Here is a 55,069-nt window from a genome sequence, read left to right as displayed (position 1 = left end):
TAACCTCAATTCCAAATTCAGACTTATCAATATCACTTACATCTCCTACTTCTTCTTCCAATTTCTCCATCTCCATATATAGGTCAAAGTGATTAGGCCTCGCTCTTTTTGCCGTATTTGTATAATTAGTCCCCGTATATAGTTTAAATTCCACTATTGTTTTTTGGCACACCATGTCTGTTGAATGGAGGATTGGCTTAATTCGTCCATTTGTAGCTACATTCAAGTCATACAATTGTTCAATCGATTCCCTGATAGCACCATTGACCTGATATTTGTACGAACGAGCGCTGATTATGAGCGTTATCAATACAAGGGCTGTGTTTACTACCCATTTGAAGTCTCCTAAAACAACACTAATAATGCGTATGATAGTATCCTGTAGAGCCTCCAACATACTTTCAATTTTGCTGACTTGTTTTTCTAACCTGCGATTTGGCTGGTACCATTTACATAAGGGTCATATATAACGAGACAAAGATACAGATATAGAATATAGTATAAATATTTTAATATATCGTTAAATTATCTACATATAAAGTTAATAAATTGAAAATCTTCAGGGGCTTTACCAAAGACAAACCCACACGTACCAACCAATATTCTAATCAGAGCTTTCACTTCATCGAATCGGTTGTCTCCTTTCACGCCTCGATGTGTTGTTACCTCCTGCTATTCACTCCGGCAGATCACATGCTATCTTGTAGCTCCTCGCACAGTCGGAGATGATGCTCTTCAGTTCCTCCACGCCCGTCGTAGTTCATTGTTGATTTTCTACCGGACACAAGAGGTGGTTAGTAGTGTTCACATTCATCGACAACTCCCCCTGCTGGCCTCATAGGCGACGGACAACGACGTGATACGGATTATGTTTCTGTTAATATGTGTTATCGGACATATCGGACTACTTGTTGAGTAACGGGACGCTGTACTGCGGTTTCACACAGAATTTGGAAGTGACTCAGTGAATTGCTGGAGGTGTACAGCGCCAATATATTGCCCTCTGACAGTTTACTACTTCACGCGACGGAAGGAGCGTAGTGGGTTGGGGCAGATTTGAACTGCCGACTTCCTCCGTGTGAAGGAGGTATCATAACCGGACTAGATCACCAACCCGCACGAAACTGTTCCCGTCCGTTCGACTTAAGGCTTCCTTTCATCGATCGTCGGCGCACACACCCGAGTGTCACCGTCTCACGCGATTGTCTGCGCTCCTGACTGTCTTCCGGACGCGGGTTTCGGCGCGGTGCTCGAGTGCGCGTACGTCTTCACGGACGCGGTCGACGCGGGTGGAGTCGTGATCAGGTTCCCGGCCGAGTCGAGTGCGGACCTAATTCCGTGAGCCGTGCTCGGTATGCAGTCACGCTGAGTCGGGCGTGGGTAGCGGCTCGCCGCAGGTCGGATCGGCTGTCATGGAAGTGGTTATTCATGTAGTATGTTGTCGTATGTGGGTCGGGCGAGAATATCGTTCTTCCGTGGACAACAGAATCGGGAGGTGTCGGTGACGGACAGTGTGACTCGAGTCCAGCTGTGCTGCCGAATAACGTCACGTGACGAGTCGGCGGCACCTCATGCAACGTCAGGCGGGCGTTAGTAGTCCGGTGCGTCTTCTGGCTCGCCGTCACGTGCATTGACGACTCGAGCCAGCGTAAACAACCCGTCCGAAAGCCGGTTGAGGTACTGGACTGCGTCCTCGTTGATCTCCTCTTCGGTGGCGAGCGCGACCGCGCGTCGCTCCGCGCGTCGACAGACGGTGCGGGCGTGATGCAGCGCCGCGCCGTGGTCGCTGCCGGTTGGCAGAATAAAGGAGGTCAGCGGCTCGAGTTCCTCGTCGTACTTGTCGATCCAGTCCTCGACGGTCTCGACGTGGGCAGGACGGATCGCGGGATCGTCCTCGTCCGGATCGGGATTCGCGAAGTCCGCCTGCACGACGTGGAGGTGGTTCTGGATCGTTGCCAACTTGTCGTTGATATCGTCGTGGTCGGTCGGCCGGATCGTCCCGATCAGAGCGTTGAGTTCGTCGACGGTCCCGTACGCTTCGATGCGGGCGCTGGCCTTCGAGACGCGGGTCATATCTCGGAGGTCGGTTTCTCCTTCGTCGCCGCGACCGGTGTAAATCGACATGGCTGGATCGACGGATGGCGGCCACTTAACTTTCGTGTCACCGGCACTGCCGTCGGCTCGGCCCTCGAGTATCACGCGCGAACCCCGCCGGAACCAGTACGTTAAACTCGCTTCGCTGGCTACCACCGGCCATGGCTCTGGAACTCGAACACGAGTGTCCCAACTGCGGGGAGGAAAAGACGTTTTACCGCGCCGCCAGCACGACGCTGCACCTCGGCGAGAAGGTCAAGTGGCACTGCCCGGACTGTGACTACGGCTTCGTTCGCATCGGCGACAACGGGACCGCCGTCGACTCGAGCACGGCATAATCCACCTTCTGCCTGCTTCCGTTCTCGCGCCGAGAGCCGTCTTTCTCGTTCCCGAACCGATTTCCGTTCGGGTTCCCTCCCGCGGTTCCAAAACCGTCTACACGTAGCGACCGCCGTAAAATCAGTGCGGGAACGGGCTACGACTCGTCCGCGAGTGCCTGCCACGACAGCCGCGGATTTCGCGCCGCGCTGGTCTGGTCGATCCGGCGTGCGGTGGTTCGTTCGGGCGCGGCCTCGAGCGTGTCGTCGTCCTCGTTGGCGACGGCGTTGAATGCGGCGGCGAGGCGATCCAAGGTGTCCTTGCTCTCGATCTCGGTGGGTTCGGTCATCAGCGCCTCGGGGACGATCTCGGGCCACTTGGTCGTCGGCGGGTGGACGCCATAGTCGAGCATTCGTTTTGCCACGTCGGCAGCGTCCTGTTCGCCGGCGCTGGCGACGAACTCGTGGTGGAACGGCCCGTAGGGGATCTCATAGTCGATCTCCTCGGCGAGGTAGTTCGCGTTGAGCACTGCAGAAGCGCTTGCATCCGCGAGCCCATCATCGCCGAGGCGGGCGATATAGGCGAAGGTCTTGACGAGGACCAGCCAGTTGCCGTCGAACCCGTGGACTTTGCCGATGGTGTGCTCGGGCTCGAAGCGTTCGTAGACCGGTTCACCCGACTGTGACGGCTCGGCCCGCTCGCGGACGCGAGGCGCGGGCAGGAACGGTGCCAGCTTCTCGACGACGCCGACCGGACCAGCACCCGGCCCGCCGCCGCCGTGGGGCGTCGCGAACGTCTTGTGGACGTTGTAGTGCATCACGTCGAAGCCCATGTCGCCCGGGCGTGCACGACCGAGCAAGGCGTTGAGATTCGCCCCGTCGTAGTAGAGGAGCCCGCCGACATCGTGGACCATGTCGGCGATTTCCGCAATATCGCGCTCGAAAAGCCCGAGCGTGTTCGGATTTGTCAACATGAGCGCCGCAGTGTTCTCCGAAAGCGCGGCCTCGAGCGCCTCGAGGTCGACCCGACCCTCGTCGTCGCTGGGCAGGGAGACGACGTCGTAGCCGCCGAGTGCGGCGCTCGCGAAGTTGGTGCCATGAGCACTCTCGGGAACGATGACGTCGTCGCGGTGGCCCTCGCCATTGTGTTCGTGGTAGGCCGCGGCGACGCGGATACCGACGAACTCGCCGGCTGCGCCCGCGGGCGGCTGCAGGGTCACTGCGTCCATGCCGCCGATCCGACCCAGGTAGTCCTGCAGCCGGTAGAGCAACTCGAGCGTGCCCTGGATGGACCCCTCAGATCGGTCGGGATGGACGGCCGCCGACGGCAGCGCGGCCACGTCCTCGGTGAATTTCGGGTTGTACTTCATCGTACACGACCCCAGCGGATACGGACCGCTGTCGATCCCGTAGATCATCTGCGAGAGACGCGTGTAGTGGCGCGCGAGTTCGGGCTCGGAGAGTTCGGGTAACTCGAGAGCATCCCGCGTCAGATCGTCGGGCAGCGGCGAATCGGTCGTCTTCCCGTCGTCGCCGTTGCCGTCGTCTTCGCTGCCGATTGCGATCCGCGTCAGATCCTTCTCCGAGAGCAGCGGTTCGTACTCGCCGTTCTCGACGTAGCGGGCCTGATCGTAGCGCGACTGTGCGGGTGTGGTGTCGCGGTTGGTTCCGTCGTCGCTCATCGTGCCACCTCCTCGAGCGCTTCGACGAACCGATCGAGTTCTTCGTCGGGAACGCCGGCCACGCAGAGCTGAATCTCGTGGTCGCCGACGACGTGGACCGCAAAGCCAAGCCGCTCGAGGTCCGCAGCAACGGCGCTTGCGGGCTGGTCGACGTGGGCGACGAACTCCCGGAAGTGCCGGCGGTCGTGAACCGGCGCTTGCACGCCGACGATATCGTCGACGCGCTCTGCGAGGGCCTCCGCGCGCGTGACAGCGCGCTTTGCGAGGTCGACCATCCCGCTTGGCCCGAGGACGGCAGCGTGGATCGCCGTTCGCAGTGCGACCCAGGCCTGATTCGTACAGATGTTGCTTGTCGCGCGCTCGCGGCGGATATGCTGTTCGCGCGTCTGGAGCGTGAGCGTAAACGCCCGGCGGTCGGTTGCGTCCTCGCTGACGCCGACCAGTCGGCCGGGAACCTGCCGAAGGTAGTCCTCCTTGGTGGCAAACAGGCCCAGTCCCATCCCGTAGCTTGTCGGGAGGCCCAGCACGCTCGCGTCGCCGACGACGACGTCCGCACCGACATCGGCGGGGCGCTCGAGCAGCGACAGCGCGATCGGATCCGAGCCAAGCGCAAAGAATGCGTCGACGTCCGCTGCGAGGTCACCGATCGCTTCCAGTTGTTCCTCGATCGTCCCGCGCACCGTCGGATTCTCGGCGTAAACCATGACGACGTCCTCGTCAACGGCCGTATCGAGTCCGGCGAGATCGACGGTCCCGTCGTCGACCGGGTACGCCTCGACGACGAGGTCGGTGCCGGCGACGTAGTTTGCGAGTGTACTTTTGCGTTCCTCGCGCATGAGTTCGGGAACGAGCACCCGGTGGCCCGAGGTGTCGCGGACGCGGTCGGCCAGCGTTGCGGCTTCGCCGAGTGCTGTCGCGGCGTCGTAGATCGAGCAGTTCGCAATCTCGAGGCCGGTCAACTCGACCAGCAGCGACTGGTACTCGAATAAGGCCTGCAGGAACCCCTGCGAGATTTCGGGCTGATACTGCGTATATGAGGTCAGAAACTCCGAGCGGTCCGCGAGGTGGTCGACCAGCGACGGGATGTAGTAGCCGTAGTGGCCGCGTCCGAGCAACTCGGTGCAGTCGTCGTTTCGACCCAGCACCGAGCGCACTAGTCGTCGTGTTTCCCGTTCCGTTCGCGCGTCGATATCGAACTGCCCGTCGAACCTGACGGCGGCCGGAATGTCGAAGAGGTCCTCGACCGTCTCCGCGTCGACCGCCTCGAGCATCGCCGTGCGGTCCTCTGCCGTGTGGGGAGCGTACGGACTCCCCGTCGTGTGTGATCCGTGCATGACTAGGGGTGGTCTCGGTCGATCGGGCAGGTCGTCCCCTCGCGCCGTCGAGTGCGGCGTTCGATCCGAGACACGATACGCACTTCTAGCGGACAGGGGGTAATGAACGCACTCGTTTGGGCCTCTCTCGCGTCGGCGACGAACGCCGGGCCGCCGCTCGCGGTGAGGGACCGGCCGGTCGACTGTCCGACCGGGTGTGCAGCAAGCAGTCACCCATCGGCATCGGTATCGACGTCCGTATCGGCTCCGCTGTGCTCGAGTGTGCCGTCGGCGGCCGACTCGCCGGTATGCACGCGAGCGAAACTGTCGAGAACGAGTTTCGCGCCGCCGAGGACGACGGGACCGATGAAGAGGCCCACAGCGCCGAAGACGACGAGGCCGCCGAAGATGCCGACGACGATGATCGCGGAGTTGAAGGCACCGGTTCGGCCGATCAGCGCGGGCCGAAGGTACGAATCCGAGAACGTGACGAGCAGTCCGTAGACGACGATCGCCACGCTGGCGGTCGGTCGTCCCATCGCGACCAGATAGGCCGCGACCGGGATCCAGATCCCGAACGCACCGACCAGCGGGAGCAGCGTCAGGACGAACGTCGCGACGGTCAGAAAGACGACCGCGGGGACGCCGGCGACTGCCAGTCCGACGCCGAGCATCACCGCCTGAATGGCCGCGACGGCGACGTTCCCGACGACAGAAGCCCACATGAGCCGATCCAGCCCCGTTCGGAGTTCTGCCAGCACCTCGTCGTCGACGGGTAACACCCACTCGAGCCACGCGACGAACCGGTTCCCGTCTCGCAACAGCGCAAAGAGGACGAACAGCGTAATCGTGATGCCGATGAAGATCCCGGGCAGGCTTCCGGCGAGATCGATCGCCCCCGTTGTGACTTGCTGGATGCCCGTCGCGATCCGGTCCTGATTCGATTCGTACAGGGAGACGAGATCGACCGCGTACCCGTTGGTCTCGAGGACTGACTCGATCGTCCCGACGTCGATCTCTCCCTGTCTGATCGAGCGGACGAGTCGGAGCGATTGCTGGACGGCGATCGTGGCGACGTAAAGCAGCGGCAACAATACGACGATCAGGGTCGCCACCACCACCACGATCGCCGCAATCGTCGGTCTGACGTATTCCTCGAGCCGAACCTGGACGGGCTCCAAGATGTAGGCGAGCACGACGCCGAAAAGGACGTACTGCAGATACGGGAGGAGAACGAACAGCGCGAGAAGAACGCTCACCAGCGCGAGGGCGGTCATGGCAGGCTGCTCGACGACCCAGCCCGGTGGCTCGGGACTGTCTGGCATGGGAAGATATGCAACGCCCCGATACATTAGTCCGATGATATGACCTATCATACGGTCTACTGTACGTCAGTTCCGGTGCACCCGTGACTTCTCTCCCCGGTTGCACCGGGACACCGAGACAGCAGACCGTATCAGCTCTATCAGGGCTACATCAGTTCCGAACGACGCCGGCTGCAGTGCCGTGAGAGTCGCCCTCGTGATTCACATGGCTCGAGAACGAATAGCAGATCATGAAGGCACTCGTCGCCGTCGACGGCTCCGACGAATCCGAGAACGCCCTCGCCTACGCTGCCGACATCGTCGACGCGATGGGCGGCTCGATCACGATCGTTCACGCGGTCGATCCCACCGCGTACGACGAGGGCGGCAGCGAACCGACCGCGTCGCTCTGGGAGGACCAGCGACTAATCGTCGAGAGCGTCGAAGACGCCGAACAGCGTGGGATCGACATCACCGACGACGCGGCCGACCTCGCCGCGGACCTCGGCCACGACGTCGATGTCGAACTCCTCTATGGCAATCCGATCAGGGAGATCGCCACCTACGCCGAGGACGAGGGGTTCGACGCGATCTACGTCGGCCACCGTGGTCGATCGGAGCGTGCAGGGCTGATGCTCGGTAGCGTCGCCAAGTCGCTCGTCGAACGCGCGACCGTTCCGGTGACCGTCGTGCGCTGAGACGGTCTGCTGTCACTGTTTCTCGGTACACCCGTACAGCGGGTCGCGGGCCCACCGGCACTGACGAACAGTCGATCGTATGAAACCGCCAAAAACGCCGCTATTCCACGTACCGATACTTCCGCTCGCCCATGCCGACGGACCTTTTTCCTCGCTCGCGCTTCGCGCTCGCTCGCAAAAATCTCCGCCAAAAACGCCGCTATTCCACGTACCGATACTTCCGCTCGCCCATGCGGCCCCAGCCGTCGAAGACGAACTCCTCGCTCGGCGTCGTGAATTCCTCGACGTCGACATCCATCTCGTGGTTGTGGACGTCGTGGATCTCCTCGTAGTCTTCCCACGTCATCTCGTAGCGGTCGTCGAGTTGCTCGTCGACGTTCAGGGCCTCGATTTCGTCCTCCCAGCCGTCCTGAATCGTCTCGGCGTGGATCTCCGCCTGTGCGCCGCTGCCGTAGGAACCAACGAGCAGTTTTTCGCCGGTCAGGTCGCGGCCTGTCTCGAGCGCGTGTTTGAGTGCGCTCGCGCGGGCGACGTGGACGGAACCAGTGTACCAGTTGCCCACGTTGCGGGAGATCGTCAGCGTCGGGTCGATCGTCGCGTCGTACCACTCGGCGTAGCGGTCGGTGTCCTTGAGCGCGTCCATGTACTCTCGGAGGGCGTCGCGGTACTCCTCGTCGGAGTCGAACGCTTCGGGACGGGGCTGGCGACCGATCTCCTCGGCGAGTTCGTCTTCGGTCGGCGTATCGCGAATGACGTGGCGGAACGCCAGCAGAGCGGCCTTCCGGACCATCCCCGGGAACGGCGTGTGGAACGGCGCGTAGACGAAGTCGTCCTCGTGGACCTCGCCGGCGACGCTCTCGAAGTCCTCGAGCGCTTCGCGCATCCGTGCGAGGTAGACCTGGACGGAGCGTTTGCCGTCGACCGAGGGGAACTGCTGGTTTGGTTTGAGGAAGTCGGTTTCGTCAGCCGAGCCGTATCCTTGCTCGGTCGAGAGTTCGACGAGACTCGGGTCCTCGCTGATGAGCATCGCGACGGCCCCGGCACCCTGGGTCGCCTCGCCGGCGTCACCACGAGCGTAGAGGGCGGTGTCGGTCGCGATAACCAGCGCCGAGCGACCGCGGTTGCGGCCCGCGCGGATCCAGTTGCAGGCGTCGTCTAGACTCTGGGTCCCCGCGATACAGGCGAACTTCCGCTCGCCTTTGTTCGCGTGGTGGAAGTCACCGTCGTAGACCTGCTCGAGGCAGCCAGCGACGTACGTCGAAACCGGCTTCGAGTTGTCGAAGGCGCTCTCGGTCGCAACGTCGATCCGACCGATATCGTCGGGCTCGAGGCCTTTGCGCTCCATCAAGCGATGGGCGGCGTTTGCCCCCATCGTGACGATGTCTTCGTAGCTGTCGGGGAACGAACTGGCATTGAGGCCAAGCCCCTTCGTGTATTTTTCCGGGTCTTCGCCCTTCTCCGCGGCGAACGTCCCCGGCAGATCGAGTTTGAGGTTCCCGGTCCAGATCTCGACGGCGTCGATGCCGACTGCTGTCATACCTGTCCAATACAGGTGATAGTACAAGGTATTGTCGTTCCCTGTTTCGACGATCGACGATATCATCGTGGCACCGATCACGATCGACGTGCGCCACATCGTGCCCGCTCGTGATACGGCTCGAGCGAGAGGGAGGCGACTGAACGGCCCCCGTTATTCCTGCCTTCAACGGCGACAGTAGCTACTGAACGTCACTGCACACCCGATCGCACGACGGGAGCGCGGTTCGGAGCGCACACCGCGAGCGAGAATTGCGGACTGTGCGATCGGTGTCTCAATCGGTTCAGTTGTCACTATCGTGGCGATCGATCGCTGAAAATCAGCACACGCCGCGATCGTGGCTATTCGTCTTCTTCGACGACTTCCGGATCGCTCATCGCGCTCTGGAGGCTGTCGAGGCCGTTGATCCACTCCGTGACCAGGCCGTACTCGAGGTCCTCGGCGACGGTCATATCGAGCTCCTCACCGTCGATGATGAGCGTGCCAGCCTGGGCTGCGTAGCCGAGTGCGGCATCGAGGTCTTCCTCGGCTTCGGCGTCGGCGGCAGCGCTGAGGTAGTCGCCGACAGTACCGTCTTCGGCCGGGCCGTTGGCGACGTACTCCTCGGCCGCAAAGAAGACACAGACCAGACTCGTCTGGACGCCGTCGACGAGGATCAGTTTCTCCTCGTCGTTGATGCCGACTTCGCTGAGAACGATCTCGCGGACGTCTTCGATCTCCGCGAGCGTTTCCTCTTCGTCGAGTTCCCCGTCGTCGTAGGCGGCGACGATCTTCGCGATCGCGATCGCCGTGTCGTCTTGCAGGTTCAACAGGAGTCGAGCCGAGTCTTCGTCTTCCGGATCGATATCTTCGTCTTTGATGNTTGATGCGATCGATCCAGTTCTGCCAGCGTTCCTCCGAGTAGAACTCGGTCGGGGGATTGCTCATACAGACACCTACACCGGCCGCTTGAAATGCCTTTCTCTACATTAGCCGAACGGATCGACTATCAGAGTTCGATAAGCGGCCGCAACAGCGGCTCAGAAAGCTATTTCTCTGTTTAGCTATGGGTGGTCGCTGGTGTGCGTCCAACACCGTCCGAACGAGCGTCCTCGAGCGCGCCGGGAGCGACCCCGCCACACCCGACACCCGGTTACGCCTCGCGCTCGAGCGTCGCGTCCGTGTCGATCCCGTACACTCGCTTCGGCGTCTCGACGTGGGCGTTGCGAACCGCTTCGTCGTAACCGTTCTCGAGCAGCCACCGGACCCGCCGGGGGACCGTCTTGGGGCCGAGCACCGCCCCTGGCCGGTCGGGATCGTCGATGTAGTCGGTCTCCATCAGGAACGGCTCGCCGCGCTCGGCAGCGCGCTCGAGTTCGTCCTTGTCGCAGATCACACTCGGCGTCGGGCCCGCGAGGCGGCCGCTCGCGTAGTGTTTGACGACCTTGTGGGCCGGCATGCCGGCCTCGACGGCCCAGTCGGCCACCTCGGTCATGTCCTCGCTGGCCTCGGCGTGGAGTTGAACGGCACACTCGAGGTCGGCCCCGTGGTCGAACGCCCGGCGCATGACCGCGTTCGAGGCGTCCCAGACGGCGTCGTCGACCTCGTAGTGGGGGCGGCCTGATTTCAGCGCCAGCGCGTCGCCCGACTCGACGTACTCCGCGGCAACGTCGATCCCGGCCTGCATGAGATCGCGAGCCTCGTCGGGCGCGAAGCCGCGGTCGTCGACCAGTCGCGTGATCAAGCCCGGATGGACGCCAAGCACCGGCCAGGCCCGGCCTGTGAGTTCGCTCGAGGCTTCCTCGACGACGTCGATCGTGCGCTCGAAGACCGCCCGGAAGTCCTCGCCGGTCTCGGCTTCGACGCCGAGGTGCCAGGAGGGTTTGTTCACCACGAGCAGGTGGGTGCCGCCGACACGAGCGAAGTCTTCGACGGCGTCGATACCCCGGTGGTTGTCCGGATCGAGGTGGAGGTGATCGTCCAGTACCGGCCGATCGTCGATCATATGCACCACTGGACGCCCGGCGCTGGAATATGCACCGACTCCGAGCGATCGGAAAGCGAGTTAGATGAGTGAATCGAACGCTTCCGGTCAGGCGGTTTCCGAATCATAGTCGTTCACATCGCCTACCAGGCCAATGATTCGCAGGCCGATTCCGATGACGACCAGTCCGACGGCGACCCCGATGAGACGGTGCCAGATCGTGAGCGGTTTAATAAACAGCGCGGCAAGGGGGTCCGCGGTTCGTGGGCCGAGAAAGGCGACACTGACTGCGAGCCCAATCAGTGCGGTCGCGCCACCGAGATATCGTCCGAACTGGAACAGAATCATGCTTCAGACAATTTAGAGTGGTGTCAAAAATATTTCCGATAGTGGCGCAAACAGGTCTCGATGCGATCGACGTACTCGTATCTCCACTGAAGCGACGATCGACGGCGGACATCATTACAGCGTCGACAGATTGCAGTGACATATACGGGGCGTGTCTCGGTATCGATACTGTCACAGCGCCCCATTCTGTCAACAATGATTATTATGAGCCATCGATATGGAATGACTGTGTCTCAATATGAGTGATTCTCCATGAGCGAGAACGGAACGACCTCGCCCGGTGACGACCCATCTGACCAGTTTATCGGCGGAGAGACCGAGGACAGCCCCCGCGTCGAGTTCTATGGCGGTCGTGGAATGAGCGCGTTCCCGATCGGGTTTTTCATCGTGTGGGCCATCGTCCAGACTGCGCTCTGGCGGATCGGCGACACGGGCGGGCTCATCGTCGGCATCCTGATCGGACTCATCGTCGGCATGTTCTTCGTCCGGGGCAACTGGCAGTCCTACGCCAACACGATCTTCGAAGGGATGACCCAGCCGGTCGCCGTGACGGCCATCGTGGCGTGGATCTGGGCCGGGATGTTCGCCCAACTCCTCCAAGACGGCGGCTTCGTCGGTGGCCTGGTCTGGCTGGCGGACACGGCGGGCATCGGCGCGGCGCTGTTCCCGGCGATCACGTTCGTCCTCGCGGCCGTCTTCACGACGGGGATCGGAACCGGCTACGGCGCGACCGTCGCCTTCGTCGGCCTGTTCTTCCCCGCGGGCGTGTTACTCGGTGCGAACCCCGTCTTGCTGTTCGGCGCGATCCTCTCGGGTGCGATCTTCGGCGATAACCTCGCACCCGTCAGCGACACGACGATCGTCAGCGCCGTCACCCAGGACGCCGACATCGGCGGCGTCGTTGCCTCGCGGTTCAAGTACGTGATCATCGCCGCGGCCATCGCCTTCGTCGGCTATGTCATCGCAGGCGGCGCAATGAGCGGCCTCGAGATCGGTGCCGAAGCCCAGGCGATCTTCCTCGAGAGCAGCGAGGCGATCGGACTCGTCCACGTGATCTCGATGCTCGCCGTCATCGGCGCGGCGATCGCCGGCCGCCACATCGTCGAGGCCATCTCGTGGGGAATCGTGCTCGCAGTCGTGTTCAACCTCGCGTTCGGCCTGACGACCCTCGGCGACATCGTCATGTTCAACGCACCGTCGGACGCGCCGCTGTCCGAACCGCTTGCTGGGCTGCCGATTCTCACCGTCGTGGAGGAAGCCGACGCGGTCGGCGTCACCGGGAGTCTGATGAACGGCGTCGCGGGCTTCCTCGAGTTGTCGATTCTCGTCTTGCTGATCATCGGTGCGGCCCAAATCATGATCCGCGGCGGCGCGTTCGAGTCGCTCCTCGAGTGGTCGATCGAGAATCTCGCGACGAACGTCCGCAACGCCGAACTCACCATGGTCGGCTCGGCGGCGCTGATCAACGCGATTATCACCATCAACACCGCAGCCGAGGTCGCGATCGGTCCCTACATCTCGAAGATCGGCGAGCGATTCAATCTGAACGGGTACCGGCGCGCGAACATCTTGGACGGCCAGACCGCCGCCATGGGCTATATCTTCCCGTGGTCTGGTGGGGTGCTGGCCGGCTACTCGGCGATGCAGCGACTGCCCCGCGAGTACGACTGGTTCAGCGAGTCGATGCTCGTCACGCCGATCGACGTCGTCCCGTTCGTCTTCCAGGGCTGGCTGCTCGTCGCGGTGTTCGTCGTCGCGGCACTGACCGGCTTCGGCCGCGAGTACATTATCGACCGCCAGAGTGAGGAGGTGGCCCGCGTATGAGTCTCTTTAGCAAGTACCTCAAAGGCTGGCAGTTCCGCGCGAACCGACCGACGCTCGAGCCCGGCTCTGAGATTGACGTCTTCGTCGCCGAAACCAACGGCACCAGCGGCCGCGCGTACATCGGCGATACGGAGCTAATCGTCAACGGTGCCGGCCCGGAGACGGTCGAGAAACAGGTCCGCGTGCGCGTGACCGACTTCGACGAGACGACCGCGACGGGGCAGGGCGACCTCCTCGAGGTCGTCGGCGAAAGTTCCTACAGCGGCTAACTAACCTCTTTTCCCGGCGCGCTTGCGTTACGGCTCTGGCTCGAGCGTCACTGCCTCGTCGGCGGCGTTTCGCAGTGCGTCCGAGCGACCGTACGAACCCGGCGCGATCGCGATCGTCTCGACGCCGACGGTCCCTGCGTGCTCGAGGACGGGTTTGAAATCGGTATCTCTCGAGGCGATCGCAAGCCGGTCGATGGTGCCATCGCCGGCAAACGCGGTCGCGTCGACGGCGAGTTTGACGTCGACGTCGCCGCTGGTGACGATTACTTCGAAGCCGCGGGCCTCGGCGGCCTGGATGAGGCCGGGTGTGGCGTGTTCGTCAAGATAAAGCCGAATCACTCCGATTCGGCCGAGGTCGCGTGCTGCGTCGCGCAAGTCATCGAGGTCGACATCGAACTCGTCGCGGAAAACGTTCGGCCCATCGACGAACAGCCCCACCGCCGGCTCGGCGTCGGGCTGTGGGTCGACCAGCTGAGCGAGACGGGCGCGAACGTGGTCGAACATACTCTGCTTTCCCGTGGCCGCGAGATAGATGTGACGAAACGCCCCGACGAGTGTGGGGGCGAAACTGCAAGCGATCGCGCCCGGCCGACGAAAAGACATTACTATGCTGCGGATGACGGTTCGAGTATGCCGCTTCAGACGCCGCCGTTACGTGGGTTACACGACGAGCGCGGAGCGAAGTTTACGGAGTTTGGCGGCTGGGACATGCCGGTCGAGTTCGATTCGATCCAGACCGAGCACGCGGCCGTCCGGGAAGACGTCGGCATCTTCGACGTCTCCCATATGGGCCAGCTTCACGTCACCGGTCCGGACGCGACGGAGCTAATGCAACGGCTGACGTCGAATGACGTCTCCCGGCTCGCGGTCGGTGACTCCCAGTACGCCGTGATCACCGACGAGAACGGGATCATCATCGACGACACCGTCGTCTATCGACTCCCCAACGAGGACGGCGAGGCGACCTACCTGTTCGTCCCCAACGCCGGCACCGACGAGGCCACCCACGAACGGTGGCTCAGCTACCGCAACGAGTGGGACCTCGAGGCGACCGTCGACAACCGAACCGACGAGTACGCCATGTTCGCTGTCCAGGGGCCGGCCGCGCCCGAACTGGTCGAGCGCGTCACCGATGAGTCGGTCGCCGACCTCGAGCGCTTCGAGGCGCAATATGCGACGATCGACGGCGTCGAGTGCTGGATCGCCCGAACGGGCTACACCGGCGAAGACGGCTTCGAACTGATCGTCCCCTGGAACGCGGCTGAAGAGATCTGGACGGCATTCGACTGTCAGCCCTGCGGCCTCGGAGCCCGCGATACGCTCCGCATCGAGGCCGGGCTACTACTCGCCGGGCAGGAGTTCGACCACGAAACCGATCCGCGCACGCCCTACGAGGCCGGCATCGGCTTTACCGTCGCGCTCGAGACCGAGTTCGTCGGCCGCGATGCCTTGGCCGAACTCGACGAGGCGGGCGTCGACGAACGGCTCGTCGGCTTCCAGCTGATCGACCGCGGCGTCCCCCGCCACGGCTACGACATCACGTCCACCGAGAGCCGGGTCATCGGAACCGTCACCAGCGGGACGATGAGCCCCACGCTCGAGCAGGCGATCGGCCTCGGCTACGTGCCGGTCGAGTACGCCGAACCCGGCACGACGCTGCAGGTCGTCGTCCGCGGCCAGTCGAAAAAGGCAAGAGTTGAGACCACACCCTTCATTGACACAGTATAACATGAGCTTCGACGTTCCCGACGAGAGACGGTACCTGGAATCACACGAGTGGGCACTCGAGACAGACGGCGTCGTCCGTGTGGGCATCACCGATTTCGCCCAGGACGAACTCGGCGACGTGGTCTTCGTCGAACTCCCCGACGAAGGCGACGCCCTCGAGCAGGAAGGCGAGTTCGGCGTCGTCGAATCGATCAAGGCCGTCTCCGACCTCTACGCGCCCGTCAGTGGCGAGGTCGTGGCGGTCAACGATGACCTGTTCGACGCCCCCGAACTCGTCAACGACGACCCCTTCGGCGACGGCTGGATGCTCGAGATTGACCCTGACGATACAGACGAACTCGAGGACTTGCTGACGGCCGACGAGTACGAAGACCAGATCGCATAAACGAATTAGTTCTGTTCTTGCTCCTGGGCGATTCGGTGGAGCGCATCCGCGATTCCCTCCACAGCAGCGACGAATCGCCACGAGAGATAGAGCACTCCAAGCAGGATGCCAAGCCAGATTATAGTCATAGTGTGTTGAGTTATCAATAAATATATTGACAGAGTTCCGTAGAGGACACCAACCCCGATGAACCACTTCTGGGGAACTGTCGGAGGAGACCAACCAGGCATATTTCAGCCTTGAAAACATTTGTATATAAAACCGGCTATTGCTACTCCGAGATGGATCGCTATAGACGGATCGCTGCGCCGTCTACGCACGCAAATGGAAGTGATTTCGGCGGATTTGCAGTGAACGCACTGTCGTGTGAAATGTGTAAACTGATCACTCGATTTCTAACTGGCCGCTCTCGCCGTCTCCCTCACTGCCGTTCTCGTCCCATTCAAGCTCGAACTCGATACTCAAGTTACCGGGCCCGTCCGTCGGCCCTTCGCGTTCGGCTTTGACCTCGAACGTCGGGTGGGCTGGCGGTTCCATCGTCACGGACTCGGAACCTGATTTTAGCGTGACTGCGTCGCCTTGTTCGAGTTTCTCAGCGACACTGTGGAGATACGATGCGATTTCTTCTCGGTTCTGGCCACTCTCTGATTTGAACAGGACTTCTTCGGGCATACAGAGGAACAATACACCGCATGCACCAATAAGTGCAATCCCTGTACAGAGCGATCCAGTGGATAGTGCGATAAGGGTATGAGAACCGTTCTATGACGCCTTTAGCAATCCAGTAAAAAATATAACCTCTCAGTATAGTGCCAACAGTATGGATAAACGACAGGACGGTCCCCGTTCTAACCCGCCTATAAAAATGCTTTAGTCGTAACCGCAGCCATTTTGGGTTCAACGTTCGTCGGGGTTTGGGGCTTTATCGAACTGACAGACAGTCTAGGAACCGTAGCGACGTGGATTTGGATCGGAATTGGTCTTGCTGCGGTCTATCTCCTCTACGACATTGCCAATAGTGTGAAGGAACTCGGATACGAATCCTAATTGCTCAATACAGTTCTCGTTGCGTCAAAGTTATCGGAGAATTAAAACAATCTAATTCGTACTCACGATCTTGATCACGTCCCCCTCCTCGAGTTCGTAGTCCTCCCCCACCTCTCGGTTCGACTTGGCGTTGACGGCGTGTAAGTAGCCGTCGCCGATGTCGGAGTGAACCGCGTAGGCGAGATCAACCGGCGTCGAACCGTCGGGCAAGAGGAAGGCGTCGGGAAGAATATTGCCGCTGCCGTCGGACCACTTCGCGGCGTCTTCGACCGGATAGGCGGTGATGTGCTCGAGCAGGTCGTAGACCGCGTAGTCGAGGGCCGCCTGCACGCCGGTGCCGTTCCACTCGGCCATCGTGTCCGCGAGGTCCTCGAGGGCGTCGCGCTGGGCATCGTTGACATCGTCGCCAATCGCGATCGTTTCGTCGCCGGGATCGTAGTCGACGAGGCCGTTGTCGGCGGCCCGGCGAAGCGCAAGTTCGCCCTCCGCGGTGGTCGGGATGACGGGCTTGTCCAGCTCGAGCAGGCGTTCGACGTTTTTCTCGGGCGCGATGTCGATCTTGTTCGCCGCGACGACGATCGGTTTCGTGCGCTGGCGGACGTCACGCGCGAGCGCCTCGCGGTGCTCGTCGTCCCACTGGATCGGATCGTCGGGGTAGTCCAGATCGCGGAGGACGATCGCGATCTGTTTCGGCGAGGCACCGAATCCGGAGAGCATCTCCGCCAGCGCGTCGTCGATGTCGAAGTCGGGCGAGCGGGACTTGCGCTCGACGGACTCCCAGTTGCGCTCGACGATGCCTGCCAGCCAGAGGTCCATCTCCTCCTCGATGAAGTCGATATCCTCGAGTGGGTCGTGCTCGCCGATGTCGACGGGTTCGCCCTTTTCGTTCGTGCCACCGGAAGCGTCGACGACGTTGACGATGACGTCTGCGTTCGTCAGTTCGTCGAGGAACTGATTGCCCAGCCCCTTCCCTTCGTGGGCACCCGGGACGAGCCCCGCGACGTCTAGGAGTTCGATCGGGACGTAGCGCTTGCCGTCCTCGCAGTTGTCGGCGTTACAGCGCTCGTCGCGCTCGAGACAGGGACACTCAGTCCGAACGTAGCTGACCCCGCGGTTGGCGTCGATCGTCGTAAAGGGATAGTTGGCGACGTCTACATCCGCCATCGTCGCCGCCGTGTAGAACGTGGACTTGCCGGCGTTTGGCTTCCCGGCAAGCGCGATCGAAAGCATGGCTCAGGGTAGCAGGGTCCGGGAAAACTACCTTTCGATTCCGACGATGGCAGGTCGACCGATCGGATCGCGGTCTCGACCCTAGAGTTCGACGGCCATCATCACTTCGTCGACGTACTCGCCACCGAGCTTGTAGTGATCCTCGCGAACGGCCTCGGTCTCCCAGCCGTGGTTTTCGAGAAACGCGATCGCATCCTCGTTGGTCGAGGGCACGCTCTGGTAGACCTTCTCGTAGCCGTTGGAAGCAGCCCACTCGAGGCCGCGCGAGAGGAGGTGTGCACCGACACCGTGTCCGCGGTACTCCTCGATAACCCCGACAGTGAGTTCAGCGGTGTGGCTCAGTTTTTCGAGTTCCGGCGCGTGGATGTGTACCCAGCCGACGACGTCGTCGTCGACGGTGGCGACGAAGAACATTCGCGACTCGAGTTCGTTGTGTCGGAGTAAGGCGCTCTCGTGGTCGATCTCGTCGGCGACGGTCTCGGCTTCGATGTACGTTTTCTCCTCGGCGACCTGTCGGATCGCGCCGACGATCCCCGTCAGATCCTCCTGGCGCGCCGGCCGGATGTGAAACTCGAGATCCTCGTCGACGTACTCTTCTTCTGTGCCCGCTTCGAGGGACACCCTGAGCGTGCCGTCTGCTTCCTCGAGTCGCCCGTCTCGCTTGAGGATCGCGACGTGATGGCGGAAACCGCCCGGATCGAGGCCGAGTTGTTCGCGCGTCGCGTCGGGATCGACTGCCCCTCGCCGTTCGACGTACTCGTAGATCTGCTTGCGGTCCGTGTGGCCGAACTCGAGCGTCTCTGCCGATTCCATGTTAGTCGCTACCACAAACCAATACTTAACGCTTGGCCGGCCGATCCAACCAGTGCTACACCTGAGTCAGGCCGCAGCTGACGCGAGCAGTATTCACGTGCCGACTCGCGGAGTGATCATCCACGCCCGTCCTTAAGACGACAACTGGTACAGCCGAGCGACCTTCCACCGTCAGGCCCTCGCTTCGAGTGCGTGAGATGGCGCTCGTGGGGTACAGAGCGTGCATCTCGCGGTCCCGATGATTGACGCGACCCTAATTGGTGCTGGCTGTGCGCTCGCCCTCTCCCTTGCGGTCGGACTGGTAGCCCACGAGTGGGCACACGCGACAGTCCTTCGGCTCGCCGGGGTCGATTACGCCATCTCGTATCTTCCCGGCCGACCCGATGGAATTGTGGGACTGGTAACGACCCATCCGTGGGCCGTCGTCGTCCCCCGCCCGACTGGACACGAACCAGCCTGGGTCCTTCGTCTCGCCGCGCTTGCACCCGCTGCGCTTGCCGTTCCCGTCTTCGGACTGGGGCTGGCTGGCTCCGTGTCGATCGACACGCCGGTTGTCGCTGCCACCGCCATCGGCTGGCTCGCCTGTGCGCTCCCCAGCCCACAGGACTTCTCCGTTGCGTTTTACGCCGACCGACTCCTCGAGCGATCCCGCACATTGAACACGGCGACCGGTCCTCGCGCCGACTGACGGTCGTCGTTCGGTCGCCGTGTTCGGACAGCGACGGGACACGAGCATCATCGCCGACTGAGACGGACTTCTGTCAGTCAGTTCCGGCGCACCCACACGCCCCGTCATGCGGGCCCGCCGGGACATCGGGACAGCAGACCGTATGACCCCCCCATCCCCGATCGCACGACAGCACTCCGATCTGCTCGTCGCTCGTCTAGTTGGGCAGATCGAGATCGAACGCACCAGTCGACCACGCGTGTGCGCTCGTAACGATTGCGAACGCGACGAGGACGACCCACGCCCCGACGAGTCCGGTGATCGGAACGATGTCTGCGGTGATTGCCGCCATACCCAGTCCGCAGCAGACGACCGTTCCCGCGTATCGCCGCGGCCACCGGGGAGGCGAGGCGGGTTGAGACGGCGGCTCGAGATACGGTTGCAACTGCTTGATATGCGGCGTCGGCTCGACCCAGCCGCGGTCTTTGTCGTAGTTGACGATGCCGTGGTTGTCGAGTTTCGGGAGGTGTGACTGATACAGCGAGATGTAGACACGCTGGCGTTCATCGGAGGTCAGGTTGTCGACGGTCGTTTCTTGTTCCCAGGCGGCGACCTGTTCGGCGAGGTCCCGCAACCGAACCCGGTCGTCCGCGGTACGAAGGTATCGAAGCACGTCCCGCCGGCGTTGTGTTTGAAGCAGATGGTAGATCTCGTCGAGCGAAAGGTCAGCCGAATTCGCAATCGACTCGGATGTTCGCGGCGATTCACCGACGGCATCCGTCCGACTACGTCCGATCACGTGGATTCCCAGACTGACGTATTCTTGTTCAACAAATAAAACTACGCACTCGTACAACCGTGAACCCGGTATCACCGTGAGAACGCAGGAGACGGGCCGTGGGACGAGCCGCGATGAGTCCCACAGTAACGCGATCAGACAGCCACGAACGATCGCGAGCCGTGATTGAGCATGGGTGATCCACCGATACGAACCGCACTTCTCGGTGACTGATACGGTCTGCTGTCAGTCAGTGCCGGTGGGGCCGCGACCCGTCCTGCGGGCCCACCGGGACATCGGGACAGCAGACCGTATGAGCGGTCGGCATCACGCCGACAATCAAAATATTGGTTTATCCAGTAATAAGCTTATCTATTGGCGTAATTACGGCGTTTCGGTTGGGAAAGGAATTGAATGTACAGCATCTGGGGCCACTATATGGAGACGGTCGTCTTTGGACAAGGACGTCAGCGACACCGAGACACGCTCACGGCAAACTGTAGACTGTCCAACCACGCGCACAGTGACACTTTACTACCCACCGCCCGTCAGCACCGCGTGCGAGTGAGTGACGGTGTTACCGGTCGATTTCTATCGGTGCGGTTCGCTCGGATAGCTCGGCACTGACGAGGGCGGCGTGACTTCGCCGGAGCCGTTCCGACAGCGCCTGATGTGAAATGCCCAGTTCCGCGGCTAACTCCTTGAGCGTCACCCCTCGCGGAACGTCGAAGTAGCCGAGTTCGTGGGCCTTGCAGACGGTCTCGTACTGTGTTTCGGTCAAGGGTGTCTGTGCCCGTGCGAGGTCGTCAACGCCGCTGATCCGAGTGACGGTGACCCGAAACTCGTATTGCTCGAGCAACTCGTGGCACGCCGACACCGATTCCCGGTCGTGAAAGAGTAACTTCACCACCCACCGCCCGTCAGCACCGCGCGCTGTCAGGAGCGCCCCGTCGTTCTCGGTGACGATCTGTTCGAACAGTTTCACGCCGTCTCCAAACTCGAGTCGGAACAGCCAGCGATCGTTCTGGCTCGTGACCGCGCTTTCGTCCGTCGCGGAGCGCTCATCGTCGTCGGCGACGCTCGCGACGACCTCGACCGAGGGGTCGTCCTCGAGCGCATGCTTGACTGTCTCGTGATCCGGCCCGTTCGTCCAGACGAGCGGTGCCGACCCACCGATCATCCCACCGACCTGAAACTCGAACGTCGACACTCGATCGAACGTCCGGGCGAAGCCAAGCCGTGCAGCCGGAATCTCGAGTTCGACGACTGTGGTCATCACCGAAGCCCACCACGGTGACGTATAGACGGATTTGGTTTCCGGTAGCCTTTCCCGCCACCCAATTCCAGCGACTGTCATGTTCTCGTGACTTCTCACGACACTCATTAATCGATTCTGAGGTGTCTTCGGCGGCAGCAGACTGCCGTCACCCAGTAACGGTGTGTATTCGACTGCTAAACCATACACAATCAACCATTTTCGAGACTGGCGGGATCGGTGCGTTATCAACCATTCTCATTTCCTGTAATTATCGGACACTTACAAGTAGTCCCGACTCCTTGGTCAGCATAGCCAACGGAAATTGGCTGACAGGGAATGCAGGTATGCGGCGTTTTTTCTCGCTCGCTGTAACGGCTTACCGGTGGAGCCGCACAACGGGGCTGGTCCCATCGCGGTCGAGTTCGACGAGCCCGTCCGACTCGAGGTCCGCGAGCAGCCCCTCGAGCCACTCGCGGCCGTACTCGCCGTCAGGGGTGTAGTCGACACGAATCCGATGTCCGAGCGTGTCGAACTCGAGTTCGTCGTACTCCCGGAGCGTGGCGATCACACGGCCCCGGAACTGTCGGCGACTCCCCTCGAAACTCGGCTGGGTGGGGACGTCGGGGGCAGTGAAATCACCGCTGGCGTAGGCGCCACACCACTCGCGCCAGGGACAGCCGGCCTCGTCACAGCGTGGGGTTTGCTCACAGGCGACGCCACCGAGTTCCATGATCGCGTTGTTCCAGACCCGTGAGCGACCCGCAGGCATGAGGTCAGTCGCGGCGTCCTCGAAGGCTCCGTCGTCGTCCGGCACGTCGAAGGCGCGATAAAGCACGCGTTTGACGTTCGTGTCGACGACTGCCTCACCGTTGTTGAACGCGAAACTCGCCACCGCGTTCGCGGTGTAGGGGCCGACACCCATTAGCTCCTGTAGTTCGTCGGGGGTGTCGGGGAACGACCCATCGTATTCCGACTCGACCTGCTGGGCAGCCTCGTGGAGGTACTTCGCCCGATTGTTGTACCCCAGACTGTGAGCCGTCCAAAAGCTCACGACATCCGCGCGGTCGGCCGCGGCCAGCGCAGCGGTCGTCGGCCAGCGCTCGAGGAATGCTTCCCAGGCATCGACGACACGGCCGAGCTGGGTCTGCTGGCTCATCACCTCGCTGACGAGGATCGCGTAGGGATCGTCGGTCTGCCGCCACGGAAAGTCGCGATGGTCGGCCTCGTACCACGCGATCAGCGCCTCGCGAACCCCCTCGAGATCGTCGGGCAACGCCCACTCCTGGGCCCCTGCTGTCATCGACGGGGGTTGGGCCGTCGGCTGTAAGTGGGTGTCGCAATCCGCTGGCCTGCACACGACGCATCCCCGTGATTTTCTCGAACATCATCTATCACGATCATGTCCTCGTGATCGCTCGGCCCGACGCTGATCGCCATCGGCGTTGGGATTATCGTCGTCCCGTTTCTCGTCATGTTCTTCCTGGCGATCGGTCCCCTCGGCTGGGTTCCCCTTGGCGGCGCTGTCGCCATCCTTGGAATCGCCGCCTCGCTCCGGGAATCGCTCGGCTACGACGACGTCGACCGCAGCGGTCGGATCAACTGCGACGACTGTGGAGCACGGATCGATGTTGACGCTGACACTTGCGAGTACTGCGGTACTGCCCGGTAAACCAGAGCGGCAGCAGACACCGCTACTGTCGCCGCCTGACTCGACCACGAAAGGTCTATCCGGCCCGCACCAGTCCCCTCTCGTATGAGTCTCGACGATTTGACCGACGACGTGACGGACTCCTACTCGAGCATCGGCGGCGAACTGGCCGTCTCGCTCGACCGCGAGACACGCAACGAACTCGCCTTGCTCGAGACGGCACTCGAGCCCGAGGAAACGGACGAACTCGTCCGCCGGGCGATTCACATGCTCTTTCAATCGACCGTCGACACCGGCAAACTCGATTTTCAGCTGCGGACGGCCTACGACGTGACGTATGACGAATACCTCTCTGGGATGACCTTCGAGGAGATGACCGGTGCGAACCAGTACCCGTCGATGGACGACGAACGCCGCTACCAGTTCTAACGCTATCGCGGCCACTTACGACCGGGACGCGACCGGCGTGACTACGTCACTACGTCAACCCATCTCTATGTGTTCTAGGCACAATATATACTTTGGCCAACATAAGAGGTGCGCTTATCAGTACGCGATTCCTCGCGTCGCACATGGCAATCAGTCAACGCTCATCCGACACCGACTACCGCTGTCCCGACTGTTCGGGCGTACTTACGGCCCGATACGACTCGCTGGTCTGTGACGACTGCGGCTACACGCCGCGCCACGGTGCCGACTAACCGATCGCTGGATAACGCGAGTGAACAGTACAGTTACGAAGCCGAAAAGGGACTTCTATCACTCCCTCCGAACGACCTTAGTCGTCGATCGGGGCCGCACTCGAGAGCGCTTCGTCGATGTCGGCCTCGGCCATCTTCTCGACTAAGGCGTCGATGACTTCCTCGCGCTTGCCGGAGACGAACTTGATCGAGCCGACGACGAGGTGACCGCCACCGGAGACGCCGCCACCTGCGATTTCGGCCTCGAGTTCCGAGACCATGTTGGGGATGTCGAGGCGGACGCCGTCACTGCGGAGCACGGCGAAGTCCGGACCGTAGCCGACCGTGATCACCGGGTCGCCGGTCTCCTCGATCTTGCGGTCGTGGATCTCGCCGGTCGTCTTCCCCGGCGCGGGGTAGGTAAAGCGGTGGGCGTAGTTCTCGACGTCGATTCGGTAGAGGTGCGCGCCGTTCTCGAGCGTCTCGTGCTCGAGATGGGGCATCGCGGCCTCGAGTTGTTCGTCGACTTCCTCGCGGCCGCGCTCGGCGAAGAACTCGACGAGTTCGCGGTGGCGCTCTTCGTCGCCGTTGGCGATCTGAAGCAGGTCTTCGATCAGCTGGTCGCCGGAGTTATAGCGCAGCCAGAAGGCGGCGTAGTCGAGTGCCTCGCTGACGTCCTGCAGGCGGTCCTCGTCGTAGCCTTCCTCGACGGCGAGTGCGAGGTAGTCGTCCATCGCGTCGGCCTTCGAGCGATCCGAGATGCCGGCGACGGCGGGAATGTGGCGCAGGTCGTCGGTGAGGTCGGGGTAGATCATCCGCGCGAGTTCGACACAGAGCATGCCCGTCGTGATCCGGTAGTCCTCGTCGTGGAGATACGGGTTGACGTGGGCGTCGAGTAAGTCCTCGACGGCCTCGGGGTCTGGGTGGTGGTGGTCGACGACCGCGATCGGGATGTCGTAGTGAGCCAGCGTCTCGTAGGCCGGGACGTCTTCGGCCGTCGAGCCGTTGTCGAGCATGAGCAACAGCGGCAACTGCTGGCCGTGTTTCTCGCGATCCTCGAGCGCGAAGTTGAGGTCGCGCGTCGCGTCTTCCATCTCGTAGAACGGCGCTTTCGCGGGCAGACGCTTGATGAGGTGCCGTGGCGCGTCCTCGTCCTCATGGACATCGGCGATGAATCGCTCTAAGGCGATCTGGACGGGGACCGCGGCACACATCCCGTCGCCGTCGGCGTGGTGGCGCACGCGGATGGGGCGTCCCTCCAGCACCGTCCGGCGGAGCAGTCGGGCGACTTCTTCGAGGCTCGGCCGCAGCTTCTCGAAGGCCGGCCAGTCGATCAGTGGGGCGACCTCGTGGGGTTCGGCGCGGGCTTCGAGCGCTTCTTCGAGTCGCTCACGCGCTTCCTCGGCGTCCTCGCCCTCGAGTTTCGAGAGTCCCTCGACTTCGACCTGGACAGAGTCTTCGCGGTGTTCGGGCGTGCCGGTGACGCGAACGACATCGCCGATCTCGATGGCAGGGTAGGCACGAACGCCGGCCTCCTCGAAGGCAGCGCAGGGAACGACGCCGTTCTCGTCGGCGACGTGGAAGATCGTCGGACCGCCGGTCTGTTTGACCTGTGTCACCTCGCCCTCGAGGTGAATCTGTTCGCCGAGGTTGTCCTCGAGGCGGTGGGTGCCGGTCAGCGAGTAGTCGTGGCCGACTTCCTTGACGGTGTAGTCGTCTATTTCGACCGGTTCGAAGGCCATGTCGCCGTTCTCGCGGACGCTCTCGAGTTCGACGACGAGTTCGTCGCCGACGGCGAAGGTGCCCTCGAGGACGGACTCGTGGACGAGCCCGGAGACGGAATCGGAGAGATCGACGAAGACGCCGTAGTCGACGATGCCGTTGATTTCGGCGAGGTAGGGACGGTCTTGCTCGACGTCCTCGGCGGTACAGTCTGGAGCGAGATCGTAGACGACGGAATCCCCGTCGTCTGCGCCGGGTTCCCCGGCGGAGTCACGTGTCATCTTGGTCTGCTGGTTGGAGGCGGTCGCGTATAACCCTTGTCAAGAAGGTATCCTGGCTCGAAACGCCGTCGTCGAAGTCGTGGTGAACAGTAGCTACAAGGGCACCCGTCGGGATCACCCATGCATGGATATCTCACACCCGCCAGCGGAGGGTGACGAGTACACGTTCGCACGGACGTTCGACCACGATGACGTCCGCGAGTTCGGCGAACTCTCGGGCGACCAGCAGCCGATCCACACCGAACCCGACGAGCTGGATCGGTTGACCGTCCAGGGGCTGCTCACCGCGACGCTGCCGACGAAGATCGGCGGCGACCTCCGCTATATCGCACGGAGCATGACCTTCGAGTTCGTCCAGCCGGTCTATACCGGCAAGCGGATCACCTGTACGGTACGCCTCGAGTCGGTGACCGAACGCGACGGCTACTACGACGTAGAGAGTGCGGCGGTCTGTACCGACGAAGACGACGAGGNATCACCTGTACGGTACGCCTCGAGTCGGTGACCGAACGCGACGGCTACTACGACGTAGAGAGTGCGGCGGTCTGTACCGACGAAGACGACGAGGTGGTGCTGAGAGGTGAGATCGACGGCATCATCCCGATGGACGCCGTTTCTGAGGCGGCGTAGGCCACAGGGTTCGTCCAACGGCAACGATCAGGGACGGGGCCAGCAGCATCGGAACGTTTAGCACTCGCAAAGCCCCAGTGAGAGACATGGGGCTGTTCGACGCGCTGTTTCGCTCGAGCGAGATTCTCGGTATTGCCGAGGAAACCCTCGAGTTCGCCCTCGAGTCCTCCGAGGAGACACACCCAAACGAGTACATGGGGTTTCTCCGGGGGACCGAGGCCAAGCGGCTGGATCTTGACCGGGACGGCCTGGTCATTACGGACATCCTCGTGGTGCCCGGAACCGAGACAAACAGCGTCAGCGCGACGGTCAAGACGAACCAGATTCCAAACGACGTGAAGGCGCTGGGAAGCATTCATTCCCATCCCAACGGCGTAATCCGCCCGAGTAACGCGGATCTGGACACGTTCGGCCGCGGGAGCGTCCACGTCATTATCGGCGCACCCTACCGACGAACGGACTGGAAAGCCTTCGACTCGCAGGGGAAGCCGACCCAGTTGAACGTCCTCGACGTCGAACTGCCCGAGACCGAGGCGTTCTTCGATTTCACGCAGGCGGATATCGACGAGGAACTGCGATGATGAGATCTTGTATGCTCGAGACGATGCCATCCCGACCGACGACGGAACCGAGCGTGAGACAGCCATGACGCGAACGGTGATCGCACAGGGGACCTTCGACATCCTCCACCCTGGTCACGTCCACTATCTAGAGGAGGCAGCCGCGATGGGCGACGAACTATACGTCATCGTCGCGCGCAAGGCGAACGTCGACCACAAGGAAAAGCCGATCTGTCCCGCGACACAGCGCCGCGACGTCGTCGACGCACTCGAGGCCGTCGACGAGGCCATCCTCGGCCACGAGGAGGACATTTTCGTCCCGATTGAGGAACTCGATCCCGACGTAATCGCACTCGGCCACGACCAGCACCACGACGACGAAGCGATTCGCTCGGAACTCGAGCGCCGCGGGATCGACTGTGAGGTTTGCAGAGCGAGCGCCGGCGAGCCAACCGATGACGACCAGTTGCTGTCGACGCGGCTGATCATCGATCGGATCCTCGACCGGCGCGGATAAGCCCGGGTTGCGGACGGCGTCAATTCTCGAGGACGACCGGCGGCGGCAACCGGAGCGACTCGACGGTGTGTCCCGTTTCGACGAAGTGCTCGATTGCTTCCTCCGAGACCTCTTTTTCGGTGTCGCCATCGGTAGTACTACGCTGCCAGTCGCACTCGAGACAGTACTTGATCATCGGTCGGTCTATCTGCTGATCGTTCACATGGACGGGAAAGGCCCGTGCAGGAAATCGAAGGGACCGGCACTGGCCGGGTTCCGCGACGGCCAATACCACTCGAGTCCGTCGGTTAGTCGTCTTTGACGCCGGGATTCGTCACCGCACCGTTTTCTGCCGATCCGAAGTCACGGCCGAACTTTGCCAGGACGCCAGTCTCGTAGTTGGGGTCGGGCTGGTCCCACTCCTCGCGGCGGGCTTCGAGTTCCTCGTCGGAGAGATCGACCTCGAGCGTGCGGTCTTCGATGTCGATCGTGATCACGTCGCCGTCCTCGATGAGGCCGATCGGGCCGCCGGCGAACGCCTCGGGGGCGACGTGGCCGATCGAGAACCCGCGCGTCGCACCGGAGAAGCGTCCGTCGGTGATGAGCGCGACGTCCTCGGCGTGGCCCTGGCCGGCGACCGCGCTCGTGACACCCAGCATCTCGCGCATGCCGGGGCCGCCCTGTGGCCCCTCGTTGCGGATGACGATCACGTCGCCGCTCTCGACGTGGCCCTCCTGGACGTACTGCATGGCGTTTTCCTCGCCTTCGAAGACGCGAACGGGGCCTTCGTGGTGGAGGTCGTCCGAGCCCGTGACCTTGAGGACCGAGCCACCGGGTGCGAGGTTGCCCGTCAGAATGCGGATGGCACCCTGCTCGTCTTTCGGCTCGTCGACGGTATAAAGGAAGTCGACGTCGAGGTCCTCGATCGACGGTAGGTCGAGCCGCTCGAGTTCCTCGCCGATCGTGTTGCCTGTGACCGTCAGCGCGTCGCCGTGGAGCAGGTCGGCCTCGTAGAGGGCGTTTAAGACGACCGGAATGCCGCCGACTTCGTGGAGGTCGTTCATCACCCGCTGGCCGCCGGGCTGAAGGTTGGCAATCTTCGGGGTGCGCTGGCTGACCTCGTCGAACTCCTCGATATCGAGATCGATGCCGGCTTCGGCGGCCATCGCCAGCAGGTGGAGGACGGCGTTGGTCGAGCCGCCGATGGCGACCTGCAGCGCGATGGCGTTCTCGAAGGACTCCTTGGTGAGGAAGTCGGAGGGTTTGCGCTGTTCTTCGACGACCTCGACGGCCAGTTCGCCGGCCTCGCGGGCGACGTCGTAGCGCGACTCGGCCTCGGCGGGCGGGCTGGCGCTGCCCAGCGGGGCAAAGCCGAGTGCCTCCGAGATCGAGGCCATCGTGTTGGCGGTGAACATCCCACCACACGAGCCCGCGCCGGGACAGGCGTGGCGCTCCATCTCGTCGAGTTCTTCGTTGGACATCTCGCCGTCGGCGACGGCACCGACGCCCTCGAAGACGTTCTGGACGGTGACCTCGCGTCCCTCGTGTTCGCCGGGCATGATCGAGCCACCGTAGAGGAAGATACTGGGGAGGTCCGTCCGGATCGAGGCCATCATCATCCCAGGCATGTTCTTGTCACAGCCGCCGATGGTGACCAGCCCGTCCATGCGCTCGCCGAAGGAGACCAGTTCGACGGAGTCGGCAATCATCTCCCGGGAGATCAGCGAGGCTTTCATGCCCTCCGTCCCCATCGAAATCGCGTCCGAGATCGTGATCGTTCCGAACTCGATGGGCATGCCGCCAGCCTCGTCGATCCCGGTGAGTGCGGCGTCGGCGACATCGTCTAAGTGAACGTTACACGGCGTGATGTCCGCTGCCGGATTCGGCACGCCGATCATCGGCGCGCCGAAGTCCTCGTCGTCGAACCCCATCGCACGGAACATCGCTCGGTGTGGGGCTTTCTCTGCACCCTCGGTCACCTCGCGGCTCCGTAACTCCTCGTCTTTGCCGTAGTCGAACTCGCTATCGCCGCTCATAGTCAGACCTTACGTTGAAAGGCCATAAGTCACCCCTTCTCGGTCAGCCCTTCCCAAGTCAGCGGTTCGGCCGAACACGTTTGGATCGAGACCCGGGGATATCGTTCGTGGTGCCGACCCCCACCGACCGGCAGACGAGTCAGTGTCAGACCGACAGCACTCGTTGCCACCGTCGAAACCCCCTTCCCGAGGGCCTCCATAGCCGGGAGCAAGATACCGATCATGACGACCGCGACCGTCAGCGTTGGCGCACGACTCCACGTTGGCTTCCAAAACCTCTCGCTCGCCCGCGAGCGACTCTACGGCGGCATCGGCGTCGCGCTCGAGGAGCCGCGGGTAACCATCACCGCCGAACCGGCCACCGACATCAGGACCGACGACGAGTTGGTCAGCCGGTACGCACGCCGGGCCGTCGACGTGCTCTCCGTTCCCGGCGTCGCGGTCACGCTCGAGGAGTCACTGCCACGCCACGTCGGCCTGGGCAGCGGCACCCAGCTGGCGCTGGCGGTATTGACGGCGACAGCCCAGGCCCACGGTCTCGAGGCGCGCGTTCGCGAGCACGCCCCGGCGATGGGCCGGGGCGGCCGCAGCGGTGTCGGTGTCGCCACCTTCGAAGACGGCGGGTTCGTCGTCGACGCTGGCCACCCGACGGCGCGGTTTACGACCGAGCCGCCAGCCGAAGGCGACTGGACGGTCCCACCGGTCGTCGCCCGCCACGACCTGCCCACGGAGTGGCGCTTTCTCGTCGTCGTCCCCGATGCAGACTCTGGCCGTAGCGGCGACGACGAGGACGCAAGTATGCGTGCGGTCGTCGAACGCGCCGATCCCGCCGTCGCCGATGAAATCGCCTGCGTCGTCATCCGGAAACTATTGCCCGCTGCTGCTGCAGGCCGACTCGAGGCTTTCGGCGAGGCGATCGCCGAAATCGGTCGCAAGAACGGTGTCTGGTACGCCGACGCGCAGGGTGGCGTCTTCCGACCACCTGCAGGCGCACTCGTCGAATCGCTCGAGAGTTGTCCGGTGCTGTCGGGCGTCGGCCAGTCGTCGTGGGGGCCGGTCGTCTACGGCGTCACCGACGTCGCTCACGCCGGGGAAGCCGAGGCCGCGGCACGAGACGCACTGGCCGACCACGGGCTCGAGGGACGGGTTATCCTCGCGGAACCGGCACGACACGGGGCTCGGGTTTGCACGGGCGGCGATCGAAGGCAGGCGTGACCGACCCGCTGTGTGGTGTGTTCGGGACGGCCTGACGCGACCGGCTCGAGCGAAGTGGAGTCTTTTTGCGTGCCGAGTTCGTAGGCCCACGACATGCAGTTTTGCGACGATTGCGGTTCGATGATGAAAGCCCAGGGCGACCGCATGATCTGTACGAACGACGAGTGTGGGGCCTCGAGCGAACGGGACCGCGAGCAGGAAGACGCGTTCGTCACAACCGAGTCACAGACCGACGACGACGTGATCGAATCCGACGAGAACGCAAACTTCGAGGGGAAACCGAAGGCCACCGACGTCGTCTGTGACGAGTGTGGCAATCAAGAGGCGTGGTACACGCTCAAACAGACCGCCTCCGCGGACGAGCCGCCGACGCGGTTCTTCAAGTGTACCGAGTGCGGGAAGAAGTGGCGCGGCTATAATTAACACTGTCTTTTCAGCAGCTTCGACTACTGGTGGCGATAGCCGGTTGTTCGACGATTGGTTAGGTATGTGGTACCAATACACAAGGAATAAGCAGTGGGTCTTCATACAGTGCGTATGGACGCGATAGATCGGCCGACGTTTGCGTCTGAAGCCAGCAGGCGAATTTACGAGTACGTCGAACGACACGGGACCGTCGAACGCCACAAACTCCGTGACGTCGTCTCGCTTCCGTCCGAGGAGTTTCAGGACCGACTCGAGGAATTGAAAACGGACGGGTATCTCGAAGAGGATGGCGGCACGCTCCGAATCGCACTCGAGTTCGGGGCCATCGAGAAACACGACTTGGGAAAGTTCACCGTCACCGTTCGACCCGCACGCCAGCGAGACTTCGACGGCCTCATCGAAACCATCCGTGACGTCACCGCAGAGGAGACCTACGTCGTCGCCGAGACGATCGCTGAGCAACTGCTATATGAACACACCGTCAGCAGACACAACGCGGTGGAGTCCCGGGTGTTCTTCGTCGCGACCGTCGACGGCAACGTCGTTGGCTGGACCCACCTCGATCTCCACCAGGTCGATCCGGTTCGCGAAGTCGCCCAGCAGACCGTCGGCGTCCGCAAAGCCTACCGGGGACATGGCATCGGGAGCACGCTCTTACAGCGGGGGATCGAGTGGGCCGAAGCCAACGGCTACCGCAAAGTCTACAATAGCGTGCCGGTCGTCAACGACGGCGCGCTCGAGTTCCTGACCGCACACGGGTGGAACACCGAGGCGATCCGCAAGGATCACTACACGATCGACGACGAGTACGTCGACGAAGTGATGATGGCCTACGAACTCTAACCGTCGCTGGCGGCCCGTCGATCGATCCCACGTCGGGCGCAACGTTCACGTCGGTTCGCACGAATCGACGGGTAGACGAATGTCCGATGGCCCGCGGTTGCCGGGCGTCGAGCACGAGGACGACGAGGACCGCATCGTCTGTCACGTCGACGCCGACTGTTTCTATGCGTCCTGTGAGCGATTGCGCGAGCCCGACCTCCGCGGCGAGCCTCTCGTCGTCGGCATGGGCTACGAGGCCGGCGAGACTGTCGGCGCGGTCGCGACCGCCAGCTACGAGGCTCGCGAGTTCGGCGTCGAGAGCGCCCAGGCCATCTCGACGGCTCTCGAGCGACTGCCCAGACGCGCAGCGCACGAGGCCGGCGAGCTGGACGACGCGCTCGAGCGTGCGGATACCGGCTACTACCGACCCGTGGACATGGACTACTACGAGTCGGTCGCAGCCGACGTCCGCGAGATCCTCCACGACTGTGCCGACGTGGTCCGCGAGGTCAGCATCGATGAGGCCTACCTCGACGTGACCGACCGCACGGCCTGGGAGGTTGCCGACGGCTTCGGCCGTCACATCAAGGACCGAATCCGGCGGGAAGTCGGCGTCACCGTCAGCGTCGGCGTCGCCCCAACGATGAGTGCGGCCAAGATCGCCAGCGACTTCGACAAACCCGACGGGTTGACGGTCGTCAAGCCGGGCGAACTGCGGGACTTTCTCGAGCCGCTCGAGGTCGACTTGCTCCACGGCGTCGGCCCTGTAACTGCCCGCGAGCTTCGGGAGCTGGGGCTGGAGACGGCCGGCGATGTCGCCGCGGCCGATCCGGAGCCGCTGGTCGAGCGCTTCGGCGAGCGCGGCCGGGAGCTATACGATCGCGCCCGCGGGGAGGACGACCGCCGCGTCGAGCCGAAAGGTGACCCCAAGAGCTTCTCTCGGGAGTCGGCCTTTGCCGAGCCGGTCACGGAGCCGACCCCGAAGTACGACCAGATCGAGACGCTCGCGGCGGCCGTCGCGGATCGCGCACAGCGAGAAGGCGCACTCTACCGGACGATCGGCGTCAAAGCCGTCACGCCGCCGTACGACGTCAACACGCGCGAGCGATCGCTGCCCGGCCCGGTCGACGATCCCGAACTCGTCGACCGGATCGCTCGCGACCTCTTTGCCGAGTTTGAGGCCGAACCCGTCCGCAAACTCGGCGTCCGGGTGGCAAACCTCGAGTTCGCGGCCACCGATCAGGCCAGCCTCGAGGGCTGGGAGCGAAACGGGGACGAGCCTGAGCCGAGCAGTGAGCCGTCCGGTGAGACTGCAACGAGCGACGAGCACGTGGCCGGACAGTCGTCGCTGACTGATTTTTCGTGAGGTACCACCACGCTGGCCGCCTGTCCGATCGCGTGCCAGTGAGACGGACAGGACTCCGAACTGAATCGAACATTGAAATTATAACCCATGGCCAACAATCTGGAGATAGACGATATCGTCTCTACGCTCACATGACAGAAGACTTCTACGACCTTCTCGAGATCCCTCCTGACGCCTCTCAGGACGAGATCAAAGCCGCCTATCGCGAACAGGTTCGGGTCTATCATCCCGACCTGAACGACGACGACCGTGCGCAGGCCCAGTTCACCGCGGTCAAAACCGCCTACGATATTCTCGGCGATCCGGTCGAACGACAGGCCTACGACCGACTCGGTCACAAAGACTACGTCGCCAAACGGACCAGCGGCCTGCCCTCGCCCGACGTCTGGAAAAGCAACGATGGAGACGACGAGGAAACCGACGGGACGGAACTGAACTATTCGGAATCGGAGACGAAATCGGCCGCCGAAGCGACGGCCGGTTCCGGAACGGCTAGCTCGAGCGCGAGCGCGTCGAATCGCTCGTCGACCGCAAACGCTGGTGCGACCGGCTCGACAACGGGCTCGACAGCGACCGGCACCGCCAGCGCGAGTACGACCGGCACTGCACAGCGTACCGCGAGCGCGACCGGAACAGGGACCGGGACCGCCGGAGGGAGTGACACGGGGACGGCCGGGCGGACGACGAGTGCTGCAGGCGAAACGGCTCACGGAACCGGCGGCTCGAGCGAGAGGGACACCCAGACCGGCGCACGATCGGAGACGGCCGGCAACCCCGTCATTCGCTGGTGGCGTCGACAGAACCTCTCGTTGCCACTGCTCTGGCTGTCGCTGTTCGTGTACGTTGCTGGCCTCGGTCACTTCGCGCTCGCGAACGAATCGACACTTGCAACGCTTTGGGCCGACGTGCGCGCGCTCGGGGCGGATCCGTCGGGAATCTTGGCGTTGCTCTCGGCGAGTCGCCACGGACTCGAGACGACCGTGGCGTTCGTCCGGGGTGTCGAGGTCGTGGCGTCGCCGCTGGAATCGACGCTGTGGTACGCCGCGATGGCGGGTGTGGTCGCGCTCGCAGTGGCTGCGCTGCTCGTAACACGCATCGTCCGCCGGGAGAATCCGTGGGGTGCAGTGACGATCGACGAGACGATCGTCGTCGCGCTCGCGCTGGGGGTAACGACGACGCTGGTCGGCGGGCCACTGCTCGCAGGAGCGGTTCTCATGCCGCTGTTGTTCGGCGTGATCGTCCGCCACACGAGGCGACTGCCCGGCTGGACGCCGTCGTATTTGTATGTCGTGCCCGTGCTCGCCCCGGCCGCAGGGTTCGTCGCTGCGACAGTGGACGCAGCCTCGCTGCCCGTCGATCTCGCCGCGTTCGTCTTCGTCCCGCTGTTCGGCGGGTTGGCGCTGCCGGTGCGAGCGACTATCCGGAAACACTTCGGTCGCTGATACGAGCGCTGTCACTGTATCCCGGCAGTCCACACGACAGGTTGTGGGTGCGCCGACACTGACCGACAGCGGTTCATCGGAAGTCAGGAATTCGCGGGCTCGAGCGACGCTCGCGGGCCGATCTCGCCGGGCAGTTCTCCGTACCGAACGGTTAAAATGCGACAGGGGTCAATGTGTCGCATGGCCAAATATTCGACCGGTTCGTCCGGCGGCGGTGGCGGGACGAACTGTGAACTCTGTGGTGCCGAGAGCGACTCGCTTCGGCTCGCGTCGGTCGCGGGAGCCGAACTCGAGGTCTGTCCGGACTGTGCACCACACGACGATTCGCAGACCCACGGCCGGGACCGAACGCGAAGCGAGGGGGACGCGAGCGGTCGCCGCTCGAGCGACGAGCCAAGTCGCAAACAGAAGGCTGCCCAGAACGTCGCGAAAGCGAACCCGGTCTGGGATGGCGACTCCGAACACTGGGAAAGCGAGGGCACGAACTACGATGACGATCCGCTCCCATATCTCGTCTCGGACTACGGCGAGGCCGTAATCGAGGCCCGCCGGGACGCCGGTCTCCAGCGCGAGGAACTCGCTGAGGAACTCGGCGCACCGGAGACGGACATCCTCGCCGTCGAACAGGGTCGTGCGACCCAGGCCGGCATCGGTGGCGGCCTGATCACGGCGCTCGAGGAGCGTCTCGACGTGACGCTGGCGGAGTAAGCACCTGTTTTTGGATTCGAAGACAGCCACCTTGGGCAGACTTTTAATGCCAGCTGACAGACTGTGACCGATAACCGGGCAACGGGCGGCGGCGGAGCCCTACGCCACGCGGTTCGAGACCGAAGTGACGTCGATCGACGGCCGGCGCGTCTAGCTCGAGGCGGTCGGCGACGAACTCGAGGACGTGTACGTGCCACTGGAATGTCGGACCTGACCCCGGATCGCTCGAGGGGAGAGTCAATCGAACCGGTCGCCACTGTCACGTTTCGTCACTGATCTGTTCCCAGAGGTTACACCAGTCTTCGACTGCGACGTAGCCTTCGACTTTCGCACAGGCACCCCACGTGTCTCCGTTCTGGTCGGGAATGAACTCCGCACAGTTCCCACAGGATTGGCCTGGGGGTGCCGTTTCCGCTGCGATCGCCTCGACGGACTCCATGAAGTTCACGTCCGCTTGTGTCTGCAGGTCGTCGGGATCACGCTGCTCACCGGCCTGCGAGGACGCCGTTCGGTACTCGTCCGGAACCGCAGCCGTGGCCAATTCGTCTTCGGATAGCCCGTCTGGAACTGACGGTTCGGGCAGTTCCTCGTAGATCGTACACCAATCCGCGCCGTCGATGTAGCCTTCGACCTCCGCGCAGGCACCGAACGTGTCGCCGTTCTTGTCGGGGATGTAGTCGGCACAGTTCGCACAGCACATGCCCGGCTCGTGTGCCGAGTATTCGTCGGCCTCGTCGTACTCCGAGAAGCCAACGTCCGCTTTCGCGGTCAGGCCGTCGGGATCTCGTTCTTCGTCACCGAGCGACAGCGCCGTCCGGTATTCTTCCGGCACCGGGCCGCGTTCGAACTCCTCGTCTGAGACGCCCTCCGGGAGTTCTTCCTCGGCTTCCGAATCTGCCTCTCCGTTTTCGTCTGTCCCGTCCTCTCCGCTATCACCATTGCCCGTGTCATCGACGCATCCGCTCAACCACACGATTCCTGCGGTGCTGCCAGCAGTGGCAGCGAGATACGCCCGCCGATTCCACTCATCGATGTCGTCAGGCCACTGTTCAGGCGTGTTATCACCCACCATAGTAATTCTCTCTCTCCTGTGAGCATAAATGACAAGGGTACACACATCCGATTGTGACCTTCCGGTCGGCGTGTACCTCGTGGTTCCCAGCAGTCGTTTACTGCTCGGCCACGTGTGGGTCACCTTGCTTACGGAGGGTGGAAACTATTACTATCTTAGGAGTGAACGGAATCCCATGGGCATCGACTACTCTCAGTTACACGACCCGAACGCCGAGTACACGATGCGGGATCTCTCGAGCGAGACGATGGGGGTCACGCGCGAGCGCGGCCAAGGGCGGGATGTCGAGATCATCGACGTCCAGACGACGATGGTCGACGGTAACTTCCCGTGGACGCTCGTGCGGATCTACACCGACGCGGGGATCACCGGCACTGGCGAGGCCTACTGGGGTGCCGGCGCGCCGGAACTGATCGAGCGGATGACCCCCTTCCTGCAGGGTGAGAACCCGCTCGACATCGACCGGTTGACCGAACATCTCGTCCAGAAGATGTCCGGCGAAGGCTCGATCGGCGGCGTCACCGTAACGGCGATTTCGGGTATCGAGGTCGCGCTGCACGATCTGGCCGGGAAGATCCTCGAGCTCCCAGCCTACCAGCTCCTCGGCGGCAAGTACCGCGACGAGATGCGGGTCTACTGTGACTGTCACACCGAGGAGGAAGCCGATCCGATCGCCTGCGCGGACGAAGCCGAACGCGTCGTCGAAGAACTGGGCTATGACGCCCTGAAGTTCGACCTCGACGTACCGAGCGGCCACGAGAAGGATCGCGCGAACCGCCACCTTCGCCCTGCCGAGATCGAACACAAGGCGTCGATCGTCGAGGCGGTCACCGAACGCGTCGGCCACCGAGCCGACGTCGCCTTCGACTGTCACTGGACGTTCTCGGCGGACAGCGCCAAACGGCTCGCAAAACGCTTGGAAGAGTACGACGTCTGGTGGCTCGAGGATCCTGTCCCGCCGGAGAACCACGATGTTCAGCGGGAGGTCACTCAGTCGACGATGACACCGATTACTGTCGGCGAGAACGTCTATCGCACGCACGGCCAGCGCCGACTGATCGAAGAGCAGGCTGTCGATATCATCGCACCGGACATGCCCAAAGTCGGCGGGATGCGTGAGACCCGGAAGATCGCCGATCTGGCGGACCTCTACTACGTTCCGGTCGCGATGCACAACGTCGCCTCGCCGGTCGCGACGGTCGCAAGCGCTCACGTCGGCGCGGCGATCTCGAACGCACTGGCAGTCGAATACCATTCCTACGAACTCGGCTGGTGGGAGGAGTTAGTCGAGGAAGACGTCATCGAGGACGGCTACATCGAGATTCCAGAATCTCCCGGACTGGGCGTCACGCTCGATATGGACGCCGTCGAAGCGCACATGGTCGACGGCGAGGAGCTCTTCGACGAAGCATAGGTCTCGACCCACGCCTCGAGCGCCGATCGATCACGCCTCGCCGTCTCCACATCGGATGACTGTGCTGGTCGTCCCTTTATGCCGCTTGTCGGGGTCGCTATGGCCATGTCTTCGGAACACCCAACCCGCAGACGAGCGCTGCGGATGATCGGGGCGACCGTGGCAGTCGGCGGACTCGGCGTCGGCTCGAGCGTCGCACAGGACGAGGGAGACGGTGACGACGGGGTCGACAGTCCGTATACGGCGGTGTATCGCGACACGATCGATTCCGTCGTCCTGGTGACTGTTGCTGGTCCTCGTGGCCGTGGCGGCCTCGGGTCGGGGTTCGTCATCGACGAGCAACACGTCGTGACAAACGACCACGTCGTCTCGAGCGCGACCGACGATGGGGTCGAACTCCAGTTTAACACCGAGGAGTGGCGCACCGCGTCGATCGTCGGTACCGATCCCTACAGCGATCTCGCCGTCCTGCGTGTCGAGAACATGCCCGACGCTGCGTCCGGACTCTCGATCGTCGACCGCGAACCCGCCATCGGCCAGGAGGTGCTCGCCCTCGGTAATCCGTTCGGCCTCGACGCTTCGATCTCGCAGGGGATCGTCAGTGGTGTGGATCGGGTACTACCCAGTCCGTCCGGGTTCTCGATACCGGCTGCGATCCAGACCGATGCACCGGTCAACCCAGGCAACAGCGGCGGCCCGCTCGTGAGTCTCGAGGGTGAGGTGTTCGGGGTCGTCTTCGCCGGTGCCGGACAGGCGATCGGCTTTGCGATCTCGCCGCGACTTGCCAACCGGGTCCTTCCTGCGCTCATCGAGGACGGCACGTACGAGCACCCGTACATGGGCGTCGCCGTCCAGCCCGTCGGGCCGGAGATCGCCGACGCGGTCGGTCTCGAGGATGCGACTGGTGTCCTCGTCGTGGAAGTCGTCCCGGACGCGCCCGCCGCCGATGTCCTCGAACCGGCGATCCCCGGCCAGCCCAGCAGCGGCGACGTGATCGTCGCGATCGACGGCCAGCAGGTGCAAAATCAGGCACAGCTGTTGTCGTACCTCGCGCTCGAGACTGCACCCGGCGATACGGTCGCCCTCACAGTCGTTCGGTCGGGTGACGAGCAGTCGGTCGAAGTGACGCTGGACTCGAGGCCGGAATCGCAACTACCACAGACGCCGATCGGCCCCGAGCGATGAGTCGGTCTCGCGGGCCGATCGCGGTCGCCATGGCTGTTACTCCCACGCTGCTGTCCGGACATGCCGAAACCGCTTTCGGCCGACAGTAGCCGCGGCGAGCTTGATCGACATCTGGATCGGTTCGGGGGCGATCGGTGGCGTCTCTTGGATGCGTCCCAACGACGAGTCGGTGTGACCACTGGTATGCAAGTTCGAGGGCCTCGTGTGCCACCTTCAGGTGGAGTATCACGTTGGCGTAGCCTTTTGCCGACCCGTCGCGTACTATGTGCGATGTTACCACGACAACGCAGAAACGACCCGACCAGTGATCGACGGGTTGCTGCAGAGCTCACACGGCTGAAACGAAAGGTAGCGAAGACGGAAGCCGAACAACGCCGGCTGCGAAATACGATCCGTGGGCTGGCCCGCGAAACGGATGTCACGCTCGGCTGTTCGTGTCCACACTGTGAGCAGTCGTATATGCTCGTTCGAGACGGGCAGATGTACTGTCCGTCGTGTTCGAATCGACGCACGGTGTAGCCAGACAGCAGTTTGAACTGTTTGACTGTCATCCTGATCACCGCTAAAAACTATGTCACTCGTTGTGGGACGGACACAGGAGGGAACCCATGCCTATCGATAACCTCGCACGGAGTGATGTCGTTACAGCGTCGATCGACGAACCGGTTCACGAACTCGCAGCGATGATGCACGACGAAGACGTCGGGAGCATCGTCATTACCGACGACGAGCCAGTTGGGATCGTCACCGATCGCGACCTGACGATGCAGGTGCTCGGCGAGCAGGCCGATCCGGACGAGTTGATGGCTGAAGACGTGATGTCGGATGACCTCCAGACGATCGAACACGACGCCGGATTCTACGAAGCGACCGAGCTGATGAGCGAACACGGCATTCGACGGCTCCCCGTCACGGATGCAGACGGTGCCTTGCAGGGTATCATCACGGCCGATGATCTCAACGAACTCCTCGCCGAGGAACACCAGGCGCTGGCGAACGTCATTCAGGCACAACGGCCACCGTACTGACCGACCGTCCGGACCAGCTTTTCGCCCATGTCGCTGGCGTCGCAGCGGCCAGCGGACACGTTCGTTTCACTGCCGGAGCCGTCACGATAGGTGTCGATCCACCCGGGCACGCTGAACGTCTGTGGTGTGACTTTCCGTTAGCCTCGAGGCCCCTTCCTGGAGGAAGCGCACCCCCTGTTCGTAGATCGTGACGAGTTCTTCGATGAACTCTTCGAGGGTCTCGCCGTCCTCGAGGTACCCGTTCATGCGTTCGACGAGGTCGTCATCGAGTTCGATCGGCTGGACCATCACAGATGGTAACGTTCACCGAGCAAATGAAGCACACTCGTCACAGTTCGCGGTCCCGGATCTCGCCTTCGGTCTGTTGTGTGACCGCCTTGAGCCGGTCGCTGATCCGGACCTCGTATGGGTCGGGCTCGCTCACGTGCCGGCAGCGCTCGGGTAGGGCCTCGAGTTCTCGACTGGCGCGCTGCCGGATCGTCGCGAGCTCCGGCGGGGTGTAGACGAGCGATCCGTCCTCGAAAATCGGCTCGAGTTGGGGGGCTCCGGCCTCGAGCGCTTCGTCGCGTCGGGCGAGGACGTCGTACTGATACTGCCCGTCGCGTTCGACCCGATGGAGCGCTTTCTGCCCGGGATAGGTGACTTTTCCGGGCGAGAGTTTCATGCTCGGGGCGAGCGTTCCGTCGCGCTCGACGGCGGTCAGTTTGTAGACGACGCCGCTGTTGGGCGCGTCCGCGCTCGTGGTCAGTGCCGTTCCCGGACCGAACGCCGATGCGACGCCGTCGTCGTCGAAAAACTCCCGCAGGAAGAACTCGTCGACGCCCGAGGAGACGACGATGGACGCGTCGTCGACGATCTCGCGGACCTGTTTCGAAAGCGCGGTCAAATCGCCTGAATCCAGACGTACCCCGCCCAGGTCGACGTCGCGGTCAGCAGCGACAGTGACCGCTCGCCCGGCACCGGTGATCGTGTCGTAGGTGTCGACGAGATAGATCGCGTCGTCGCCGTAGACATCGGCGAACGCCGCAAACGACGCGCGTTCGCTCTCGAAACTCTGCACCCACGAGTGAGCCATCGTTCCATACGTCGGAATGCCGTATCGCTCGCCCGCTAGCATGTTCGAGGTGCCGTCGAAGCCGCCGATGTACGCCGCCCGCGCGGCCGTGAGCCCGGCGTCGGTCCCGTGGGCGCGACGGGACCCGAAGTCGACGAGGTCTTGTCCGTCGCCGTGTCTGCGAACGACGTCAGCCATGCGCGCCCCCTTCGTCGCGACGAGCGTCTGGAACCCGACCTGATTGAGCACGAACGTCTCGAACAGTTGTGCCTCGTGGATCGGCGCGGTGACCTCGAGCAACGGCTCGTTCGGGAAGACGAGTGTTCCCTCGGGGAGCGCCCGAATCTCGCCGGTGAACTCGAACGCGTCCAGATACGACAGGAACTCCGCGTCGAAGCCTTCCTCGGCCAGGTAGTCGAGCGCCCGGTCGTCGAACGCGAGAGTCTCGACGTAGTCGATCACCTGCTCGAGGCCGGCGGCGATCGCGTAGCCACGTTCTGCCGGCAGATCTCGGAAGTACAGTGAGAACGTCGCCGTCGGTGTGTGACCCGACTCGTAGTACCCTTGCAGCATGGCGAGTTCGTACCGATCGGTGAACAGCGCACGATCGTGGGGGTCGAAGGTGCCGGCTGTCGGTTGCGTCATAATCGTAGTGTGTCTGACACCGGGACGACCGAAATAGGTTGGACCCGGTTTGGACCGCTACTGGCGGCTGGTCGTTACAGCCGTCGTGATCGTCCGCTGTCGGGAGCGATCCGTGACGGTCGACGGCGACTCCTCAGCCGAAATCGTATCGACTCCCGCACACGATGACTCGAGGCGTGCCGAACGAGAATCGAATCGGATCCACAGTCTTGATCGACAACACAATAATAGAACATCGAGTTATAATTCGCCACTAAACAGTCGCAGTCTAGTGATTCTTGTCTGTACTATTGACAATTCTTTAGTCGGTTTGGCGCATCCCTGCGTACAGGTGGCGGGATTGTCCACTCGATCGTCAGTATCGCTCTCGTTTCAGGTGCTTGGAACGGTCGTCATGTTCCTCTTTGCAATCCAGCTACTGGGTTCGGCGGTCGAGACACTCTCACCGGTTCTCAGACGGATTCTCGAGCAAATCATCGTCGGCGACCGCTCGGCGCTCGGCGTGAGTTGGATCGCATCATACGTGTTAGCGAACGGCTCGATCGTTGCTGCCCTGTCGCTTACGCTGTTCCGGTCGGAACTCGTCGTCCCGTCACAGTTGTTTCTCATGGTCGTCGGCTCGCGACTCGGCGGGGCCGCGATCGTGCTCTTCATCGGGGCGTTCGATTATCTGAACGAAGAACTCGAGTCGGTAAGCGAGTCGGTGCGGCTCGGGGTGCTGACGTTTTTGCTCACTCACTCGATTTATCTGCCGGTGCTCGTGGTGGGATACGTCTTGCTCCCCGTCGTCGAATCGTGGAACGTTTCCAATCCCGTGATCGCCGGCGAGACGGGAATCGCCGATCGACTGGTACCTAAAACAGATGTGAACGTTCCAGATCTCATCCCGGTATTCACAAAGGGGATCATCAACGCTGTCGGCGCAGTCGTGGCGTTTCTCTTGGCGCTTGGGTTGATTTTCTTGAGTATGCGGCTTTTCGACCGCATACTCGACAGCGTCGACAAACAGCGGTTACGAGAGCGGTATGTGAAACGTTTGAACGACAAGTGGACCTCGTTTACCATCGGACTCGTTTTCACCGGGCTCACGATGAGTGTCGCGTTCTCCCTCGGCGTGGTCGTGCCACTCTACAACCGCGGTCATATCAAACGGCGCGAGATCATCCCGTATATCCTGGGCGCAAATATCGGAACGCTGGTCGACACGCTCATTATCGCAGTTGCGCTGAACATTCCTGTCGGCGTGCTAACTGTTGCGTTGTTACTCGGTCTCGGGTTTCTCGTCTCGTTGCTGCCGTTACTGTTCTATAACCGATATGTCAGCGGTATCTCCGTGCTCTATGAACAACTCGTCGATAACAGAGGCTACTTTATTGGCTTTCTCGTCTCACTGTTGCTCGTCCCGCTACTGCTGATCGGTTTGCAATAGGCCGGCACTATAAGCCTCGAGCCGTCGTGTCTGCCGCTGTGACCAGTGCCGAGCCACCCCCGATCGAAACCGACGGGCTGACCAAGTACTATGGGGATGTCCGCGGGCTCGAAGACCTCTCGATCGCCGTCGAACGCGGGGAGATCTTCGGCTTTCTCGGCCCGAACGGCGCGGGGAAGTCGACGGCGATTCGCGTCCTACTCGGGCTGTTGAAACCCACTGAGGGCGAAGCCCGACTGCTGGGACACGACGTCACGGACCGGACTGGGTTGCGCGAGGCGAAACGACACCTTGGCTATCTGCCGAGCGACGTGACGTTCTACGACCGGGTGACCGGCGAGGCGGTCCTCGACTACTTCGGTCAACTCAGAGGTGACGAGCGACGGGCTGATCTGCTCGAGCGGTTTCCGGTTCCCCTCGAGCGCAACGTCAAGGCGTACTCGAGCGGCAATCGCCAGAAACTCGCCATCGTCGCGACGTTCATGCACGATCCAGAGCTGGTTATCATGGACGAGCCCACGTCGGGGCTCGATCCGCTCGTCCAGAACGAGTTTTACGACCTGCTCGATGAACGCCAGGAACGAGGTGGGACGAGCTTCTTTTCCTCACACATCTTGAGCGAGGTGCGCCGCGTCTGCGATCGCGTCGGGATCATCAGGAAGGGCCGGCTGATCGAACTCGACACCGTCGACAACATCCTCGAAGCGGGTGGGACAGTCGTCACCGTCCGACTCGAAGAGAATCCACCGGCGTCGGCACTCGAGTTTCCGGGCACAGCACACGTCGAACGGCAGGACGAGACGTACCGGCTCGTGCTCGCACAGGAGTTCAACGCGCTGATCGACCGCTTACACGAGTATACCGTTCTCGATCTGACCGTCCGTGAGGCATCTATCGAGGACGTGTTCATGCATTTCTACGGCGAGTCCGATGAGGACGAGCGAGAGCGAAAAGCGCAATCGGCGTCCGACAGTTGATGCGATCGATCACCGCCGTCGAAACCACCAGATCGCCGCGAGCACGAACACGACCGCGACGGCCGCGAACGGAGCGACCGAGTCGACGTCGGTCGGCTCGTCGGTGTCAGCGATCGTGACTTGCGTCGTCACCGGATCGGTACTCGTGCGATCCCCAGTCTCGGTGTCGTAGCTGAGCGTGACCGCGACGCCGGTCGTCGTCTCGATCGCATCCGTGGACGACTCGAGGGCGAACCGAACTGTTTCTGACTCGCCACCCTCGAGCCGCCCGATGTACGCCGTCGGCGACTCGCTCGAGAGCGGTGGCGTCACGTTCAGCGTTGCGACGACGTCGGTCACCGTCTCGGAGCCGTCGTTCGTCACTCGAACCGTATAGACCCCTGATCCGTCGACTGGAATCTGGTCACGGACCGGCGTGATGTCGAACGAACGAGCATCGTCGACGGGGATCGGAACTGGGGACGGGCCGCCGGTCACGACGGTTTCGTCGTCGGTGTCGTCCTCGTCGAGGGTGTACTGGACGGTTGCGAACACCGGATAGTCTCCCGGTTCGACGCTGGCTGAACCGACGTCGATGGTGACGGTCTCGGTCTCGTCGTCGTCGAGTTCTTCGAGGGAGATCGACTGGCTCGGCTGCGGTGCCGTGGGCGGGCCAAACGTCACCATCCCCGTCGACTGGAGCGTGACGACGACGTCTGTTACGTCTTCGTCGCCGTCGTTTGTCACCTCGAAGGTCATCGTCGTCGTCTCACCCGCACGGACGGTCTCGTTCTCCGCGACGGCAACGGTGACGTTGTCATCAGCCGGCTGTAGTACGGGGAAGCCTGCCGTTTCCGCCGTCGATGGTCCTGTCCTCGAAGTGTCGATTGCCTCGGTATCGGCAGGTGCGGGCGATTCGGGGTGAGGACGAGGGCGAACGGCTGCCCCATTGGCAGTACCCTCCCCGTCGGCTGTCGGGGTCGACTCGTTGCGCTCCGTCACGTTGTCAGGAGCGCTGACTTGCGGCGCAACGACACCACCGCCATCGGGAAGCGCAGTGACGCTGCCGGTGCCGCTTGCGAACACCACCGCGGCGAGCACGAAGGTGACGACGACAGTGCGGCGACGTCGTCGCCGTGTCGACGCACGCTTCGCGTCCGTCATATCCGATCCGAAACGGGCGATTACGGCATAAACCACGAGGCCTGTTCCAGCCGCGAACGACTGACTTACTCGAGCGCTCGCTGACCAACAACGTGTTACGTCGCGCCGTCTCGTCCGACGGTCCGGCACCTATAAGCCGCTGTCGCCCGTCCGAACGCGACGGTTCGACGCCGCATGCTCGAGATCACCTCGTTCGAGGCGGGCCGTCGGCTCCGCGGGTCGCTGTTACTCGCCGGTGCGCTGATCGCGTTGATCGTGCTTACGGTCGCGCTCTTTCCGTCGATCGAGGAGACGGGTGTCGATTTCGACGCCTATCTCGAGTCGCTCCCACCGGAGGCGACGCGGGCGTTTGTCGGGAGCGTGACGACGCTGACGACGATCGAGGGGTATCTCGTCTCGCAGCTCTACCAGTTCGGCTGGGTGTTGCTGCTCGCGATCTACTACGCGTACGCCGCCGCATCGACGGTCGCCGGTGAGATCGAACGTGGCACGGCAGAGGTGATGCTGACGTTACCGATCTCGCGGACGCGGTTCGTCGTCGCGAAGTTTCTGTCACTCGTGCCGGGACTGGTCATCGTCAACGCGATCACCTTTCTGGCGATCTATCTCGGCGTGGAACTCATCGGTGAATCGGTTTCCGTGAGCCGGCTGTTTGCCATCCACGCGTACTCCATCGCGTACTTACTCGCCTGTGCTGGCGTCGGACTGGCCGCTTCAGTCACGTTCGATTCCGTCCGTCGGGCACAGACCGTGGGTGCAGGAACCGTCTTTGGGCTGTTTTTGCTCGATACGTTCACCTTCGACACCGAGTACGAGTGGCTCGGCGATATCGCGTTCTCACGCTACTTCGATCCGGGCGCGATTCTCGTCGATGGCGATCTCTCGTGGTCCGATCTGTCACTCCTTGTGGTCGCCGTCGTCGTCCTCGTCGTTTTGAGTAGCGAATTCTTCGAGCGGCGCGATCTCTCCGGGTGAGATCGCTCGTTCGACGACCCGGAATACGCTTTTGAGACTGGGCGTCGCATGATGTGATGATGCCACATACCCTGCTGGTCCCGTTCGACGGGTCGCCGCTGTCCAAACGCGCACTCGAGTACGCGGTCGACGAATACGACGATGTCTCTATCGTCGTACTTCACGTGATCGACCCGAACGACCCTGGCTACAGCTCCGCCGTCGATGTCGATGTCCGAACCGAACCGCTTCACGGATCCGACGCCTGGTACGACCGTGCCCACGAGGTCGAAGCACAACTCTTCGACGAGGCGCGCGAACTGATCGGCGATATCGACGGCGAGGTCACGACTGAATCAACGGTCGGCGACCCAGCACGCGAAATCGTCGACTACGCCGACGCACACGACATCGACGAGATCGTCATCGGGAGCCACGGCCGCTCCGAGGCGAGTCGAACCTTACTCGGGAGCGTCGCCGAACTGGTCGTTCGCCGCTCGCCGGTGAGCGTCAGCGTGGTTCGCGGTTCGGAGACACGATAACTGGCACAAGGGTGCTCATCGCTGCTCGACGAGCGCGTCGGTCTTGCTCCGCACCCGGATCGGCTCGCGGTCCGCAGCCAGCGTCTCCGCCGCGGCGCGTTTGCTCCCCGTCTCCGCGTAGATGGTATAGAGATCGTCGCCGAGCTCGACCGGGTCGGCTGTCGACGTGTGGATGACGAGCCCGGCGCGGCTGTCCTTCGGTGCCCCTGCCCGCCGCGCGAGGTCACAGAGCTGTCTGTTGTCGACGCTCGTCACGACGCCAGCGCGGTCGGCCTGCACGGTCGTCGATTCGGAGCCCGGCTCGAGGTCGTCTGGTTCGATGTCCGGATCGCCGTCCTGTGCCGCGACGATGCGCCGGAATCGATCGAGTGCTGCCCCTGACTCGAGGAGATCGGCTGCCGACGCGTCGACGCCGCAGTGTGTAAGGAGCATCTCGGCCAGCCGAACCGACTTCAACCGGAGCGACTCCGGGCCGTCGCCGTGCAAGACGGCGAGGACGTCCCGGGCCTCGAGAAGAGGGCCGACACCGTGACCGATCGGCTCCGTCCCGTGGGTGATCGCGCAGGTGACCGCCACATCGAGATGGGCGCCGACGCGCTTGATGTCGTCGGCGAGTTCGCGGGCGTCGGCGAGGCTCTCGACTTTCGCACCCTCACCGTAGGGAATGTCGATCACGACGTGTGTCGAGCCGGCACTGCGCTTTTTCGAGAGCACCGAGGCCATGAGTTGGCCCGGCGGGTCGATCGACAGCGGGTTTTCGGCGCGGATGATCGCGTCGTCGACCGGCGAGAGGTCGACGCCGCCGCCCCAGACGAGACAGCCGTTGGCCTCGGCCACGATCGACTCGATTTCGGCCATCGAAAACTCGACGTCACAGAAGACCTCCACGACATCTGCGGTTCCGGCTGGCGAGGTCACGGCACGCGAGGAGGTCTTTGGCATCGTCAGACCGGCGGCTGCGACGATCGAGACGATGATCGGCGTGACGCAGTTGCCCGCCACGCCGCCGATCGAGTGTTTGTCGGCGACGACTGGCGCGTCCCACGAGAGTTGCCGGCCGATGTCGGTCATCGCCCGCGTGAGGTGTTTGGTCTCCTGTAAGGAGAGCCCGTTTGCATACACCGCCGACACGTACGCGCTCAGTTCGATGTCCGACAGCCGGTTTTCGTGGATGTCCTTGACGATCGCCTCGAGTTCGTCGTCCTCGAGTTCGATATCGTTCAACTTCTTGCGGACGTACTGGACCGATTGCGGTGTTCCGGCAAGCGCCACGTCGACGGGACCGCAAACGTGGTGCAGCGGCTCGGTCACCCCGAGGACGCCCTGCTCGACCAGTTCGTCGGTTACTTTGACGATCCCCGTTGTCGTGCCGTTTTCGTCGATCCGGAGCCGATCGAGCGGGTGCGCACCGAGCTCGGTCGCGTCGACAGTGTTCAACAGAACAAGTGGCCGGGTCGTTCCGATGTCGATCCGGGTGGTCTCGAGTCGCATTCGTCCATGCCAAATGATACCAACAAGCAAAACGATATGGGGCGGGTCTCGCGCCCCTGATCGTGGCGAGTCGTCGCTAATGACCGACGGTAGCACGACATAGTCCTCGCGAGTGATCAGTGGGTGGCGCTACTAAGACAGCAGGCGTCGAACGGAGACTATGTCGGAATCGAACCTCGTGTCTATTCCGGTCGACGACGTCGAACTCGAGGGAAAACTCGTCGTTCCCGAGGGGGCAAACGGGCTCGTCGTCTTCGCCCACGGGAGCGGGAGTAGCCGGAAGAGCCCGCGAAACAACTACGTCGCCGACGTGATCCGACAGCGGGGGCTGGGAACGCTGCTGTTCGACCTACTCACCGAAGCCGAAGATCAACGACGCGAAAACCGCTTCGACATTCCGCTGTTGACCGACCGACTCGTCGCGGTCACCGAGTGGCTGCGAGACCGCCCTCAAACTGCACCGCTTCGGTACGGCTACTTCGGCTCGAGTACCGGTGCCGCGTCGGCGCTGCGCGGAGCGGCCCGCGACGCGACCGACATCGATGCCGTCGTCTCCCGTGGTGGCCGCGTCGACCTCGCGACACCGGTTCTCGAGGACGTCACAGCCCCCGTGTTACTCATCGTCGGCGGCAACGACATGCAGGTGCTCGACTTGAATCGCGACGCTGCCAACGCGCTCACTTGCGAAACCGAACTGCACGTCGTCGAAGGCGCAGGCCACCTCTTCGAGGGCCCGGGCCAACTCGAGGAGGTCGCCGACGTTGCTGCCGACTGGTTCGAGGCAAACCTGGGATAATCGATCGACACTGCAGTGACCGTCTCGGGCGGCGTCGCTCGTGCTGAGACGGGTTCCTGTCACGGGCTCCCGGGGGACCGCAGGACGGTCGCGGCCGGCCGGAACTGACTTGACGGAGTCCGTCTGAGTCGCTTTCGATAGACGAGCCACTATATTCATTACTTCAGGAGCGCTAATACAATTGTGGGTCGATCCCACGCGCTGTCGCCCGCGAACCACGGTGGCGGGACGCCCAGCCCTCCACCGCACTTGTGCCATTATGTCACGTCCGAATCACTCGTGAGTGGCGATACTCGAGTGAGTCTCGCGTCGTTTTCACAAGGCAGTCTCACCACACCGTTCTGATTTAGATACTTCTCAGATCAGTTACTAAGCGGAGACGATAGGTGTCATCCTATTAAAACAACAACCACATTACGAAGGCGATCACAGCCCAATATCGTTTCCGCGGAGCCGTCGAGCTGCCGCTCCTCAGCCTATTCTTCCGGAAAACGGACCGATTACATCGTCGACGCAGCGGCACTCGACCTAGTCGAGAGTGAACTCGGATCGGCTCGATCTCGAATATAACTCTAAGCGAGAAATTAGAATAGCCATATTATTCCTGTCACGTTCAGGTGGTCACCAGAAGAACCTACTGGTCTCGTGAGCGAACTCGAGTGTCTTTTTGCCTACCGGTCGGGTGCGTTCTCGCGAACGAACTCGATCGTCTCTTCGATCGACGTTCCGGGGCCGAAGATAGCCGCAACACCTGCGTCCTCGAGTTCGTCGCGGTCCTCATCCGGAATGACGCCACCGGCGAGCACGAGCGTGTCGTCTTTCGCGCCGTATTCTTCCAAGCCGTCCATGATCTTCGGGACGAGCGTGTCGTGGGCCCCGGAGAGAATCGAGATACCGAGGACGTCGATGTCCTCCTGGACTGCGGCCTGAACGATGTCGTCTGGTGCCTTGTGTAGTCCGGAGTAGATGACTTCGAAGCCGGCGTCACGGAACGCTCGAGAGATGACGTGTGCGCCACGGTCGTGGCCGTCGAGACCGACTTTTGCTACCATACATCGAATCGTCCGCTCATCGTTCCCGGTACTCATGGATCGCGGTTCGAAGAGGAGATGTATGATTCTATCGGAGTCAGACAGTTTGACCGTCGAAACGGCGCTTCCCACCGGGGAAAGAATTAATCTCGGATAGATAGATGATACCATATGACAATTCGAGACGCCACAACCGACGATATCGACGCGATTCAACGCGTCGCCCACTCCTCGTGGGAAGCAGATTATCCGGACATTCTAAGCCGCGAGTCGATTCAGGAAGGGGTCGACGACTGGTACACCGAGGCGTTGATTCGCGACTCGATCATCTGGTCGCAGGCACTCATGCTGGTCGCCGAGCGAGACGGCTCGATCGTTGGGTTCGCACACGCCACGTTCGAGCCGGACGAACACACGGGAACGATCCTTCGCGTGTACGTCGACCCCGACCACCGCGGTGAGGGAATCGGGAGCGACCTTCTGACCGAGACTCGAGACCGGCTGTTCGAGCAGGGGGTCGAGCAACTCCGCGCGATGGTGCTTGCAGCAAACGACATCGGCAACGAGTTCTACCAAGCGTTTGGCTTCGAACAGACGGCAACCGAACCAGTCACGATCGGCGACGAACGCTACGAAGAGTGTACGTACACCCTCGAGCGCGAATCTAGGACACAGTGACGGAAGGCTGTATCAGACCGGGCTGATCTCCTCTCGATAGGCGCCGTGGTGGTCTTCGAAGACCTGCATGATCTCGCCCATCGTCGCGTAGGCCTTGACGGCGTCGACGATGGCGGGCATGACGTTCTCGTCGCGTTCGATCGCGTCCGACAGGGCCTCGAGCGTCGCGTCGACTGCCTCGTCGTCGCGGTCGGCTTTGACCTGTTCTAAGCGCTCGAGCTGGCGGTCCCGAGTCGTTGCGTCGACGTGTAACAGCTCCGGCGAGGTGTCTTCCTCGATGGTATACTCGTTGACGCCGACGACGACTTCCTCGCCGCGTTCGACGCGTTGCTGGTACTCGTAGCTTGCTTCCTGGATCTCGCGGTGGTAGTAGCCCTGGTTGATGCCGTTGAGGACGCCGTCGCGGACCGAGCCGTCGCCCATCTCTTTGATCTCCTCGAGATAGGCCATGATCTCGGCTTCCATCTCGTTGGTGAGTTTCTCGATGGCGAAGGACCCACCCAGCGGATCGACGATGTCTGCCGCGCCGGATTCCTCGGCGATGATCTGCTGGGTCCGTAGGGCGACGCGGACGGCCTTCTCGCTTGGCAGCGCCAGCGCCTCGTCGAAGCTGTTGGTGTGCAGCGACTGCGTGCCACCGAAGACACCGGCCAGCGCCTGAATCGTCACCCGGACGATGTTGTTCAGGGGCTGCTGGGCCGTCAGCGACTGGCCCGCTGTCTGGGTGTGGAACTTCATGCGCTTGGATTCGGGCTCGTCCGCGCCATACCAGTCGTCCATCACGCGAGCGTAGACGCGACGTGCGGCTCGGAACTTCGCGACCTCCTCGAAGATCGAGTTGTGCGAGTTGAAGAAAAACGACAGCAGCGGGCCGAACTCGTCGACGTCGAGTCCGCGCTCGAGACAGTCCTCGACGTAGGCGAAGCCATCAGCGAGCGTAAAGGCGGCTTCCTGGGCCGCAGTCGACCCGGCCTCGCGGATGTGATAGCCCGAAATCGAGACGGGGTGGAACTTCGGTGTCTCCTCGACGGCGAACTCGATCGTGTCCGTGACGACCTTGAGGGAGGGTTCGGGCGGAATGACCCACTCTTTCTGTGCAATGAATTCCTTTAACATGTCGTTCTGGAGCGTGCCCCTAACCTCGTCACGGGGGACGCCCTGCTGATCGGCCAGCGCGATGTACATCGCGTAGATGACCGCCGCCGACGGGTTGATCGTAAAGGAGGTCGACACTTCGCCGATGTCGATGCCGTCGAACAGCACCTCCATGTCCCGGAGCGTGTCGACGGCGACGCCTTCCTTGCCAACCTCGCCTTCGCTCATCGGGTGGTCCGAGTCGATTCCCATCAGCGAGGGCATGTCGAAGGCCGTCGAGAGGCCGGTCTGACCTTCGTCGATCAGGTAGTGAAAGCGCTCGTTGGTCTCCTCTGCGGTCCCAAAGCCGGCGAACTGGCGCATCGTCCACGTACGCCCGCGGTACATCGTAGGGTACGGCCCCCGCGTGTACGGCGGCTCGCCAGGGAAGCCGAGATCGTCCTCGAAGTCGAGATCGGCGATGTCCGCGGGCGTGTAGAGGCGGTCGACCTCGTGGTTCGAGACCGTCGCGAACCGCTCTTTGCGTTCCCCGTGTTCCAAAAACGGCTCGAGCGTCTCCCCTTCCCACGATTCCCGTTGCTGGGCGATCGCTTCCAGCTCCTCTTTGTCGAACATTGTCTAACGTATAGATGCAACTCTTCTAAAGTGTTGCCCCGGTCAGGGTGGCTGTCCGGCGGCATCGATGATCGACAGCAGGTATGCTGTTCGTATGTTCGTCACACGTCACCTACTACCAATAGTAACAAAAGCTATAAGAACGGCACTTCTGATTAGCAAGGTATGGGTGTTAATTACACCACAGAAGTAGGCCGCTTCGAGTGGGATATTCCGGACTCGTACGCGATCACGTCGGTCGTCGCAGACCACGCCGACTCCGTCGGTGATCGTGTCGCCGTCCGGTTCTTAGACGACAAGGGGACCCAGGAGGAACGAACCTATGCCGACGTCCGGGACGATATGAACCGCTTTGCCAACGGCCTCGAGACCCTCGGCGTCGGACAGGGCGACCGAATCATGCACCTGTTCCCGCGCCACCCCGACGCCTTCGCGATGCAAGTCGGGGCGCTGGCGACCGGCTCGCTGTTGGTCCCCTGCTCGTCGATGCTGCGCTCGAAGGACATCGAGTTCCGGGCGAACGACTGCAACGCGACGAGTATCGTTGTCCACGAATCGCTGACCGACATGGTCGAGCCGGTCCTCGAGGAGACGCCACTCGAGCGGGTCATCGTCCTCGACGGCTCCGACGACGACCTGCAGGGCGAGGGATGGACGACGGTCGCAGCCGTCATGGCCGACGAGTCAGCCGACTACGACGGCCCCGAACTGACCGCCGAGGACCCGATGACGATCAACTACACCAGCGGGACGACTGGCCAGCCCAAGCCGGTCTTACACAAACACCGCTGGCAGTACTGCTTCAACCGGATCAACGCACCCTACTGGTGGGGCATCGACGAGGAGACGAATCTCGATGACGAACTGCTGTGGGCGACGACCGGTACCGGCTGGGCGAAGTGGTTCTGGAGCCCGGTCGGCGTTGGCCTGACGACGGGGGCGACCCAGCTCATCTACGACGGCGAGTTCGAGCCCGACACCTTCCTCGAGATTCTCGAAGCCGAGGGCGTCACCAAGCTCTGTGCCGTCCCGACCCAGTACCGGATGTTCGCCAACGCCGACCTCGCAGACTACGACGTCCAGCTGAACGACGCGCTTTCGGCGGGCGAACCGCTCAACCGCGAGCCGATCGAACGCATTCAGGATGCCTGGGGAGTGACCCCACGCGACGGCTACGGCCAGACCGAGACCGTCGCGCTCGTGACGAACTACCCCGGAATCGACGTCAAGCCCGGCAGCATGGGCAAGCCGACGCCCGGCGTCGGCACAACGATCATCGACGTCGACGACGAGGAAGAGGTCGAGGCCGGCGAGATCGGCGAGATCGCCGTGCCGGTCGACTCGCCGGCGATCTTCGACGGCTACTACGAGAAACCGGAACTCGACGAAGCGAAACTCTCCGGGGAGTACTACCGCACGGGCGATCTCGCCTCCCGCGACGAGGACGGCTACTTCTTCTTCGAGGGCCGGGCAGACGACATCATCATCTCGTCGGGCTACCGGATCGGCCCCTTCGAGGTCGAGGACGCGCTCGTCAGCCACGATGCCGTCGCCGAGGCTGCCGTCGTCGACAGCCCACACGAGGAACGCGGCAGCGTCGTCAAGGCCTACGTGATCCTCGCCGAGGGCTACGAGGGTAGTGACGAGTTGAAAGACGAACTACAGGACTTCATGAAAGCGGAGACGGCCCCCTACAAGTACCCCCGGCGGATCGAGTTCACCGACGAACTCCCCAAAACCTCGAGCGGGAAGATCCGCCGCATCGAACTCCGCAAAGAAGAGCAACAGAAACACGGCCTGTAGCGGGCCGACGACCGCTCGAGTGTGGTTTCTGTCGCGGTTCAGACTCGATCGCTTACTCGGCCGGACGGAAGACGATCGTCTGCTCGTCGGTCGTCTCGTTCGATTCGACGGTCGCGGTGACGCGGTCGCCGATTTCGACGTCCGCCTGGTCGATACCCCGCACGACGCCCGTAAGCCGGACGCCATCGAAGTCGACGACGGCGGTGACGTAGGGTGCGTCGTCCTCGAACTGCGGCGTCGGGACGAACACGGTCGTGTGCGTGACGATCTCGCCGGACGCTGGCAGGTCCCGTTCCGTGAGCTCGCGGTCGCCACAGTGTGGGCAGGCACGCCGTGGCGGCAGCAGGCCGTGATCGTTCTCGCAGACGAGATAATAGCCCTCGCCCTCTGCGAGCGCCTCGAGGAACGCGTCGTACTCGCCGTTGGTCACGTCAGTCATTACTCCATCACCTCCAGGACGTGAACAGTCGCACTGGCGACCGTCCCACCGGCGTTCTGGGCGACGCCGATCGTCGCGTCGTCGTCGACGGCGTCAGCGCGCGGGTGGGTGCCGTCGAGTAGCGTCGCGATGGCCGCCACCTGTGCGGCACCGGTCGCACCCACCGGATGGCCCTTCGCTTTCAGGCCGCCCGAGAGGTTCACCGGCAGCTCACCATCCCGGCGCGTCTCGCCACGGCGGGCCGCTCCGATCGCCTCACCGTGACTATAGAGCCCAAGCGCCTCGAGCGCCAGCACTTCCGCGATGGTAAAGCAGTCGTGGACCTCCACGAGGGAGATGTCGCTGGGCTCGATATCGGCGTCGTCATAAGCTTCTTCTGCGGCCTCGCGAG

General features: G+C 62.6%; 59 protein-coding genes, 1 tRNA gene and 1 pseudogene (1 of these 61 cut by a window edge). 31 read left to right on the top strand and 30 right to left on the bottom strand.

Annotated elements, in window-relative coordinates:
• The 3 genes from C476_RS18375 to C476_RS10765 all read right to left on the bottom strand — a co-directional run.
• Positions 1-397, bottom strand: the 5' portion of a protein-coding gene (locus tag C476_RS18375; protein ID WP_152418200.1) for a hypothetical protein. Its footprint begins 107 nt before the window's first position; the window shows 397 of its 504 coding nt (coding positions 1-397); it begins with the start codon at positions 395-397; its stop codon lies beyond the left edge, outside the window.
• Positions 398-1,041: 644 nt separating this feature from the next.
• A tRNA-Val gene (locus C476_RS10770) sits at positions 1,042-1,116 on the bottom strand.
• A 474-nt stretch (positions 1,117-1,590) separates the two neighbouring features.
• Entirely contained in the window at positions 1,591-2,124 is a 534-nt protein-coding gene (locus tag C476_RS10765) for a cob(I)yrinic acid a,c-diamide adenosyltransferase (RefSeq protein ID WP_008012741.1), read from the bottom strand.
• 131 nt (positions 2,125-2,255) lie between these two features.
• Between C476_RS10765 and C476_RS18965 the strand changes: the two genes are divergently transcribed.
• Positions 2,256-2,432 carry a DUF7838 family putative zinc beta-ribbon protein gene (locus tag C476_RS18965; protein ID WP_008012739.1) on the top strand — a complete coding sequence of 59 codons (177 nt, stop codon included), beginning with the start codon at positions 2,256-2,258 and terminating at the stop codon, positions 2,430-2,432.
• A 137-nt stretch (positions 2,433-2,569) separates the two neighbouring features.
• Here C476_RS18965 and gcvPB read toward each other — a convergent pair whose 3' ends face one another.
• From gcvPB to C476_RS10750, 3 genes are all read right to left on the bottom strand, one after another.
• Positions 2,570-4,093, bottom strand: coding sequence for an aminomethyl-transferring glycine dehydrogenase subunit GcvPB (gcvPB, locus tag C476_RS10760; protein ID WP_008012737.1), 1,524 nt, complete (start codon positions 4,091-4,093; stop codon positions 2,570-2,572).
• On the bottom strand, positions 4,090-5,427 hold the full coding sequence (gcvPA, locus tag C476_RS10755) for an aminomethyl-transferring glycine dehydrogenase subunit GcvPA (protein WP_008012735.1): 1,338 nt from the start codon (positions 5,425-5,427) through the stop codon (positions 4,090-4,092). The genes gcvPB and gcvPA overlap by 4 nt, the downstream gene beginning before the upstream one ends.
• 209 nt (positions 5,428-5,636) lie before the next feature.
• The gene (locus tag C476_RS10750; RefSeq protein ID WP_008012734.1) at positions 5,637-6,731 is read right to left on the bottom strand and encodes an AI-2E family transporter; all 1,095 of its coding nucleotides are present in this window, start codon (positions 6,729-6,731) and stop codon (positions 5,637-5,639) included.
• Positions 6,732-6,961: 230 nt separating this feature from the next.
• On the opposite strand from C476_RS10750, the gene C476_RS10745 reads away from it, so the two are divergent.
• Entirely contained in the window at positions 6,962-7,408 is a 447-nt protein-coding gene (locus tag C476_RS10745; protein ID WP_008012732.1) for a universal stress protein, read from the top strand.
• Positions 7,409-7,607: 199 nt separating this feature from the next.
• Here the strand turns inward: C476_RS10745 and hmgB are convergent, their stop codons facing one another.
• From hmgB to C476_RS10725, 4 genes and pseudogenes are all read right to left on the bottom strand, one after another.
• On the bottom strand, positions 7,608-8,945 hold the full coding sequence (gene hmgB / locus C476_RS10740) for a hydroxymethylglutaryl-CoA synthase (RefSeq protein WP_008012730.1): 1,338 nt from the start codon (positions 8,943-8,945) through the stop codon (positions 7,608-7,610).
• 341 nt (positions 8,946-9,286) lie between these two features.
• A pseudogene (locus C476_RS10735) lies at positions 9,287-9,872 on the bottom strand (DUF2150 family protein).
• A gap of 205 nt (positions 9,873-10,077) precedes the next feature.
• Positions 10,078-10,929, bottom strand: a complete 852-nt coding sequence (locus tag C476_RS10730; protein WP_008012727.1) for a TatD family hydrolase — start codon at positions 10,927-10,929, stop codon at positions 10,078-10,080.
• An 87-nt stretch (positions 10,930-11,016) separates the two neighbouring features.
• Complete coding sequence (locus C476_RS10725; protein WP_008012725.1) at positions 11,017-11,256, bottom strand: hypothetical protein; 240 nt, start codon at positions 11,254-11,256, stop codon at positions 11,017-11,019.
• 252 nt (positions 11,257-11,508) lie between these two features.
• On the opposite strand from C476_RS10725, the gene C476_RS10720 reads away from it, so the two are divergent.
• Together C476_RS10720 and C476_RS10715 are read left to right on the top strand one after the other, a co-directional pair.
• Positions 11,509-13,080, top strand: a complete 1,572-nt coding sequence (locus tag C476_RS10720; RefSeq protein WP_008012723.1) for a Na+/H+ antiporter NhaC family protein — start codon at positions 11,509-11,511, stop codon at positions 13,078-13,080.
• A complete protein-coding gene (locus tag C476_RS10715) occupies positions 13,077-13,349 on the top strand; it encodes a DUF7513 family protein (RefSeq protein WP_008012722.1) in 273 nt (90 codons plus the stop codon). The genes C476_RS10720 and C476_RS10715 overlap by 4 nt, the downstream gene beginning before the upstream one ends.
• A 27-nt stretch (positions 13,350-13,376) precedes the next feature.
• Here C476_RS10715 and C476_RS10710 read toward each other — a convergent pair whose 3' ends face one another.
• The gene (locus tag C476_RS10710) at positions 13,377-13,853 is read right to left on the bottom strand and encodes an NYN domain-containing protein (protein WP_008012720.1); all 477 of its coding nucleotides are present in this window, start codon (positions 13,851-13,853) and stop codon (positions 13,377-13,379) included.
• A gap of 126 nt (positions 13,854-13,979) precedes the next feature.
• Between C476_RS10710 and gcvT the strand changes: the two genes are divergently transcribed.
• On the top strand, positions 13,980-15,077 hold the full coding sequence (gcvT, locus tag C476_RS10705) for a glycine cleavage system aminomethyltransferase GcvT (RefSeq protein ID WP_008012718.1): 1,098 nt from the start codon (positions 13,980-13,982) through the stop codon (positions 15,075-15,077).
• Position 15,078: 1 nt separating this feature from the next.
• Positions 15,079-15,462, top strand: coding sequence for a glycine cleavage system protein GcvH (gene gcvH / locus C476_RS10700; RefSeq protein ID WP_008012716.1), 384 nt, complete (start codon positions 15,079-15,081; stop codon positions 15,460-15,462).
• 5 nt (positions 15,463-15,467) lie between these two features.
• Here gcvH and C476_RS19665 read toward each other — a convergent pair whose 3' ends face one another.
• The 4 genes from C476_RS19665 to C476_RS10685 form a co-directional block, all read right to left on the bottom strand.
• Complete coding sequence (locus C476_RS19665; protein WP_275039678.1) at positions 15,468-15,590, bottom strand: hypothetical protein; 123 nt, start codon at positions 15,588-15,590, stop codon at positions 15,468-15,470.
• A 256-nt stretch (positions 15,591-15,846) separates the two neighbouring features.
• Positions 15,847-16,134 (bottom strand): amphi-Trp domain-containing protein, encoded by a 288-nt coding sequence (locus C476_RS10695; protein ID WP_008012713.1) that lies wholly within the window; start codon positions 16,132-16,134, stop codon positions 15,847-15,849.
• A 426-nt stretch (positions 16,135-16,560) separates the two neighbouring features.
• Positions 16,561-17,739: a redox-regulated ATPase YchF gene (locus C476_RS10690; RefSeq protein WP_008012712.1), complete on the bottom strand. Its 1,179-nt coding sequence runs from the start codon at positions 17,737-17,739 to the stop codon at positions 16,561-16,563.
• An 81-nt stretch (positions 17,740-17,820) separates the two neighbouring features.
• Positions 17,821-18,552: a GNAT family N-acetyltransferase gene (locus tag C476_RS10685; protein WP_008012710.1), complete on the bottom strand. Its 732-nt coding sequence runs from the start codon at positions 18,550-18,552 to the stop codon at positions 17,821-17,823.
• 238 nt (positions 18,553-18,790) lie between these two features.
• Between C476_RS10685 and C476_RS10680 the strand changes: the two genes are divergently transcribed.
• Complete coding sequence (locus C476_RS10680; RefSeq protein ID WP_008012708.1) at positions 18,791-19,240, top strand: hypothetical protein; 450 nt, start codon at positions 18,791-18,793, stop codon at positions 19,238-19,240.
• Between the two features lie 196 nt (positions 19,241-19,436).
• Here the strand turns inward: C476_RS10680 and C476_RS10675 are convergent, their stop codons facing one another.
• The 3 genes from C476_RS10675 to C476_RS10665 form a co-directional block, all read right to left on the bottom strand.
• Positions 19,437-20,018: a DUF7344 domain-containing protein gene (locus C476_RS10675; protein ID WP_008012706.1), complete on the bottom strand. Its 582-nt coding sequence runs from the start codon at positions 20,016-20,018 to the stop codon at positions 19,437-19,439.
• A 556-nt stretch (positions 20,019-20,574) separates the two neighbouring features.
• On the bottom strand, positions 20,575-21,273 hold the full coding sequence (locus C476_RS10670) for a helix-turn-helix domain-containing protein (RefSeq protein ID WP_008012705.1): 699 nt from the start codon (positions 21,271-21,273) through the stop codon (positions 20,575-20,577).
• A 358-nt stretch (positions 21,274-21,631) separates the two neighbouring features.
• Positions 21,632-22,555: an HhH-GPD family protein gene (locus tag C476_RS10665; RefSeq protein ID WP_008012701.1), complete on the bottom strand. Its 924-nt coding sequence runs from the start codon at positions 22,553-22,555 to the stop codon at positions 21,632-21,634.
• Between the two features lie 171 nt (positions 22,556-22,726).
• Between C476_RS10665 and C476_RS10660 the strand changes: the two genes are divergently transcribed.
• The 3 genes from C476_RS10660 to C476_RS19660 all read left to right on the top strand — a co-directional run bounded on the left by C476_RS10660 (position 22,727) and on the right by C476_RS19660 (position 23,604).
• A complete protein-coding gene (locus C476_RS10660) occupies positions 22,727-22,924 on the top strand; it encodes a hypothetical protein (protein ID WP_008012698.1) in 198 nt (65 codons plus the stop codon).
• A gap of 84 nt (positions 22,925-23,008) precedes the next feature.
• Positions 23,009-23,332, top strand: coding sequence for a hypothetical protein (locus C476_RS10655; protein WP_008012697.1), 324 nt, complete (start codon positions 23,009-23,011; stop codon positions 23,330-23,332).
• 143 nt (positions 23,333-23,475) lie between these two features.
• Positions 23,476-23,604, top strand: a complete 129-nt coding sequence (locus C476_RS19660; protein ID WP_008012696.1) for a hypothetical protein — start codon at positions 23,476-23,478, stop codon at positions 23,602-23,604.
• Between the two features lie 77 nt (positions 23,605-23,681).
• Here the strand turns inward: C476_RS19660 and C476_RS10650 are convergent, their stop codons facing one another.
• On the bottom strand, positions 23,682-25,586 hold the full coding sequence (locus C476_RS10650) for a DHH family phosphoesterase (RefSeq protein WP_008012695.1): 1,905 nt from the start codon (positions 25,584-25,586) through the stop codon (positions 23,682-23,684).
• Positions 25,587-25,710: 124 nt separating this feature from the next.
• Here C476_RS10650 and C476_RS10645 point away from each other — a divergent pair, with 124 nt between their 5' ends.
• The 4 genes from C476_RS10645 to C476_RS10635 all read left to right on the top strand — a co-directional run bounded on the left by C476_RS10645 (position 25,711) and on the right by C476_RS10635 (position 27,293).
• On the top strand, positions 25,711-26,091 hold the full coding sequence (locus C476_RS10645) for a hotdog family protein (protein WP_008012694.1): 381 nt from the start codon (positions 25,711-25,713) through the stop codon (positions 26,089-26,091).
• Positions 26,088-26,216: a hypothetical protein gene (locus tag C476_RS19655; RefSeq protein WP_275039677.1), complete on the top strand. Its 129-nt coding sequence runs from the start codon at positions 26,088-26,090 to the stop codon at positions 26,214-26,216. Before C476_RS10645 ends, C476_RS19655 begins: the two co-directional genes overlap by 4 nt.
• 86 nt (positions 26,217-26,302) lie before the next feature.
• Positions 26,303-26,797, top strand: a complete 495-nt coding sequence (locus C476_RS10640) for a Mov34/MPN/PAD-1 family protein (RefSeq protein ID WP_008012693.1) — start codon at positions 26,303-26,305, stop codon at positions 26,795-26,797.
• 64 nt (positions 26,798-26,861) lie between these two features.
• Entirely contained in the window at positions 26,862-27,293 is a 432-nt protein-coding gene (locus C476_RS10635; protein ID WP_049911762.1) for an adenylyltransferase/cytidyltransferase family protein, read from the top strand.
• A gap of 19 nt (positions 27,294-27,312) precedes the next feature.
• Here the strand turns inward: C476_RS10635 and C476_RS18960 are convergent, their stop codons facing one another.
• Positions 27,313-27,468 carry a hypothetical protein gene (locus tag C476_RS18960; protein ID WP_008012691.1) on the bottom strand — a complete coding sequence of 52 codons (156 nt, stop codon included), beginning with the start codon at positions 27,466-27,468 and terminating at the stop codon, positions 27,313-27,315.
• A gap of 112 nt (positions 27,469-27,580) precedes the next feature.
• Complete coding sequence (ilvD, locus tag C476_RS10630; RefSeq protein ID WP_008012690.1) at positions 27,581-29,308, bottom strand: dihydroxy-acid dehydratase; 1,728 nt, start codon at positions 29,306-29,308, stop codon at positions 27,581-27,583.
• A gap of 222 nt (positions 29,309-29,530) precedes the next feature.
• Here ilvD and C476_RS10620 point away from each other — a divergent pair, with 222 nt between their 5' ends.
• The 6 genes from C476_RS10620 (at position 29,531) to C476_RS10595 (ending at position 35,287) form a co-directional block, all read left to right on the top strand.
• Positions 29,531-30,523 (top strand): beta-ribofuranosylaminobenzene 5'-phosphate synthase family protein, encoded by a 993-nt coding sequence (locus tag C476_RS10620; RefSeq protein WP_008012689.1) that lies wholly within the window; start codon positions 29,531-29,533, stop codon positions 30,521-30,523.
• Between the two features lie 93 nt (positions 30,524-30,616).
• Positions 30,617-30,946, top strand: a complete 330-nt coding sequence (locus C476_RS10615; protein ID WP_008012688.1) for a transcription factor S — start codon at positions 30,617-30,619, stop codon at positions 30,944-30,946.
• A gap of 114 nt (positions 30,947-31,060) precedes the next feature.
• Complete coding sequence (locus C476_RS10610) at positions 31,061-31,792, top strand: GNAT family N-acetyltransferase (RefSeq protein WP_008012686.1); 732 nt, start codon at positions 31,061-31,063, stop codon at positions 31,790-31,792.
• A 79-nt stretch (positions 31,793-31,871) separates the two neighbouring features.
• Complete coding sequence (gene dinB, locus C476_RS10605) at positions 31,872-33,137, top strand: DNA polymerase IV (protein ID WP_008012685.1); 1,266 nt, start codon at positions 31,872-31,874, stop codon at positions 33,135-33,137.
• A 131-nt stretch (positions 33,138-33,268) separates the two neighbouring features.
• Complete coding sequence (locus C476_RS10600) at positions 33,269-34,579, top strand: J domain-containing protein (RefSeq protein WP_008012683.1); 1,311 nt, start codon at positions 33,269-33,271, stop codon at positions 34,577-34,579.
• A gap of 180 nt (positions 34,580-34,759) precedes the next feature.
• Positions 34,760-35,287 (top strand): helix-turn-helix domain-containing protein, encoded by a 528-nt coding sequence (locus C476_RS10595; RefSeq protein WP_008012681.1) that lies wholly within the window; start codon positions 34,760-34,762, stop codon positions 35,285-35,287.
• A gap of 259 nt (positions 35,288-35,546) precedes the next feature.
• Here C476_RS10595 and C476_RS17835 read toward each other — a convergent pair whose 3' ends face one another.
• Positions 35,547-36,359, bottom strand: a complete 813-nt coding sequence (locus tag C476_RS17835) for a high-potential iron-sulfur protein (RefSeq protein ID WP_008012680.1) — start codon at positions 36,357-36,359, stop codon at positions 35,547-35,549.
• Between the two features lie 175 nt (positions 36,360-36,534).
• Between C476_RS17835 and C476_RS10585 the strand changes: the two genes are divergently transcribed.
• The 4 genes from C476_RS10585 to C476_RS10570 all read left to right on the top strand — a co-directional run bounded on the left by C476_RS10585 (position 36,535) and on the right by C476_RS10570 (position 39,986).
• Positions 36,535-37,773: a mandelate racemase/muconate lactonizing enzyme family protein gene (locus C476_RS10585; RefSeq protein ID WP_008012678.1), complete on the top strand. Its 1,239-nt coding sequence runs from the start codon at positions 36,535-36,537 to the stop codon at positions 37,771-37,773.
• A gap of 105 nt (positions 37,774-37,878) precedes the next feature.
• Positions 37,879-38,958 (top strand): S1C family serine protease, encoded by a 1,080-nt coding sequence (locus C476_RS10580; protein ID WP_241430485.1) that lies wholly within the window; start codon positions 37,879-37,881, stop codon positions 38,956-38,958.
• 270 nt (positions 38,959-39,228) lie between these two features.
• Complete coding sequence (locus C476_RS10575) at positions 39,229-39,477, top strand: hypothetical protein (protein WP_008012674.1); 249 nt, start codon at positions 39,229-39,231, stop codon at positions 39,475-39,477.
• A gap of 89 nt (positions 39,478-39,566) precedes the next feature.
• Positions 39,567-39,986 (top strand): CBS domain-containing protein, encoded by a 420-nt coding sequence (locus tag C476_RS10570; RefSeq protein WP_008012672.1) that lies wholly within the window; start codon positions 39,567-39,569, stop codon positions 39,984-39,986.
• A gap of 81 nt (positions 39,987-40,067) precedes the next feature.
• Here C476_RS10570 and C476_RS10565 read toward each other — a convergent pair whose 3' ends face one another.
• Positions 40,068-40,274 (bottom strand): DUF7557 family protein, encoded by a 207-nt coding sequence (locus C476_RS10565; RefSeq protein WP_008012670.1) that lies wholly within the window; start codon positions 40,272-40,274, stop codon positions 40,068-40,070.
• 40 nt (positions 40,275-40,314) lie between these two features.
• Positions 40,315-41,685: a nicotinate phosphoribosyltransferase gene (locus C476_RS10560; RefSeq protein WP_008012668.1), complete on the bottom strand. Its 1,371-nt coding sequence runs from the start codon at positions 41,683-41,685 to the stop codon at positions 40,315-40,317.
• A gap of 331 nt (positions 41,686-42,016) precedes the next feature.
• Here C476_RS10560 and C476_RS10555 point away from each other — a divergent pair, with 331 nt between their 5' ends.
• Entirely contained in the window at positions 42,017-43,114 is a 1,098-nt protein-coding gene (locus C476_RS10555) for a sodium:phosphate symporter (protein ID WP_241430484.1), read from the top strand.
• A gap of 38 nt (positions 43,115-43,152) precedes the next feature.
• A complete protein-coding gene (locus C476_RS10550) occupies positions 43,153-44,091 on the top strand; it encodes an ABC transporter ATP-binding protein (RefSeq protein ID WP_008012664.1) in 939 nt (312 codons plus the stop codon).
• Positions 44,092-44,100: 9 nt separating this feature from the next.
• Here the strand turns inward: C476_RS10550 and C476_RS10545 are convergent, their stop codons facing one another.
• The gene (locus tag C476_RS10545; protein WP_008012662.1) at positions 44,101-45,234 is read right to left on the bottom strand and encodes a COG1361 S-layer family protein; all 1,134 of its coding nucleotides are present in this window, start codon (positions 45,232-45,234) and stop codon (positions 44,101-44,103) included.
• Positions 45,235-45,408: 174 nt separating this feature from the next.
• Between C476_RS10545 and C476_RS10540 the strand changes: the two genes are divergently transcribed.
• Entirely contained in the window at positions 45,409-46,209 is an 801-nt protein-coding gene (locus tag C476_RS10540; protein ID WP_008012661.1) for an ABC transporter permease, read from the top strand.
• Between the two features lie 59 nt (positions 46,210-46,268).
• Complete coding sequence (locus tag C476_RS10535) at positions 46,269-46,730, top strand: universal stress protein (protein WP_049911758.1); 462 nt, start codon at positions 46,269-46,271, stop codon at positions 46,728-46,730.
• A gap of 15 nt (positions 46,731-46,745) precedes the next feature.
• On the opposite strand, the gene C476_RS10530 is transcribed toward C476_RS10535, so the two are convergent.
• The gene (locus C476_RS10530) at positions 46,746-48,221 is read right to left on the bottom strand and encodes an AMP phosphorylase (RefSeq protein WP_008012656.1); all 1,476 of its coding nucleotides are present in this window, start codon (positions 48,219-48,221) and stop codon (positions 46,746-46,748) included.
• 160 nt (positions 48,222-48,381) lie between these two features.
• Here C476_RS10530 and C476_RS10525 point away from each other — a divergent pair, with 160 nt between their 5' ends.
• Entirely contained in the window at positions 48,382-49,017 is a 636-nt protein-coding gene (locus tag C476_RS10525) for a dienelactone hydrolase family protein (protein ID WP_008012654.1), read from the top strand.
• A gap of 671 nt (positions 49,018-49,688) precedes the next feature.
• Here C476_RS10525 and C476_RS10520 read toward each other — a convergent pair.
• Positions 49,689-50,105, bottom strand: a complete 417-nt coding sequence (locus tag C476_RS10520) for a cobalamin B12-binding domain-containing protein (protein ID WP_008012652.1) — start codon at positions 50,103-50,105, stop codon at positions 49,689-49,691.
• A 114-nt stretch (positions 50,106-50,219) separates the two neighbouring features.
• On the opposite strand from C476_RS10520, the gene C476_RS10515 reads away from it, so the two are divergent.
• Entirely contained in the window at positions 50,220-50,726 is a 507-nt protein-coding gene (locus tag C476_RS10515) for a GNAT family N-acetyltransferase (RefSeq protein WP_008012650.1), read from the top strand.
• A gap of 12 nt (positions 50,727-50,738) precedes the next feature.
• Here C476_RS10515 and C476_RS10510 read toward each other — a convergent pair whose 3' ends face one another.
• On the bottom strand, positions 50,739-52,436 hold the full coding sequence (locus C476_RS10510; protein ID WP_008012647.1) for an acyl-CoA mutase large subunit family protein: 1,698 nt from the start codon (positions 52,434-52,436) through the stop codon (positions 50,739-50,741).
• Positions 52,437-52,601: 165 nt separating this feature from the next.
• Here C476_RS10510 and C476_RS10505 point away from each other — a divergent pair, with 165 nt between their 5' ends.
• Positions 52,602-54,239, top strand: coding sequence for an acyl-CoA synthetase (locus tag C476_RS10505; protein ID WP_008012645.1), 1,638 nt, complete (start codon positions 52,602-52,604; stop codon positions 54,237-54,239).
• A 52-nt stretch (positions 54,240-54,291) separates the two neighbouring features.
• Here the strand turns inward: C476_RS10505 and C476_RS10500 are convergent, their stop codons facing one another.
• Complete coding sequence (locus C476_RS10500; RefSeq protein WP_008012644.1) at positions 54,292-54,678, bottom strand: Zn-ribbon domain-containing OB-fold protein; 387 nt, start codon at positions 54,676-54,678, stop codon at positions 54,292-54,294.
• The coding region (locus C476_RS10495; RefSeq protein WP_008012641.1) for a thiolase C-terminal domain-containing protein at positions 54,678-55,069 on the bottom strand (392 nt) is incomplete at its 5' end. The genes C476_RS10500 and C476_RS10495, both read right to left, overlap by 1 nt.

Source organism: Natrinema limicola JCM 13563 (assembly GCF_000337475.1).
Lineage (GTDB): Archaea > Halobacteriota > Halobacteria > Halobacteriales > Natrialbaceae > Natrinema > Natrinema limicola.
This window is presented reverse-complemented; position numbering and strand designations above follow the sequence as displayed.

Bases quoted from the DNA above. Each gene is read 5' to 3' on its own strand.
- C476_RS10765 (WP_008012741.1), bottom strand. From the start codon at position 2,124: ATGTCGATTTACACCGGTCGCGGCGACGAAGGAGAAACCGACCTCCGA.
- C476_RS18965 (WP_008012739.1), top strand. From the start codon at position 2,256: ATGGCTCTGGAACTCGAACACGAGTGTCCCAACTGCGGGGAGGAAAAG.
- gcvPB (WP_008012737.1), bottom strand. From the start codon at position 4,093: ATGAGCGACGACGGAACCAACCGCGACACCACACCCGCACAGTCGCGC.
- gcvPA (WP_008012735.1), bottom strand. From the start codon at position 5,427: ATGCACGGATCACACACGACGGGGAGTCCGTACGCTCCCCACACGGCA.
- C476_RS10750 (WP_008012734.1), bottom strand. From the start codon at position 6,731: ATGCCAGACAGTCCCGAGCCACCGGGCTGGGTCGTCGAGCAGCCTGCC.
- C476_RS10745 (WP_008012732.1), top strand. From the start codon at position 6,962: ATGAAGGCACTCGTCGCCGTCGACGGCTCCGACGAATCCGAGAACGCC.
- hmgB (WP_008012730.1), bottom strand. From the start codon at position 8,945: ATGACAGCAGTCGGCATCGACGCCGTCGAGATCTGGACCGGGAACCTC.
- C476_RS10730 (WP_008012727.1), bottom strand. From the start codon at position 10,929: ATGATCGACGATCGGCCGGTACTGGACGATCACCTCCACCTCGATCCG.
- C476_RS10725 (WP_008012725.1), bottom strand. From the start codon at position 11,256: ATGATTCTGTTCCAGTTCGGACGATATCTCGGTGGCGCGACCGCACTG.
- C476_RS10720 (WP_008012723.1), top strand. From the start codon at position 11,509: ATGAGCGAGAACGGAACGACCTCGCCCGGTGACGACCCATCTGACCAG.
- C476_RS10715 (WP_008012722.1), top strand. From the start codon at position 13,077: ATGAGTCTCTTTAGCAAGTACCTCAAAGGCTGGCAGTTCCGCGCGAAC.
- C476_RS10710 (WP_008012720.1), bottom strand. From the start codon at position 13,853: ATGTTCGACCACGTTCGCGCCCGTCTCGCTCAGCTGGTCGACCCACAG.
- gcvT (WP_008012718.1), top strand. From the start codon at position 13,980: ATGCCGCTTCAGACGCCGCCGTTACGTGGGTTACACGACGAGCGCGGA.
- gcvH (WP_008012716.1), top strand. From the start codon at position 15,079: ATGAGCTTCGACGTTCCCGACGAGAGACGGTACCTGGAATCACACGAG.
- C476_RS19665 (WP_275039678.1), bottom strand. From the start codon at position 15,590: ATGACTATAATCTGGCTTGGCATCCTGCTTGGAGTGCTCTATCTCTCG.
- C476_RS10695 (WP_008012713.1), bottom strand. From the start codon at position 16,134: ATGCCCGAAGAAGTCCTGTTCAAATCAGAGAGTGGCCAGAACCGAGAA.
- C476_RS10690 (WP_008012712.1), bottom strand. From the start codon at position 17,739: ATGCTTTCGATCGCGCTTGCCGGGAAGCCAAACGCCGGCAAGTCCACG.
- C476_RS10685 (WP_008012710.1), bottom strand. From the start codon at position 18,552: ATGGAATCGGCAGAGACGCTCGAGTTCGGCCACACGGACCGCAAGCAG.
- C476_RS10680 (WP_008012708.1), top strand. From the start codon at position 18,791: ATGATTGACGCGACCCTAATTGGTGCTGGCTGTGCGCTCGCCCTCTCC.
- C476_RS10670 (WP_008012705.1), bottom strand. From the start codon at position 21,273: ATGACCACAGTCGTCGAACTCGAGATTCCGGCTGCACGGCTTGGCTTC.
- C476_RS10665 (WP_008012701.1), bottom strand. From the start codon at position 22,555: ATGACAGCAGGGGCCCAGGAGTGGGCGTTGCCCGACGATCTCGAGGGG.
- C476_RS10660 (WP_008012698.1), top strand. From the start codon at position 22,727: ATGTTCTTCCTGGCGATCGGTCCCCTCGGCTGGGTTCCCCTTGGCGGC.
- C476_RS10655 (WP_008012697.1), top strand. From the start codon at position 23,009: ATGAGTCTCGACGATTTGACCGACGACGTGACGGACTCCTACTCGAGC.
- C476_RS19660 (WP_008012696.1), top strand. From the start codon at position 23,476: ATGGCAATCAGTCAACGCTCATCCGACACCGACTACCGCTGTCCCGAC.
- C476_RS10650 (WP_008012695.1), bottom strand. From the start codon at position 25,586: ATGACACGTGACTCCGCCGGGGAACCCGGCGCAGACGACGGGGATTCC.
- C476_RS10640 (WP_008012693.1), top strand. From the start codon at position 26,303: ATGGGGCTGTTCGACGCGCTGTTTCGCTCGAGCGAGATTCTCGGTATT.
- C476_RS10635 (WP_049911762.1), top strand. From the start codon at position 26,862: ATGACGCGAACGGTGATCGCACAGGGGACCTTCGACATCCTCCACCCT.
- C476_RS18960 (WP_008012691.1), bottom strand. From the start codon at position 27,468: ATGATCAAGTACTGTCTCGAGTGCGACTGGCAGCGTAGTACTACCGAT.
- ilvD (WP_008012690.1), bottom strand. From the start codon at position 29,308: ATGAGCGGCGATAGCGAGTTCGACTACGGCAAAGACGAGGAGTTACGG.
- C476_RS10620 (WP_008012689.1), top strand. From the start codon at position 29,531: ATGACGACCGCGACCGTCAGCGTTGGCGCACGACTCCACGTTGGCTTC.
- C476_RS10615 (WP_008012688.1), top strand. From the start codon at position 30,617: ATGCAGTTTTGCGACGATTGCGGTTCGATGATGAAAGCCCAGGGCGAC.
- C476_RS10610 (WP_008012686.1), top strand. From the start codon at position 31,061: ATGGACGCGATAGATCGGCCGACGTTTGCGTCTGAAGCCAGCAGGCGA.
- dinB (WP_008012685.1), top strand. From the start codon at position 31,872: ATGTCCGATGGCCCGCGGTTGCCGGGCGTCGAGCACGAGGACGACGAG.
- C476_RS10600 (WP_008012683.1), top strand. From the start codon at position 33,269: ATGACAGAAGACTTCTACGACCTTCTCGAGATCCCTCCTGACGCCTCT.
- C476_RS10595 (WP_008012681.1), top strand. From the start codon at position 34,760: ATGGCCAAATATTCGACCGGTTCGTCCGGCGGCGGTGGCGGGACGAAC.
- C476_RS17835 (WP_008012680.1), bottom strand. From the start codon at position 36,359: ATGGTGGGTGATAACACGCCTGAACAGTGGCCTGACGACATCGATGAG.
- C476_RS10585 (WP_008012678.1), top strand. From the start codon at position 36,535: ATGGGCATCGACTACTCTCAGTTACACGACCCGAACGCCGAGTACACG.
- C476_RS10580 (WP_241430485.1), top strand. From the start codon at position 37,879: ATGTCTTCGGAACACCCAACCCGCAGACGAGCGCTGCGGATGATCGGG.
- C476_RS10575 (WP_008012674.1), top strand. From the start codon at position 39,229: ATGTTACCACGACAACGCAGAAACGACCCGACCAGTGATCGACGGGTT.
- C476_RS10570 (WP_008012672.1), top strand. From the start codon at position 39,567: ATGCCTATCGATAACCTCGCACGGAGTGATGTCGTTACAGCGTCGATC.
- C476_RS10565 (WP_008012670.1), bottom strand. From the start codon at position 40,274: ATGGTCCAGCCGATCGAACTCGATGACGACCTCGTCGAACGCATGAAC.
- C476_RS10560 (WP_008012668.1), bottom strand. From the start codon at position 41,685: ATGACGCAACCGACAGCCGGCACCTTCGACCCCCACGATCGTGCGCTG.
- C476_RS10545 (WP_008012662.1), bottom strand. From the start codon at position 45,234: ATGACGGACGCGAAGCGTGCGTCGACACGGCGACGACGTCGCCGCACT.
- C476_RS10540 (WP_008012661.1), top strand. From the start codon at position 45,409: ATGCTCGAGATCACCTCGTTCGAGGCGGGCCGTCGGCTCCGCGGGTCG.
- C476_RS10535 (WP_049911758.1), top strand. From the start codon at position 46,269: ATGCCACATACCCTGCTGGTCCCGTTCGACGGGTCGCCGCTGTCCAAA.
- C476_RS10530 (WP_008012656.1), bottom strand. From the start codon at position 48,221: ATGCGACTCGAGACCACCCGGATCGACATCGGAACGACCCGGCCACTT.
- C476_RS10525 (WP_008012654.1), top strand. From the start codon at position 48,382: ATGTCGGAATCGAACCTCGTGTCTATTCCGGTCGACGACGTCGAACTC.
- C476_RS10520 (WP_008012652.1), bottom strand. From the start codon at position 50,105: ATGAGTACCGGGAACGATGAGCGGACGATTCGATGTATGGTAGCAAAA.
- C476_RS10515 (WP_008012650.1), top strand. From the start codon at position 50,220: ATGACAATTCGAGACGCCACAACCGACGATATCGACGCGATTCAACGC.
- C476_RS10510 (WP_008012647.1), bottom strand. From the start codon at position 52,436: ATGTTCGACAAAGAGGAGCTGGAAGCGATCGCCCAGCAACGGGAATCG.
- C476_RS10505 (WP_008012645.1), top strand. From the start codon at position 52,602: ATGGGTGTTAATTACACCACAGAAGTAGGCCGCTTCGAGTGGGATATT.
- C476_RS10500 (WP_008012644.1), bottom strand. From the start codon at position 54,678: ATGACTGACGTGACCAACGGCGAGTACGACGCGTTCCTCGAGGCGCTC.